This is a genomic window from Mucisphaera sp., from assembly GCF_965279675.1.
Taxonomy (GTDB): Bacteria; Planctomycetota; Phycisphaerae; order Phycisphaerales; family Phycisphaeraceae; genus Mucisphaera.
On sequence record NZ_CBDIIJ010000002.1, the window covers coordinates 798,898 to 856,568 of the forward strand.

Annotated in this window: 54 protein-coding genes (2 of these 54 only partly in view); 22 read left to right on the forward strand and 32 right to left on the reverse strand. The window is 61.1% G+C overall.

All coding sequences use genetic code 11. The annotated features are described in order from the left end of the window. Positions 1–893, forward strand: the 3' portion of a protein-coding gene (locus ACQZAB_RS03565) for a SpoIID/LytB domain-containing protein (protein ID WP_428387135.1). It extends 478 nt beyond the left edge of the window; only the last 893 of its 1,371 coding nucleotides appear in the window; its start codon lies beyond the left edge, outside the window; its stop codon occupies positions 891–893. Here ACQZAB_RS03565 and ACQZAB_RS03570 read toward each other — a convergent pair. The 6 genes from ACQZAB_RS03570 to ACQZAB_RS03595 all read right to left on the reverse strand — a co-directional run bounded on the left by ACQZAB_RS03570 (position 887) and on the right by ACQZAB_RS03595 (position 4,754). Continuing rightward, positions 887–1,669: an HAD family hydrolase gene (locus ACQZAB_RS03570; RefSeq protein ID WP_428387137.1), complete on the reverse strand. Its 783-nt coding sequence runs from the start codon at positions 1,667–1,669 to the stop codon at positions 887–889. The two genes, ACQZAB_RS03565 and ACQZAB_RS03570, sit on opposite strands and share 7 nt — an antisense overlap. A gap of 54 nt (positions 1,670–1,723) precedes the next feature. Then, the gene (locus tag ACQZAB_RS03575) at positions 1,724–2,449 is read right to left on the reverse strand and encodes a TIGR00730 family Rossman fold protein (protein ID WP_428387138.1); all 726 of its coding nucleotides are present in this window, start codon (positions 2,447–2,449) and stop codon (positions 1,724–1,726) included. A gap of 125 nt (positions 2,450–2,574) precedes the next feature. After that, positions 2,575–2,952: a 50S ribosomal protein L20 gene (rplT, locus tag ACQZAB_RS03580; RefSeq protein WP_428387140.1), complete on the reverse strand. Its 378-nt coding sequence runs from the start codon at positions 2,950–2,952 to the stop codon at positions 2,575–2,577. A gap of 58 nt (positions 2,953–3,010) precedes the next feature. Continuing rightward, a complete protein-coding gene (gene rpmI, locus ACQZAB_RS03585) occupies positions 3,011–3,280 on the reverse strand; it encodes a 50S ribosomal protein L35 (RefSeq protein ID WP_428387142.1) in 270 nt (89 codons plus the stop codon). Between the two features lie 100 nt (positions 3,281–3,380). Further along, on the reverse strand, positions 3,381–3,860 hold the full coding sequence (locus tag ACQZAB_RS03590; RefSeq protein WP_428387144.1) for a glycosyltransferase: 480 nt from the start codon (positions 3,858–3,860) through the stop codon (positions 3,381–3,383). Positions 3,861–3,869: 9 nt separating this feature from the next. Then, positions 3,870–4,754 carry an FkbM family methyltransferase gene (locus ACQZAB_RS03595; protein ID WP_428390130.1) on the reverse strand — a complete coding sequence of 295 codons (885 nt, stop codon included), beginning with the start codon at positions 4,752–4,754 and terminating at the stop codon, positions 3,870–3,872. Between the two features lie 432 nt (positions 4,755–5,186). Here ACQZAB_RS03595 and ACQZAB_RS03600 point away from each other — a divergent pair, with 432 nt between their 5' ends. Then, positions 5,187–6,044 carry a capsular polysaccharide synthesis protein gene (locus ACQZAB_RS03600; RefSeq protein ID WP_428390131.1) on the forward strand — a complete coding sequence of 286 codons (858 nt, stop codon included), beginning with the start codon at positions 5,187–5,189 and terminating at the stop codon, positions 6,042–6,044. A gap of 168 nt (positions 6,045–6,212) precedes the next feature. Here ACQZAB_RS03600 and ACQZAB_RS03605 read toward each other — a convergent pair whose 3' ends face one another. The 3 genes from ACQZAB_RS03605 to ACQZAB_RS03615 all read right to left on the reverse strand — a co-directional run bounded on the left by ACQZAB_RS03605 (position 6,213) and on the right by ACQZAB_RS03615 (position 9,420). Then, positions 6,213–7,106, reverse strand: a complete 894-nt coding sequence (locus ACQZAB_RS03605; protein WP_428387146.1) for a hypothetical protein — start codon at positions 7,104–7,106, stop codon at positions 6,213–6,215. Between the two features lie 15 nt (positions 7,107–7,121). Next, complete coding sequence (locus ACQZAB_RS03610) at positions 7,122–7,931, reverse strand: polysaccharide pyruvyl transferase family protein (protein WP_428387148.1); 810 nt, start codon at positions 7,929–7,931, stop codon at positions 7,122–7,124. A gap of 94 nt (positions 7,932–8,025) precedes the next feature. After that, on the reverse strand, positions 8,026–9,420 hold the full coding sequence (locus ACQZAB_RS03615) for an oligosaccharide flippase family protein (protein ID WP_428387150.1): 1,395 nt from the start codon (positions 9,418–9,420) through the stop codon (positions 8,026–8,028). Positions 9,421–9,571: 151 nt separating this feature from the next. On the opposite strand from ACQZAB_RS03615, the gene dnaN reads away from it, so the two are divergent. From dnaN to ACQZAB_RS03645, 6 genes are all read left to right on the forward strand, one after another. Then, positions 9,572–10,678 (forward strand): DNA polymerase III subunit beta, encoded by a 1,107-nt coding sequence (gene dnaN / locus ACQZAB_RS03620; protein WP_428387152.1) that lies wholly within the window; start codon positions 9,572–9,574, stop codon positions 10,676–10,678. Between the two features lie 7 nt (positions 10,679–10,685). Then, the gene (gene iscX / locus ACQZAB_RS03625; RefSeq protein WP_428387154.1) at positions 10,686–10,952 is read left to right on the forward strand and encodes a Fe-S cluster assembly protein IscX; all 267 of its coding nucleotides are present in this window, start codon (positions 10,686–10,688) and stop codon (positions 10,950–10,952) included. 46 nt (positions 10,953–10,998) lie between these two features. Next, positions 10,999–11,634 (forward strand): PaaI family thioesterase, encoded by a 636-nt coding sequence (locus ACQZAB_RS03630; RefSeq protein WP_428387156.1) that lies wholly within the window; start codon positions 10,999–11,001, stop codon positions 11,632–11,634. After that, entirely contained in the window at positions 11,631–12,878 is a 1,248-nt protein-coding gene (locus ACQZAB_RS03635; protein WP_428387158.1) for a hypothetical protein, read from the forward strand. The genes ACQZAB_RS03630 and ACQZAB_RS03635 overlap by 4 nt, the downstream gene beginning before the upstream one ends. A gap of 240 nt (positions 12,879–13,118) precedes the next feature. Further along, a complete protein-coding gene (locus ACQZAB_RS03640) occupies positions 13,119–13,547 on the forward strand; it encodes an FkbM family methyltransferase (protein WP_428390132.1) in 429 nt (142 codons plus the stop codon). Between the two features lie 417 nt (positions 13,548–13,964). Beyond that, positions 13,965–14,606 carry a hypothetical protein gene (locus tag ACQZAB_RS03645; protein ID WP_428387160.1) on the forward strand — a complete coding sequence of 214 codons (642 nt, stop codon included), beginning with the start codon at positions 13,965–13,967 and terminating at the stop codon, positions 14,604–14,606. 72 nt (positions 14,607–14,678) lie between these two features. Here the strand turns inward: ACQZAB_RS03645 and ACQZAB_RS03650 are convergent, their stop codons facing one another. Then, a complete protein-coding gene (locus ACQZAB_RS03650; protein WP_428387162.1) occupies positions 14,679–14,948 on the reverse strand; it encodes a hypothetical protein in 270 nt (89 codons plus the stop codon). Positions 14,949–15,038: 90 nt separating this feature from the next. On the opposite strand from ACQZAB_RS03650, the gene ACQZAB_RS03655 reads away from it, so the two are divergent. Beyond that, a complete protein-coding gene (locus ACQZAB_RS03655) occupies positions 15,039–16,244 on the forward strand; it encodes a hypothetical protein (RefSeq protein WP_428387164.1) in 1,206 nt (401 codons plus the stop codon). Positions 16,245–16,259: 15 nt separating this feature from the next. Here the strand turns inward: ACQZAB_RS03655 and ACQZAB_RS03660 are convergent, their stop codons facing one another. Then, the gene (locus tag ACQZAB_RS03660; protein WP_428387165.1) at positions 16,260–16,805 is read right to left on the reverse strand and encodes a hypothetical protein; all 546 of its coding nucleotides are present in this window, start codon (positions 16,803–16,805) and stop codon (positions 16,260–16,262) included. Then, positions 16,805–17,314: a nickel insertion protein gene (gene larC / locus ACQZAB_RS03665; RefSeq protein WP_428387167.1), complete on the reverse strand. Its 510-nt coding sequence runs from the start codon at positions 17,312–17,314 to the stop codon at positions 16,805–16,807. Before larC ends, ACQZAB_RS03660 begins: the two co-directional genes overlap by 1 nt. 51 nt (positions 17,315–17,365) lie before the next feature. Between larC and tilS the strand changes: the two genes are divergently transcribed. Beyond that, complete coding sequence (tilS, locus tag ACQZAB_RS03670; RefSeq protein ID WP_428387169.1) at positions 17,366–18,427, forward strand: tRNA lysidine(34) synthetase TilS; 1,062 nt, start codon at positions 17,366–17,368, stop codon at positions 18,425–18,427. Here tilS and rsfS read toward each other — a convergent pair. The 3 genes from rsfS to rpsU form a co-directional block, all read right to left on the reverse strand. Continuing rightward, on the reverse strand, positions 18,378–18,917 hold the full coding sequence (gene rsfS, locus ACQZAB_RS03675; protein WP_428387171.1) for a ribosome silencing factor: 540 nt from the start codon (positions 18,915–18,917) through the stop codon (positions 18,378–18,380). The genes tilS and rsfS overlap by 50 nt on opposite strands. An 86-nt stretch (positions 18,918–19,003) precedes the next feature. Beyond that, positions 19,004–21,610 carry a proton/sodium-translocating pyrophosphatase gene (locus ACQZAB_RS03680; protein WP_428387176.1) on the reverse strand — a complete coding sequence of 869 codons (2,607 nt, stop codon included), beginning with the start codon at positions 21,608–21,610 and terminating at the stop codon, positions 19,004–19,006. A gap of 251 nt (positions 21,611–21,861) precedes the next feature. After that, a complete protein-coding gene (gene rpsU / locus ACQZAB_RS03685; protein WP_428387178.1) occupies positions 21,862–22,065 on the reverse strand; it encodes a 30S ribosomal protein S21 in 204 nt (67 codons plus the stop codon). Positions 22,066–22,189: 124 nt separating this feature from the next. Here rpsU and ACQZAB_RS03690 point away from each other — a divergent pair, with 124 nt between their 5' ends. Further along, positions 22,190–23,626, forward strand: coding sequence for an esterase/lipase family protein (locus ACQZAB_RS03690; protein WP_428387180.1), 1,437 nt, complete (start codon positions 22,190–22,192; stop codon positions 23,624–23,626). Here ACQZAB_RS03690 and murB read toward each other — a convergent pair. From murB to ACQZAB_RS03715, 5 genes are all read right to left on the reverse strand, one after another. After that, the gene (gene murB / locus ACQZAB_RS03695) at positions 23,623–24,570 is read right to left on the reverse strand and encodes a UDP-N-acetylmuramate dehydrogenase (protein ID WP_428387181.1); all 948 of its coding nucleotides are present in this window, start codon (positions 24,568–24,570) and stop codon (positions 23,623–23,625) included. The genes ACQZAB_RS03690 and murB overlap by 4 nt on opposite strands. 14 nt (positions 24,571–24,584) lie before the next feature. Beyond that, positions 24,585–25,385, reverse strand: a complete 801-nt coding sequence (locus ACQZAB_RS03700) for a hypothetical protein (protein WP_428387183.1) — start codon at positions 25,383–25,385, stop codon at positions 24,585–24,587. 73 nt (positions 25,386–25,458) lie between these two features. Further along, a complete protein-coding gene (locus ACQZAB_RS03705) occupies positions 25,459–25,818 on the reverse strand; it encodes a heavy-metal-associated domain-containing protein (protein ID WP_428387185.1) in 360 nt (119 codons plus the stop codon). 29 nt (positions 25,819–25,847) lie between these two features. Then, the gene (locus tag ACQZAB_RS03710; RefSeq protein ID WP_428387186.1) at positions 25,848–26,123 is read right to left on the reverse strand and encodes a hypothetical protein; all 276 of its coding nucleotides are present in this window, start codon (positions 26,121–26,123) and stop codon (positions 25,848–25,850) included. Between the two features lie 154 nt (positions 26,124–26,277). Beyond that, positions 26,278–26,628, reverse strand: coding sequence for a hypothetical protein (locus ACQZAB_RS03715; RefSeq protein ID WP_428387188.1), 351 nt, complete (start codon positions 26,626–26,628; stop codon positions 26,278–26,280). 86 nt (positions 26,629–26,714) lie between these two features. Between ACQZAB_RS03715 and ACQZAB_RS03720 the strand changes: the two genes are divergently transcribed. Together ACQZAB_RS03720 and ACQZAB_RS03725 are read left to right on the forward strand one after the other, a co-directional pair. Further along, positions 26,715–27,950: a M20 metallopeptidase family protein gene (locus tag ACQZAB_RS03720; RefSeq protein WP_428387189.1), complete on the forward strand. Its 1,236-nt coding sequence runs from the start codon at positions 26,715–26,717 to the stop codon at positions 27,948–27,950. 99 nt (positions 27,951–28,049) lie between these two features. Then, positions 28,050–28,943, forward strand: a complete 894-nt coding sequence (locus ACQZAB_RS03725) for a class I SAM-dependent methyltransferase (RefSeq protein WP_428387191.1) — start codon at positions 28,050–28,052, stop codon at positions 28,941–28,943. Positions 28,944–28,973: 30 nt separating this feature from the next. On the opposite strand, the gene ACQZAB_RS03730 is transcribed toward ACQZAB_RS03725, so the two are convergent. Further along, positions 28,974–30,101: an ABC transporter ATP-binding protein gene (locus tag ACQZAB_RS03730; protein ID WP_428387193.1), complete on the reverse strand. Its 1,128-nt coding sequence runs from the start codon at positions 30,099–30,101 to the stop codon at positions 28,974–28,976. 420 nt (positions 30,102–30,521) lie between these two features. Between ACQZAB_RS03730 and ACQZAB_RS03735 the strand changes: the two genes are divergently transcribed. Together ACQZAB_RS03735 and ACQZAB_RS03740 are read left to right on the forward strand one after the other, a co-directional pair. Further along, positions 30,522–30,818 (forward strand): hypothetical protein, encoded by a 297-nt coding sequence (locus ACQZAB_RS03735; protein WP_428387195.1) that lies wholly within the window; start codon positions 30,522–30,524, stop codon positions 30,816–30,818. A gap of 131 nt (positions 30,819–30,949) precedes the next feature. After that, a complete protein-coding gene (locus tag ACQZAB_RS03740; RefSeq protein ID WP_428387197.1) occupies positions 30,950–35,116 on the forward strand; it encodes a protein kinase domain-containing protein in 4,167 nt (1,388 codons plus the stop codon). Between the two features lie 18 nt (positions 35,117–35,134). Here ACQZAB_RS03740 and ACQZAB_RS03745 read toward each other — a convergent pair whose 3' ends face one another. From ACQZAB_RS03745 to ACQZAB_RS03765, 5 genes are all read right to left on the reverse strand, one after another. Then, positions 35,135–35,659 carry a hypothetical protein gene (locus ACQZAB_RS03745; protein WP_428387199.1) on the reverse strand — a complete coding sequence of 175 codons (525 nt, stop codon included), beginning with the start codon at positions 35,657–35,659 and terminating at the stop codon, positions 35,135–35,137. 48 nt (positions 35,660–35,707) lie between these two features. Continuing rightward, positions 35,708–37,102: a dihydrolipoyl dehydrogenase gene (lpdA, locus tag ACQZAB_RS03750; RefSeq protein WP_428387200.1), complete on the reverse strand. Its 1,395-nt coding sequence runs from the start codon at positions 37,100–37,102 to the stop codon at positions 35,708–35,710. A 21-nt stretch (positions 37,103–37,123) separates the two neighbouring features. Beyond that, entirely contained in the window at positions 37,124–37,612 is a 489-nt protein-coding gene (locus ACQZAB_RS03755) for a hypothetical protein (protein WP_428387202.1), read from the reverse strand. Position 37,613: 1 nt separating this feature from the next. Further along, the gene (gene odhB / locus ACQZAB_RS03760; RefSeq protein ID WP_428387203.1) at positions 37,614–38,909 is read right to left on the reverse strand and encodes a 2-oxoglutarate dehydrogenase complex dihydrolipoyllysine-residue succinyltransferase; all 1,296 of its coding nucleotides are present in this window, start codon (positions 38,907–38,909) and stop codon (positions 37,614–37,616) included. An 86-nt stretch (positions 38,910–38,995) separates the two neighbouring features. Continuing rightward, on the reverse strand, positions 38,996–41,881 hold the full coding sequence (locus tag ACQZAB_RS03765) for a 2-oxoglutarate dehydrogenase E1 component (protein WP_428387205.1): 2,886 nt from the start codon (positions 41,879–41,881) through the stop codon (positions 38,996–38,998). Between the two features lie 170 nt (positions 41,882–42,051). Here ACQZAB_RS03765 and ACQZAB_RS03770 point away from each other — a divergent pair, with 170 nt between their 5' ends. The 6 genes from ACQZAB_RS03770 to ACQZAB_RS03795 all read left to right on the forward strand — a co-directional run bounded on the left by ACQZAB_RS03770 (position 42,052) and on the right by ACQZAB_RS03795 (position 47,925). Then, complete coding sequence (locus tag ACQZAB_RS03770; RefSeq protein WP_428387207.1) at positions 42,052–42,870, forward strand: sulfite exporter TauE/SafE family protein; 819 nt, start codon at positions 42,052–42,054, stop codon at positions 42,868–42,870. A gap of 229 nt (positions 42,871–43,099) precedes the next feature. Continuing rightward, the gene (locus tag ACQZAB_RS03775) at positions 43,100–43,948 is read left to right on the forward strand and encodes a M48 family metalloprotease (protein WP_428387208.1); all 849 of its coding nucleotides are present in this window, start codon (positions 43,100–43,102) and stop codon (positions 43,946–43,948) included. Between the two features lie 122 nt (positions 43,949–44,070). Continuing rightward, positions 44,071–45,558 carry a PAS domain-containing sensor histidine kinase gene (locus ACQZAB_RS03780; protein ID WP_428387209.1) on the forward strand — a complete coding sequence of 496 codons (1,488 nt, stop codon included), beginning with the start codon at positions 44,071–44,073 and terminating at the stop codon, positions 45,556–45,558. Continuing rightward, positions 45,555–46,199, forward strand: a complete 645-nt coding sequence (locus ACQZAB_RS03785; protein ID WP_428387211.1) for a response regulator — start codon at positions 45,555–45,557, stop codon at positions 46,197–46,199. The genes ACQZAB_RS03780 and ACQZAB_RS03785 overlap by 4 nt, the downstream gene beginning before the upstream one ends. 110 nt (positions 46,200–46,309) lie before the next feature. Beyond that, positions 46,310–47,206 carry a DUF4114 domain-containing protein gene (locus tag ACQZAB_RS03790; protein ID WP_428387213.1) on the forward strand — a complete coding sequence of 299 codons (897 nt, stop codon included), beginning with the start codon at positions 46,310–46,312 and terminating at the stop codon, positions 47,204–47,206. Then, a complete protein-coding gene (locus ACQZAB_RS03795) occupies positions 47,203–47,925 on the forward strand; it encodes a hypothetical protein (RefSeq protein ID WP_428387215.1) in 723 nt (240 codons plus the stop codon). Before ACQZAB_RS03790 ends, ACQZAB_RS03795 begins: the two co-directional genes overlap by 4 nt. A 46-nt stretch (positions 47,926–47,971) precedes the next feature. On the opposite strand, the gene ACQZAB_RS03800 is transcribed toward ACQZAB_RS03795, so the two are convergent. The 6 genes from ACQZAB_RS03800 to hisF all read right to left on the reverse strand — a co-directional run bounded on the left by ACQZAB_RS03800 (position 47,972) and on the right by hisF (position 56,814). Further along, the gene (locus ACQZAB_RS03800; protein WP_428387217.1) at positions 47,972–49,543 is read right to left on the reverse strand and encodes a sulfatase family protein; all 1,572 of its coding nucleotides are present in this window, start codon (positions 49,541–49,543) and stop codon (positions 47,972–47,974) included. A gap of 336 nt (positions 49,544–49,879) precedes the next feature. After that, positions 49,880–51,223, reverse strand: a complete 1,344-nt coding sequence (murD, locus tag ACQZAB_RS03805; RefSeq protein WP_428387219.1) for a UDP-N-acetylmuramoyl-L-alanine--D-glutamate ligase — start codon at positions 51,221–51,223, stop codon at positions 49,880–49,882. 22 nt (positions 51,224–51,245) lie between these two features. Next, positions 51,246–52,934 carry a hypothetical protein gene (locus ACQZAB_RS03810; protein WP_428387220.1) on the reverse strand — a complete coding sequence of 563 codons (1,689 nt, stop codon included), beginning with the start codon at positions 52,932–52,934 and terminating at the stop codon, positions 51,246–51,248. Between the two features lie 25 nt (positions 52,935–52,959). Then, complete coding sequence (locus ACQZAB_RS03815; RefSeq protein WP_428387222.1) at positions 52,960–54,600, reverse strand: GspE/PulE family protein; 1,641 nt, start codon at positions 54,598–54,600, stop codon at positions 52,960–52,962. Between the two features lie 56 nt (positions 54,601–54,656). Then, positions 54,657–55,967, reverse strand: coding sequence for a type IV pilus twitching motility protein PilT (locus tag ACQZAB_RS03820; protein ID WP_428387223.1), 1,311 nt, complete (start codon positions 55,965–55,967; stop codon positions 54,657–54,659). A gap of 19 nt (positions 55,968–55,986) precedes the next feature. Then, positions 55,987–56,814: an imidazole glycerol phosphate synthase subunit HisF gene (hisF, locus tag ACQZAB_RS03825; RefSeq protein WP_428387225.1), complete on the reverse strand. Its 828-nt coding sequence runs from the start codon at positions 56,812–56,814 to the stop codon at positions 55,987–55,989. A 150-nt stretch (positions 56,815–56,964) separates the two neighbouring features. Between hisF and ACQZAB_RS03830 the strand changes: the two genes are divergently transcribed. After that, positions 56,965–57,671 carry the 5' portion of a type II secretion system protein gene (locus ACQZAB_RS03830; protein ID WP_428387226.1) on the forward strand. Its footprint extends 121 nt past the window's final position, so the window shows 707 of its 828 coding nt (coding positions 1–707); its start codon is at positions 56,965–56,967; its stop codon lies beyond the right edge, outside the window.

The following is a 57,671-nucleotide window of genomic DNA, read 5'->3' on the forward strand; positions in this document are numbered from 1 at the left end:
TGACGATTGCTCATGCCTGGCGTTCGGAGCCGAGCAGCGACCGGCTGGATGCCATCAACCACGTGCCGATGGAGACCTACCTGCCGGGCGTGCTGGTGGGTGAGCTCTATGGCAACTGGGAGCAGGCGACTTTCCGTGCGCAGGCGATTGCCGCGCGCAGCTACGCGATCTTCGGTGCCTCGACGACGGCGCACCGGACTTACGATCTCGAGTCGACGACGGCGAGTCAGGTGTATACCGGACAGACCAGCCGTGAGAGGCCGCTGGAAGCCGTGGCTGCGACGCGCGGGCAGGTCCTGGTGTATCGGGGTCGGGTGGTCCCGGCGTTTTATTCTGCTGACTCGGGCGGGGTGGCGCAGAGTGCCTGGGATGCTTTCGGGGATGTCGAGCCGATCGCGCCGCTACAGGGCCGGCTTCACTACGACATCGGGGCTTCGAGCCCGCATGCCAGGTGGGGCCCGATCGACCGGAGCCTGCAGCAGATCGCGGCGAGGATCAAGGGTTGGGGGATTGCGCAGGACCACGCCATCGGACGGATGCAGGGCATCGTCAGGATCGCGGTGACCGATCGCGGGGTGGGCGGGCGTGCCTCCGAATTCACGGTGGTTGATCTTCAGGGCACGGCCTACACGCTCCGGGCCGAGCAGTTCCGGCAGGCAGCTAACTATGCCAGGCCCGATTTGCCTGATCTGCGCTCGGATGAGCGTCTTAAGAGCAGCTTCGTCGAGGTCACGGTGCGTGGGAATCGGGTTGCTTTTACCAACGGCAGAGGGTTCGGTCACGGCGTCGGGCTGTCGCAGTGGGGGGCGCAGGACATGGCCGAGCGGGGTTACGACCATGATGAGATTCTGGCGTTCTATTACCCGCAAGCCGAGATTCAGCGGGCTTACTGAGTCGACCGGCTATCCGTCAGGCGTTCGAGGATCTCCAAAACGCCTTGCGTGAGAGCGGCGGATGAGACGAAGTCGGCGCTCTTCTTGAGTGTGGGGTCGGCGTTGGCCGGACAGGCGAACCAGTTGACCGACTCGCGTATCGCCAGGTCACCCATCGTGTCGCCGATGCCGGCCGCCTGTTCGCGGGTGAAGCCCGTGGCCTCGAAGAACCTGGTAATCCCGGTGGCTTTGGAGATGTGCTTCAGGTCGCAGTTGATGTAGTTCCATGATCTGGAGATACGGATCGGCCAGCCGCGTTTCTCGGCCTCTTCGGCGATGACGGGCATCATCGGGTCGAGGGCCGTGGGTGAATCGTGGTAGGGAGAGAACGACGCCATCTTGCCTGGTTGGAGAGCGAGCCCGGTGTTGGCAAAGCGCTGCATGGTCCACGCACGCGCTTCAGCCATGGCGGCGAGGTGCGTGTCGGTGATGGCCGGGTCCATGTCGTAGTGGTTGTCGCCGGGGTAATAGAGGTAGACCCCGTTCTCGCAGATGATGGGCAGTTCCAGATTGCCGAGCAGCCGGGTCATGCACTCGGCAAAAGGCTGGGGGCGGCCTGTGCAGAGGGTGAGCCGGGGGCGGTCCTGCTGCTCGATCGCAAGGCGATTTTGCTCGGCAACGTGGAGCAGCCTGGGCAGGTCCAGGGCGTCCGCGTGTTCGGAGATCAGACAGCCATCGACATCGGAGAGCACGATGTCGATGGCGGCGCGTCTGGCTTGGTCGATTGGTTCTGCCATGGTCGACACCTTACTGACTGGCAGACGTGAAGACGTGTGGAGCTAAAACGCCGGTTACTTGCGGCCGGGACGGCGCTTGTCCGACAGCTCGGTCGGCAGACGGCGTTCGTTGCGGATCATCCACTCGTCGTGGTTGTAGCGTTTCATGACGATCTCGACGGCCTCATCGACGTCATCGGTGAGGTGGAACAGGTCGAGGTCCTGCGGGCTGATGGTGGCGTGCTTCTCGAGCATGGTGCTCTTCATCCAGTCGATGAGGCCTTGCCAGAACTCGGTGCCGACGCAGACGATCGGGAAATTGTCGATCTTCTCGGTCTGGATAAGGGTGAGAGCCTCGAAGAACTCGTCCATGGTGCCGAAGCCGCCCGGGAACAGGATGAACCCGCAGGCGTACTTCACGAACATGACCTTGCGGACGAAGAAGTAGCGGAAGTTAAGCTCGTGGGTCTGGTAGGGGTTGGGGTCCTGCTCGTGCGGCAACACGATGTTGAGACCGACGGAGATGCCGTCACAGCCTTTAGCGCCGCGGTTGGCGGCTTCCATGATGCCGGGGCCGCCGCCGGTGATGACGGCCAGGCCCTGCTCGCAGATCTTCTGGCCACAGGCGACGGCCTTGACGTACATCGGGTCGGTTTCGGGGGTTCGGGCCGAGCCGAACACGGTGACCGCGGGGCCGACGGCGGACATGACCTCGAAGCCATCGACGAACTCCGAGATGATGCGGAACATGCGCCAGGTGTCCGCGTGGAAACCAATGCTGCGAGGGTCTTCACCGTTCATCGTGAATCACTTTCCGGCTGCGTGGGACAGGCCCATAACACAGCCTGATGCGTAGCTCGCCTCTGAACACCCCGGACAGACTTGTGATGCGTGAGCCTGGGCGTTGCCTGCCGCTACTATGAATGTCAGGCGGCCTGCTTGCTGTCTGCTTCGAGAGCGGCCTTGGCCTTCTCGACGATCAGATCGAAGCTCTGGGGATCGGCGATCGCAATCTCGCTGAGCATCTTCCGATTGAGGACGATATTCGCGAGCTTGAGGCCGTGGGCGAAGCGGCTGTAGTTGATGCCGCGCGTCTGGCAGGCGGCGTTGATGCGGAGGATCCAGAGCTGGCGGTAATCGCGTTTGACGAGCCGACGGTGCTCGTAGGCGTAGGCACCCGCCCGGTAGACGGTTTCCTTGATACGGCCCCACTGGTTACGGCGTGCACCGCGGTTGCCCTTGGTCTTCTTGAACCAGCGGACCTTAGATTGGCGGCGGGCGGCACCCTTGACTGCACGTGGCATGGCGTATCTCCGTCAAATCGCGTGCTTGGTCACGCGTAAATCTCTTCGTCTGACTTAGTTAGGACTCGGCGGCCTGAGCCTTCTCGCGGGCACGGTCGGCTTCGGCCTGCTCGATGTACTCGATGGAGCGGACGGGCACGTTGAGCATCTGGGAGAGACGCTTGACGTCGCCTTTTTTGGCGTAGGCGGGCTGGCGAAGATGGCGCATCTTCTTACCCGTGAGTCCGCTGTTGAGGTGGCTGGTGCCGACCTTGCGGAACTTGGCCCGGCCCTTGGCCGTGATTTTCACCCGCTTGAGCAGGCCTTTGTGCGTTTTCTGCTTGGGCATACCGGTATCTCTTGCTCAGTTTCGAGCCGCGTAGTGTAGCTGGGCCCGATGGGCCATGCAAGGCCCGCCGAGGCACCTTGCCGGAGCCCGGAAAGCCTGTTCATAACCCCTCGTCGGACAACCAGGAAGGCAATGCTCTGCCTGCGGCTCGGAATAGAGCGGCTTCAAACCGGTCCGTGGCGTCGTCCCAGGTGTAGGAGGTGGCGGTGCGGTAAGCCGCATCGGACATGGCTTGCCAGTCGTTTTCAGGCATCATGCAGATTTTGAGGATGGCCTCGGCCATGGCCTGGGGGTCGTCGTGGGGTACCAGGATCCCGCCCCCCTGCCCGATGAGTTCAGGTGCGGCACCGGCGGGCGTTCCGATGACCGGCGTCCGACAGGCCATGGCCTCGAGGATGGGCAGGCCGAAGCCCTCGACCGAACTGCCGAACAGCCAGGCATCGCAGGAGGCGTAGACCTCGGGGATTCTCGCTTGGGCTGGGGCGATTTCGTGATCGATACCCGTTGGCAGTGATTGGCCCTGAAGCGGATCGGCCTGCCCGAAGGTGCGCATCCGCGAACAGGTGGAGATAAAAGTCAAATCATAACTCTATAATAATGGTTCAACAGCGGCAATAGCTGTATCACTTAACGACGCATCAGCCATTGTTTGCGTAAAATAGCGCAGTTCATCCTTGTAGAAAGGGGCTATGTCATCGTCTTGCATAACTAAGATGTCATAATAGCGAAATTTTGATGTCAACTGGTAGAACAGTAGATTCCTAAAGCAGCACAGGTCTGAAAGACTATACTTCCCCATCAAATAACCAGTATTATCGTAAACAAGACATTGGTTGTAGCCATACTTATTGAATATTACTAGAGCCCTAAGGCAGTCGTCCACATAATTCTCATTACCGCAGGCATCACATTCAAAGAGTACTACGGGCTTGTGCTCTTCTAAGAGTTTTTCTGCTCCATATATCACCTCGAAGTCAAACCCATCCGTATCGATTTTAACCAAGTGTATTTGCTCATTATATGGCACTCTATTAATCATGTCGTCGAGCGTTTGGCTTCGGGCAGGCCTACCGTCATTAGATAGATATATCTGCGCTGTTCCGCCTTGTGTATTAATGTCTACTTTGCTCTGTCGACTTATCGCCGAGCACATACTATTGGAAATTATTACATTTGGATTTGATTGCCAGTTCATGGCGAGATACTTCGCAAATATTGGATTGGGCTCAATTGCGAGGAACGTGTCTCTGTCTGATTTCATTAATGCAGCAATGGTATCCCCAATATTCGCTCCAACATCGATACACCTAATGTAGTCACGATACTGATGCAGATAGTGACTAACTCTACCCGGTAGCCGATCGTAATTGGGTGCCCATGCTATATATTGCGGAAGCTGATGAGACATAGGCATCGACAATTCTTTGCCGTGTACTGACAGGATGCATGCGGGATCGCCTAAACACCGGACCATAGCCCGCCGAGTGAAAGAAAAGATTCTTCTGGTAATTCCTCTGGATAACAAAGAATTTTTGTATACAATTGATGCTAGCCACAAAATCCATCTCCTGCTTGGATAAAAATTCAACGACTTCCGAAAGGTACTTTATCACTATATGATATACTGCATTTACATATGAGCATGAGGACCAGTTATCTTTTATTACTTAGCATGCAACAGCATGATTCATAGCCAGCTTAATTGAGACTAATGTTACACCTTGCCCAATTTATTTCTAAATATAGTTCATCACTTACTGTCTGTCAACTTGATCTGCCCAGTGGGCTTGACGTCCGGGTTCGCGGAGGTTATCTGATACTCATCACTCACCGGCATTATTGCCAAGGGTAGGCAGATATGTTCTATATTGACTTCCTTGTCTTAGGCTTGTAAATAATTAAGCGCATCTTTACTTATTGGGATCAAGGTATCGATCAGGCACCTTCGGTTGTTCGGCATGGGGTAGAGCGATGGCGCGCCCTGCATCCTGAATGGTCCCTGTCTGTCTTAGATAATACCTCTGTGAATGAGTATCTTGCCATTTACAAGTGTAATTGCAACCACCTTATACCTCAGACACGATCTGATTTACTCCGGTATGCACTTTTACATCGGCATGGTGGTTTATGGGTCGATTCAACTACGTATCCAGTAGTATCGCTTGACCGCTGGCTACCACATGTTTTAGGGAAGTCAACGTTATTCTGCTTCGAATTTTCATATAATTACCGCAGGATGGACAATTGGTTGGTGTACGCGGATGAAGGATCAAAGCCATTTCGTATCTGGTTCGATCACATATGCGATTATTGGACTAAGAACAGAGTCTTTATTGATGAGCAAGAGCTAGACAGGCTGTCTCTTAACCAGGAGAATGGATACAACCCACTTGCAATACTGGATTTAACCATGTGTGATAGCGTGATCGGCGATAGGCATCTGTATCATTGGTCACAACTTATCTTCGAGAAGCTAGTTAGCATTGACGACGAATTCCGAGCAAACTGGAAGAGGCTCCATAAGGTAGATGGGCATGCCTGTACGAATCTTCAATACTACGAGAAGAGAAACAAGACTTTTCCAAGAAATCTACTAAGGAAAGTCCTTCGTTATTCTGATATTCAGAAGATGAAGTCTTACATGTTCAATAGCCCAGTTATCAAACTAGATTGGCGAGAAGACTATGATCTGAATCGGTTAGACATGGCTGCTGGCCGAGTCGTAGATGAATTGCTGTCGCCGCCGAATCATTTACGGCTATGATTACTTTATGAGCTACTTATTATAGATTTATAGGTTGAGGCATCTCAATACAAGAGCTACATGCACTCAGTTGACGGAGACTGCATCATGCGTCATGTCCAGAATTATGTTTTACAGCCTATTTATAGACTACGTTAATCATACCTATATTTTATGCATATCTATATATTACTTATTTTCTACTATAGGGCATGTTATTTCTTTAAATCTAAATGCTTTCAATCTCTGTTTAACATCGAATAAGAGTGAGTGCTGAAACCATTCCTGTATTGCCAGCCGTCGCCAGGGGATATTGATAGGTGCCCTGTGGTGGTCACAAATCTCCTTCATAAGACTATGATACAGCAGCGGAGTCATCCTTCTAGGAAAATGGAGCAGCGCTGGCTCTATTACATCGTTCTCTTGGTCGATGTATGTACAGCGAGGTTTAAGAACATCAAGGGATAGGGTTGACCTGTTGACGCCGCCTAGGAATCCTACTACCTGCTTATCACGAGCAGGTAGAATGCCTTGCTCGGTCATTGTTATTCCAAGGACGTCTTCATCCGCCAGGCTCGCGCCGGGTGCGATCTCGTGATAGTTATTCCCTATTTCTCTTGCACGGTGGAAGACTTTGAAACAACCTGGCTTCTCGAAATAAGCGTGGCCAGCGCCTCCGATCTCAGAGAAATGACTAACTCCTATTCTCTCAAGCTGAGCTATGCGATCAAGGCCGAAGGCACTGATACCACCTGAGAGAACGCGTCCACGTGCCATGTAAGCACAACCTCTCCATGACTCTGTTATCTGTCTTACGTCTTTAAATGAAAGCATATCAGCATCAAGGAAGAGTGTATTTTGGAAGGGTGAATACTCGTCTAAATATAGTTTATGCTCGAAACCCTTTATATCACACCGTTCAGGAATAAGAGTCTCGTAATAACCTTCTAGCTTGCAGATTACATCGGGCGCAGCTACGCACGCTAGGGGCAATTCTTTGCTTGTTGTTCGAAGACTGAGCGATAGTGCAATTGCTTTATGCCAGTCAAATCTTGTTGCTAGTACCAGTATACCAAGACACATGTCTACCTCATATATTTATACGTATACACTTCCAGACGCGCTTCTTAAACCAAGACTTTCAGTGAACTCATATGGACAGGTATCAATTAATCTTGCAACTTGTTTTTTTATATCCTCTATCTTACTATTTAAGTACCATCTTTCGCCCCTTTCTACGCTATCTACAAAACTAGCTGTTACTCCCAAGTATGCTGAAAAGTCATGCCATTTAAAAGGGCAGTCAATATGCCCTTTTGAATAGAATGCGAATGGAACACCATACGCATAGGCAACTATTGCACCATGCAATGATGCTGATAAAATAAATTTTGACGACGCTACCCGATCTATCCATAACTCGACTGAACGGCTACTGCCCTGAATACTAGGACTCATTATTAAATCACAACCAGTGCTCGATAACACTGATTCATTACACGGCGTATTGAGATGAGGTATGAATAGTTTTTTGTTCAGATAATTATTACTCACTCGAGGTGAATACAGCAGTGGGAGTAGGAGAGCACTGTCACCCACCACCTCTACATCACCTCCAAGCACAGCTGAGGTTAGCGGTCCACGTACACCATGAAATGTGCATATATCGAGAAGCATTCGAGAGATATCTGTAGATTTTCTCGCGCCACACGACCAATAGTGTATAGGCACCCCGCGGCGATAGGCATCTTGCATATACTCTTCGTGTATTACACTCCCTATTAAATATATATAGCTTCTATTGAGCTCATGTTTCGTGCGAGAGATAAAGTTTTTATAGTAGTATTCAGCTAGGTAATCACCAAAGTTATGGTAGCCAGATTTTTTATATCCATACTTCAGTGTCACCCCGCGCTCTCTTAGACCATAGAGTGTAAGCTTGTCTCCGATTTCTGTCTTACATCTACTAAGTAATTTTCTCACATTCATATTGGCGTACCACTCAGGCTAGAAATAGAATACACACTACAGTACAAATTGACAAGATATCTAACAGACGATCATCTACCTTGATAGATATCGCGTGCAGTAGAACATAGGGGTACAGTGCGATGGAGCCTGCTGCCAGTCCCCAGATCATACCTATTGGTCCCGCCATAGCATACCCTATACATGTTGCAACCACTCTAAAGAGAGATCGCAGTATCTGGGCCATAGCAACTGCTCGAGAGTCTCCTGCGGCAAGCAACGCTGTCAAATAGGTTCCACACACAATATCTAATATGCTAGCAGCAGCAGCCGGTGCTATAAAGTCACCTATCAAGATATATCTAGGGTCATATAAGAAGTCAGTTATAGTATCTCCCAAGAAGGCGGTCATGCCCAGTATTGGTAGAGAGATGGCTGTTGCTGTATACCTTCCTAGCCGTGTGCTATGAATATATCTTTGGCTATCATTCTGTACTTTTGATAGTACTGGAAAAAATATTTTAGCTTGCAATAACTCAACAATAGTTCGTATAACTGTACATAGCATCATCGCGATTGTGATCTGCCCCAGAAGATCGATCGCAACAAATAGACCTCTTATTAGCTGAAGCCCCTGGCCGCCAGCATATGTTGCTACTGTTGATATTGCTATCCACTTACCATACCCAAGTAAAGATTTCAGGGACTCCTTCTCAATGCTCAGCCGATGTTGATGACTGGGGAGCAGCCAGTGTCCTATGACTACACTTGTTGTCGAACCCAATATACCGCCCGCTATAAGTGACCAGACTGTTGGTGACACCCACGCCCATGCCACCATCACCACGATGGTGACAAGCTGACCGATCAGCTGTAACAGTGTTACTCTCCCCAGCTGTAGTTGACGGTTTGTTGTATGGACCGCTGTCGTCTGAAAACCACTTATCGTCGCGGTAACACCGACCACGGGCAGCAGTAGTGCGAGCTCGGGCTCGCCGTAGAGCAAGGAGACCGGCCACGCAATTAAGCACGCGAATAACCAGAGCACAAAGCCCCGCACGATCTGTATCGTCCACGCGGTGTTGAGAAATTTGGGGTCATCCCCTCGAGCATTCTGAATGATCGATGGCCCGATACCGACATCGGAAAACATCTGGAGGCCGGTCATGAAGACCGATACCAGCGCCATCAGTCCGAACGCCTCAGGAAACAGCAACCTTGTGAGGATGAGATTCGACCCCAGCCGCAAAACCTGTGAGGCTCCATAGCCCGCGACGGTCCAGGCCGACCCCTTAAGCGCCATCGCTTTGAGTCCCCCGCCTTTGATGACCCGCAGACCCGGCAGGGCCGTGATCCGGTCTTTGAGCCGCCTGGAGAAGGAGGTGTCCGGCTGAGCGGGGAGTTCGGGTTGGACAGGGTTATCGGCCATGTGGATGAGGGCACCGAATAGGCACTGCCCATGGCATTATCGACGCATCGGGCGGTAAAGATCAGATACGCTCGGCCATCCGGGCGGGTTTGCCCGACTGCCCGATACCGGCTAAATTCTTGGGTTCTACACGTTTAGCGAGGTAACGGGCATGAAAGTCATCTGCGATCGGGGAGCCCTGGTCGAAGCACTGAACACGGTCTCTGGCGTTGTGCTGGCACGCACGCCCAAACCGGTGCTGCGCTGCGTCAAGCTGGCCGCCGAGACCAGCCCGCCAACCCTGACGCTGATCGGCACCGACACCGAAGTCACGGTCACCCTCAAGACCGAGCGTATCGAGGTCGCCGAAGCCGGTGAGGCCCTGATCCCCGCTGATAAGCTCGGGCAGATCGTCCGCGAGTCCATCGATCCCACCATCGAGATCGCCACGGACGAGGAATCCGCCGTCATCACCGGCAAGGACTCGCGGTTCAAGGTCTTCGGCTATCCGGTGTCGGATTTTGCTTCGGTCCCGGGGTTTGAAGGCGATGCCGAGTTCGAGATCGCCGCCGGCGACCTGCACCGGCTGATCTCGATGACGATTTTCGCCACGGCCCGCGAGAACAGCCGCTACGCCATCAACGGCGTGCTCTTGGAACGAACCGGCAACAAGCTCTCGGTCGTCGCCACCGACGGCCACCGGCTGGCTCTGGCCAAGGGCTCCTGCAAAGGCGGGTCGGACGAATCCAAGACCGCCATCGTCCCGACCAAAGCCCTGAACCTGCTGCTGAAGCTGTTCGATGACACGGAGCAGTCGGTGCGATGCAAGATCGCCGACAACCAGATCTTCTTCGCGACCGACCAGGCCGTGCTCGTCTCCAACCTGGTCGAAGGCAACTTCCCGCCCTACCAGGACGTGGTGCCCAAGGACGGAGACAAGAAGGCCCAGGTCAGCACCGATCTGCTGGTCTCGGCTGTTCGCCGAGCTGCCTTGTTGACTAACGAGGAATCCAAAGGCGTCCGGTTGGCCTTCGACAACGACGGCCTCACCCTGACCAGCCGGGCTCCCGAGATGGGCGAGGCCGAGATCAAGAGCGAGCTCAACAGCTATGCCGGCGAAGCCATCGAGATCGGCTTCAACCCCGCCTACATCCTTGACGCCCTCAAGGTGGTCGATAGCGAGGAGGTCACGCTGGAGATGAAAGCCGCCAACAAACCCGGCATCATCCGGACCGACCAGCACTTCCTCTACGTCGTGATGCCCGTCAGCCTGAATTGAGCCCGCCATGGACGAGACCTTCGGCTGGACCGACATCGAAGACATCGCCCTCGCCCTCGTCGAGCAGCACCCCGATCGGGACCCGACCGCTATCGGCTTCCCGCAGCTCCGGCAGCTGGTTGAATCCCTCGACGGCTTCGTCGCCGACCCGGAGCATCGGGTCAACGAGCAGATCCTGGAGGCCATCCAGTCCACCTGGATCGAGGAGAAAGAGGAAGCCGACGCCGATGACGACGACGGCCCTTCCTACAAGCCCAACAACCCCTTCCGCTAAACCCGCGGAAGGTTCATCCATCGAGCCGATGAACTAAACTCAGGCCATGACCGATTTCCCCACCAGCCAGGCACAAGCGCATGCGACCACCATCGCTCCGGACGCAGGTAGCGGGAGCTGGTGGTCGCGGTGCTACGAGCGTTGGGAAGCCAGGCTGTCTCGGCTGTCTACCCGCAATCGCTTCTGGCAGAAGCTGTTCTCAATGGTCTTCCTGCCTCTGGCGTACCGAAGCGGCATCCGCTTCATCAAGGGTGACGAGAGCAGCTTCTCCGCCATCCTGCCCTTCCGTCGCTTCAACCGGAACTGGTACAACGCCATGGCCGGGGGGGCCCTTCTCGGCAACGCCGAAGTCGCTGGTGGGATGTACGTCTTCGAGAAGTGCGGGGCCGACTACACCGTCGTCTGCAAGCATCTCGAATACACCTTCCGCCGACCCTGCTTCGGACCGGCGGTCTACCGGATCACCCCCCGTCAGAACATCGACGAACTGGTCGCGACCGGAAGCGAGTTCAACCTCACCGTCGATATGCAGATCCTCCAGATGGTCGCATCGGGTGAGCATAAGGAACGCCGTGTCGGCCAGAGCACGGCGACTTTCCACGTGACGCCCAAGTCGCAGGCCCGCAAGCACAGCCAGAAGCTCAAGCTGGTCACCAAGCGTCAGACCGAGCCGGACGCGTGAAACAGACTGAAGCCATGGGAAGGGTGCCCGAGAACGAGACCGCGCCGCCGAGTTCGCTCTGGATGACGCTGGCCTGGGCCGGTTACCTCGGTGCCTCATGGACCTGGGTGATCGGGATGTTCTTCCCGGCGCTCCTGCTTCGAGACCACGGCATCCTGGGTTTCCTGGCGTTCGCCATCCCGAACGTGCTGGGTGCCGCCGCGATGGCCTGGTGGGTGGCCAACCGTGAAGCCAGCATCCATATCGTGGGCGTGCACCGCCGGGCAGCCCTCGGTTTCTCAGACGTCACGATCATGTTCCACGCCTTCGGGCTGACCTGCCTGGTCTCGCCGTTGCTCGGCTGGCCCGGCGTCGTAGCCGCGGTCGTGATTGCTTTGCTGGTCTGGGCCATCAATGCCAGATACCTCCGGGTCACGGCGCTGCTGGGCCTCATCAGCGTTCTGGTCTCCGCCGCGGTGGTCTACCGGTTCATGGAAGCCGTCAAACCCGCCGAGCCTCTGGACCTGAGCATCAGCCCGCAGGCCACCGCCGATCTGATCTGGCTGGTCCCCGTGCTCGCGGGTGGTTTTTTGCTCTGCCCCTACCTGGACATGACCTTCCATCGTGCCCGGCAGAACACCACCGCGGCGACAGGTCGACTCGCCTTCTCACTCGGTTTCGCCGGGGTCTTCATGGGCATGATCCTGCTCTCGCTCTGGTACGCCCCGCAGATCATCGGCCTGTTTGGCGAAGGGCTGCCCGCAGACAGGTCGCAGGCGATCTGGCTCTGGCTGGGCATCCACTTCGTTCTGCAGACCGGGTACACCGTCGGCCTGCACCTGCATGAAATCACGACCCACCGTGGCGGGCATGGGGTCTTCCGTGTCATCGTCTTCTCCATCGTGGCCGCCGCCGGAGGCCTTTGGGTCTACGGCGCTCCCGAAGCCGAGGCCGGAGCGCGCATCGAAACCGGCTATCGCTTCTTCCTCCTGGCCTACGGCCTGCTCTTCCCGGCTTACGTCGTGATCTGCATGATCCCGAACCGCCGGGGCGTCGAGCTGCGGGTCGCCTGGCGGGCCTGCCTGGTCACTGTCCTGCTCGCCGGCCCGATGGCCTACCTCGGCTTCGTCGGAGGCTCCAACCCCTGGTGGTGCCTGGGTGCCCTGGGCATGATCGGGCTGGGCCGAATGGGTCTCACGTGGATGCCCAAAACGTTAGTACCAATTTATTTGAGTGAAGCCGTTAGCCGCGAAAGGGATAATTAGTCATAAAACCCGCGAACGGTGTGTTTGTATTTGTTCATGGGGCTGCAGCATGCGGGATTTCACACTGCTAGCAGACCTGCCGATAAGTAAACTATACTGTACCCACGCTTCAATGGAGCGCCTGCGAGAACGATCAAGCAACTTATCAAGAACCACACACTAGTCTCTATTTATTGGGCTTTACGCAAGGCGTACAGGTTGAGTTCGCCTACTGCAAGAGACCAAGACCAGCAGGAGAAGTTGCTGTATCAGAAGCTGCTACCTCCGAGTGCGCTCTGCTTCGATGTCGGCTGTCATCTAGGACGAAAAGCAGGGGCCATGCTCAAAGCAAAGGCGCGCGTCATCGGCATCGAACCAGAACCGCTCAGCCAACGCATGCTTGAGCACGAATTCCGATTCTCAAATCATTTTACCCTTGTAAAAAAAGGGATCGCCGACACCAAGGGAAAGCGAGATCTACATGTCGGCCGCAATCTATCTATGACTAGCTTTCGTGATGACTGGACTTCATCTTCTTATACCATTGAGGTTGAAATAGATACCCTTGATTCGATGATTGAACAATATGGCAAGCCTTACTACATAAAGATTGATGTTGAAGCTAGAAGAATCAGTCCCGCAAGGCCTGTCCCAGAAGGTGTCACTGATCAGCTTCGAGTTTCACACTGAAGAGGCAAAGCGAGCTATCAGATGCCTCAAACACTGCCAGTCTCTCGGTATGTACAGCTGCAATGTAACCAATATGGATGACGGTTCGATGTACTACCATCATCCACTTTCAATAGACGAAATGTGCAAAGAACTAACTGTATGGACTAAGGGTACACGTGGCGACATATACATTGCTGAAAATAATGAGATGTTGACATGGAGTGTATAATTTTCTTATATTCTCACGGTAGATCCAAACCTTGGCCTGATGCTCTTCTGTTGAACGTATGAACACATCCTCCCGTGGGGCCTTTTTCTGTATGCTGCTACGCAGCTTTGTTCACTTGACATGTTAAGCATATCGTGATCTAGGAGACTATGTACGGAAAGTGAATTAGTTTTGTTAAGTATTCTACAATAGTCGCAGGAAAACCGTTGATCAAAGAACGACTCGGACAGCTCGGTCGATCCGTCATGCGGCACCTCATGGGTCTGGCCTGGCCGCTCGATCGCCAGAGACCCCTGGATAGCACGTACAGCATCCTGCTGGGCGTGCCCTGGGCACTCCACGACCTCACCGACGTCAACCTCAAGGCCATCTCTCAGTGCAGGCTCGATCGGCTGCGTGACATCCACGTCGTCTTCGATCGACCCCAGAAACCCGGCATGCGCGAGTTTGCCGACCGGCTCGGGGCACGCTGGCCGCAGCTGCCGATCCGGGTCCACTGGCACCCGCCCCTGATCGGCAGGCTTGTGGAGAAGGTTGGCGTCTCGACCTTCTTCAACGGGGCGAACATCCTCACCGCCCTGCGTGCCAACCGCTCAAAATGCCTCATCCTCCACGACTTTGACCTCTACCCGCTGAAGGCTGATTTCTTCGAAGCCATCGCCGCCAACATCCTCGACAAGCACCTCGATTTTTCCGGCTTCGAGTTCACCGAATTCAACGCGCTCACGGCCGAAGACCGGGTCATCGGCACCTGGGGCCTGGCCATCAACGTCGAGCGGCTCTGCGCCAACCACCGCGCCCACGAGGTGCTCCACCGCCGGATGGACCTGCCCGATGGCCGCCAGTAGGTCCGGCTCGATCCCCTCAGTGCGATCCAGATCCGGGGAGCCACCCGCGAGCTGGGCGAAGGCCTCGTCGGTTCAGATGCCTGCCACGTCAAGAACCTCTGCAGCAGCTACCTGAGGCTGCATCAGGGCAAGCCGCAGGCCGTCGCCTGGCGGCTTCACTACCTCGCCTACCTCAGAGACGTCACCGACGAGTCGCAGGGTCACGTCCCACGGCTGACCGAGGCCATGGAGCAAGCCAGTACACCGGTTCTCCACGTCGAAGGCGTCGATGTCGATTTCTCCGACACCCATCCCACCTGCGCCAATGTCCTCGAGAACGAATTGCTTAGACTGGATCAGCACCTGCTCGGAGAAGTGCGCCCGAGCACCGAAAGATTCCTCGCCGCAACCAGGTCCTTCCTCGACCGGTTCGGCTCCAAGGACGGCTGATCGATGTCCCTAACCTCCGGACGCGCCACGTTCTGTCGCTATCTCGTCGAAGGCGATGCCCCATCCACGGTGGATGAAACCGCCCTGTCGGTCTTATCCGAACACGCCTTCGTGGCCTCCGCGGTCCCCGACGACCGCGAGCCCGAAGTCGGCTTCGTCACCAACGAGCACCTGCTGGACACCCAGTTCACCCTCGAAAAAGTCGGCTACGGCGAGCCCGGACGCCCGCTGCTGCTGGCCGCCGTCCGCATCGATACGCATCAGCCTCCGAGCGAACTCCGCAAAGCCTACGAAAGGCTCAACGCCGCCTCCGCGGGTGCCGGCCCCGCCCCGGCCTCCGCCGACGAGCTGGCCGAGCACCAGATCAGCCAGGAACGGGCCGAGGGCAAGTTCCGCAAGTCCAAGGTCATCCCCTTCCTCTGGGACCTCCAACGCGGCGAACTGTTGCTCGGCACCAACGCACAAGGCGCCTGCGACCGGGCCATCGCCTTCATCACCAACGCCTTCGCCATCCGGGCCATCCCGCTCTCAGCGGGGTCGCTCGCCGAACACCTGCTCAAGAAAGCCGGAGCCAAGCGCGACCTCGAAGACGCCCAGGCCTCCGCCTTCACCGCCCCGCCAACCGGCAGCGAGAACGCAGCCACCGGCCCCAAACGAGCCGGCCCGCCCCTGCCCTGGGTCAGCAAAGCCCACGACCTCCGAGACTTCCTCGGCGACGAATGGCTGATCTGGCTCTGGCACCGCTTCGAGACGGCCCAGGGCGCGATCCCTCTCGGTCAGCGGCCGGGCGACAAGGTCGCTCCCTCTGACAACGGATTTGTCGGACTCACCAAGAGCCTCGACATGGAGTGCGCCTGGGGTCTCACCGGCAAACAGATGCTCCGCGCCGATGCCCCCACACGTCTCGCCGAGGCCGGCGAGGCTTTGAAGAAGGGCAAGTGGCCGCGCAAGGCAGGCCTGCTCGTCTCCGATGGCGAGCATCACTGGGAGATGACGCTCCAGGCCGAATCCCTGGGTATTTCCTCTGCTCTGCTACCCGAGATCGAAGACGTGGAGGACGAGCGCCAGCTCATCAACCGCCGATTCGAGCTCATCCTCGAACTCGCTGCCTGGATCGACCGCTGTTTTGCCGGCTTCCTTGCCGAACGCATCGACCAGGGCTGGGGCCGCCGAAAAGCCGCCATCCGATCCTGGATCGAAGGCCGCTGACCGCTTGCCTCAGAATCAGCGTGACGCCGTGGTCCGCAGATTGAGGATCAACTCGATCTTGCCGAGGTGTTCATCGAGCTTCTCAGCGATCTGCCGGGCATCCAGCCCGTCATCCGCCAGTTCATGGACCGATCGGGTGAGAGTCTGCATCGGCGTCTCACCCGATGCCGATGGCCCACTTTCAGACGCCGTCGCAGCCGACGCTTGAACACCGGTCGCCTCTTGGTCAGTCTCAGCCAGGGACAGATTCGCAGGCGGCTGCCCCAGTTGCTTCTCCAGCCGCTGCAGCTGATCGATCCTGATCTCGGCTTCCTGAATCATCCGCTCCAGCCTTAGCGTCTTGGCGTCGATCTGAGCGCTGAACCGCCTAGTCAGCTCCTCCACCTCTAGCATCAGCGTCCCGAGATCATCCCGGAGCCGCTTGCGCTCCTTGAGACCCTCAAGCTGATCCCGGGCACTCACCGCCGGCCCCTGCTTCTGCCGACGACGGCTGAAGCTGTAAAGCGACATGATGATGAACAGGATGCCGACGACCGGCAGCAGATTCTTGAGCATCTCCATCAGGCTTCCCCCCGCTTGTCATCCACCAGAAAACGACGCGTCGCAACGGCATCGATCGCCGCCTGCACCAGTCGCAAAGGCTCACCCGCCGACTCGGCCAACTCCGCCGCATCCTCAAACTCGGCTCGTGCAACGATGTCCCGACCGCCCATCGACCCCACTTTCACCCGCGCCTCCCCATACGCCGTGGTGACCCGCTCGATCCGCCGATCCAGAACCACCCGGTCCCAGGCCCGTGCCCGCACCCCGAAGCTACCGGTCAGACGGAGCACCAACTCGGCCATCGCCTGCTGCTGATCGGGAACCACCAGCAGGCTCAGCATCACCGCCGAACGCCCCTTCTTCATCCCGATAGACGTCCACCAGGCATCCAGAGCCCCAGCATCCATGAGAGCCGACACCGTGTGCCCGATCGTCTCGCCGGTCGTGTCGTCGAGGTTCACAGCCAGCTCCACCACACCGGTCACGGTGCCGCCTTCCGCAAGCTGGCTGACGGTCCTGGCACTCACAGACAACAGACTCCTGTCATGGGAACACATCGACACCTTATTATCGGGCCCATGCAGGCAGCATCCGCAAAGGTTGTGCACGACCCTCTCGTCCGCGAGATCGCGCACGCCCTGCGCCACCGATGCGGGTACCAGCCCCGGCCGCACCGCTCGATCGTCGTCGGCTGCTCGGCCGGCGGGGACTCCCAGGCCCTCCTCCACGCCCTGTGTTGGCTCAGCGGACGCCGAAGCTGGCCCTTCAAAGTCATCCTCGCGCACGTCAACCACCACCTCACCGAACAGTCCGACGAGGCCGAAGCCCTCCTCCGCGAGCAGGCCGACCGACTCGGCATCACTTACGCCCATCGCAGCATCCACCCCCACCACCACGGCGGGAACCTCGAAAACACCGCCCGCAAGCAACGACACGCCGCCCTCCGCTCCATCGCACATGAACACGACGCCTCGGCCATCGCCCTCGCCCACCACGCCGATGACCAGCTCGAAACCATGCTCATGCGCCTGCTCCGCGGGGCCTCCCCCGCCGGACTCGCCGGCATGGCCTGGACCCGCCAGTCAACACGCTCCGGGCTCCAGCTCATCCGGCCCATGCTCGCCGTGACCCACGCTCAGGCCCTCGATTTCCTGCAACGTCACGAGATCCCCTGGCTGGAAGACCCGCTCAACAGCAAACCCAATGTCCGCCGCAATCGCCTCCGCGCCGGCGTCCTGCCCACCCTCCGCGAAAGCTGGCCCAACGGTCACGAGCGCGCGCTCGATGCCGCCGATCAACTCCGGCAATGGGCCCGTTTCATCGACGCCCAGGCCCGGCACGTCCGCGATCACTTCCAGGAAACCCCCACCGGCCCCATCGCCCAGAGGGACAAGCTCGCAGCATCGCCCGACCCGCTGCTCGCCACCGCCCTCCGAGCCGAACTCCTCCAGGCTGGCGTCCCCTCCGATCGGCTCAAAACCAAGACCCTCCAGCGGCTCGTCCCGGCCATCCGTGATCGCTCCAGCCAACCCAGACACTGGCACCTGGCCAACGACATCACAGTGACACTCGATCACCGTTCACTGCGGATCACGATGCGCTCTGGTCCCGACCGATCTGTTCCTCGTCCCGCCAATTAACCCGCGGAGCGTCGCCCCAGAGCATTTCCAGGTCGTAGTGAGCGCGCGTCAGCGGCTCGAAGAGGTGGAACATGATCGACGAGAAATCGATCACCCGCCAGGTCGAGGCCGCATCATTCTCCCCGCCGTAACGCTCGATCCCCCGCTCCTTGGCCAGCTCGATGACACGACTCGCCACACCCATCAGCTGACGCTCCGACGTCCCGCTGCCCAGCACCAGGTAGTCCGTGATCTGACTCACCTCGCGCACATCAAACACCAGCACGTCCTCGCAGTGCAGGTCGGTCAGCAGCCGCGCCGCATCACACGCAAACTGCCGGCTCGGACCATCCGGATACATCTGCCTCACGGGTGGCGTCGGCCCGTCCGAATCGTGCGCGGGCGGATCGACAGCAGCTTCGGCATCCTCCACGCGGCGCACCTCATCCCTGTTGGACGCTTCAGAATCAGGCTCGGGCAATCCAGACGACGCAGGCGGCGGGCAGGTCATAAGCAGGCAGCACTCCAAAGGAAAACCCGGACCGAACAGGTCCGGGTCTCCATTGTAGAAGGGATAGCCTTAAAGCAAGCCGCCGGCTACAGACCGATCCAGGAACCGATTTCCGGGCTGAAACGCACGATCACGCCCGCAAACACCACCGAAACGATCGAAACCAGCTTGATCAGGATGTTTAGCGACGGGCCAGAGGTGTCCTTGAAGGGATCGCCTACTGTGTCGCCGACCACGGTCGCTTTGTGATCGGCAGAACCCTTGCCGCCCTGCTCGCCGGTCTCGATGTATTTCTTGGCGTTGTCCCAGGCACCGCCCGCGTTCGCCATGAAGATCGCTACCGCAAAGCCGCAGACCAGCGTGCCCGCCAGCAGGCCCATCGTCCCGGGCACACCCAGGATCAACCCCGTGAGAATCGGAACCACCACGGCGAGCATCGACGGCAGCACCATCTCACGCAGCGCGCCGGTCGTGGAGATCGCGACACAGCTCGCATAATCCGGGTACTGCTTGCCATCGACGTGGGTCTCGTCCGGCCACTGGCGGGGATCGCTGATCTGCGCCTCGGTCATCCCGCTGGCTACGAAGCCCTGCTTCATAATCACGAACTGCCGACGACACTCCAGCATCATGCTGTAGGCCGCGCGACCCACCGCGTTCATCGTCATCGCGCAGAACACCATCACCAGCATCACCCCGATGAACAGCCCACAAAGCACCTGCGGGTTCATCAGCGACACCTGATAGAACTCGAGCAGCTGCGTCAGGTCGGCCGCGCCCGCCGGAACCACCTCGAAGTTGTAGCTCTCGGCTCCAACCCGAAGCTGGGCATCGTAAAAACGCCTGGACCCGTGCTGCAGCACGGTCAGATCGGCATCACCAGCCGCCAGCGTCCGCTCGATCAGGTTCCGATCCTGATGAGACATCAACAGACCCGCATCGATCGACCCGGTACCCGGGTCGGTGATCCGAAACAGCCCGTGGCCTACATAGTCGCCTTCCAGCCGGAGCACCCCCTCCGGGATCGTGCCATCGGCACTGGCCATCAGGCTGGTGAACGGACCGGCGTCCTCCATCGCCACCACCTGCTGCGTCAGCGACGCCTGCACCGTAATGACATAGGCCGCCAGCAACGCCAGCGCCGTCAGCGCCGCCGAACCAATCGCAAACCCTTTGCCCGTCGCCGCCGTCGTGTTCCCGAGGCTGTCGAGCATATCGGTCCGCTCACGCACATGAGGCGGCTGATGCGTCATCTCCGCATTCCCGCCGGCGTTGTCCGCGATCGGCCCGTAAGCATCCGTCGCCAGGGTGATACCGAGCGTTGCCAGCATCCCGACCGCCGCAATCCCTACCCCGAACACACCCATCAGGAACTCATCGCCCCCACCGGCCAGTGTGAAGGCCGACATGATCGCCACCACCACCGTCAGTAGCGGGACCCACGTCGAGGTCATGCCTTCAGCGATGCCCGCGATGATCACCGTTGCCGGACCGGTCTCGGCCTGCTTGCTGATCCGACGGGTCGGGCTGTGCTCGTAGGACGTATAGAACTCGGTGCCACGGGCGATCACCAGACCGGCGACCAGACCCGCAACAATCGCACCCCAGATACCCAGCACGCTGATCTGCTCGATCCCGCCAAGCAGCCAGTAGAGCACGCCCAGCGACCCCACCACGATCATCGCAGAGCTGGCAAACACGCCCGCATGAAGCGAGCGCAGCAACTCGGCAAAACCGGCACCCTCACGCGCCCGCACGAGGTGGATCGCCAGGATCGAACACACAATCCCAAGACCCGCCACCGCCGGAGCCGCCACGACCAGCGCGAGCGCCGCGTCCAGACTGAACTCCAGCCGCATCGCTGCCGCCGAAGCCAAGGCCATCGCCGCCAGAATCGATCCGTAATAGCTCTCGTAAAGGTCCGCGCCCATGCCCGCGACATCGCCGACGTTGTCGCCCACGTTGTCCGCGATCGTCGCCGGGTTGCGCGCGTCATCCTCAGGAATCCCCGCCTCAACCTTGCCGACGAGGTCGGCACCCACATCCGCTGCCTTCGTGTAGATGCCCCCACCCACGCGGGCAAACAGCGCCTGCAGCGAAGCCCCCATCGCGAAACTCAGCGTGATCGTCGTCAGATGGACCAGCCCGATCGGACCCTCAGCCCCAAAGAGCATGTAGAGCACCGCGAACCAGACCGCGATATCAATCAGCGCAAACCCGGTCACACACAAACCCATGACCGCACCGGCTCGAAACGCCACCTGCAAACCCTGATTCAGCGACTCACGCGCCGCCGCCGCCGTCCGCGCTGAAGCATTCGTCGCCGTCTTCATCCCGAAGTAACCACACAACCCCGAGAACAAACCCGCCACCGCGACACCCAGAGGCGTCCACTGAGGCGTATCCAGAAAAGCCGACATCAGCACCAGCAGCACGATCAACGCCGCAAACACAATCATCACGACATTGCGCTGCTGAGCCAGGTAGGCATACGCACCGGCACGCACCGCCGCCGCCACCTTGACCATCGCCGGATCGCCCTCGCTCTGAGCCATGATCCCCGCGTAAAAACGCCAGGCAAACAGGAGCGCAAGAACCCCCGCCGCAGGGGCGAGGTAGTAAGCAGCTGGCAGCGAAGCCGAAACCAGAGCCGGATCGGTCGCAGCAATCGTCAGGGCGGTCCAAAGAGTCATCTCAACATCCTCGATAAGGAACGGTCCGCAGGAAGGAATCCCGCGGGGTGAGACCCGTAGGCCTCCAGGCGGGTGAGACCCGAGCACTCGCTCAGATCACTAGTCATCATATCATCAGATCGACTTGTCTTGTTAAAGGATCAACAAAAAACCCTGCTTTTCTCAATTCTGAGGCAGCAGGGTTGGGGTGGATAAGATGATTTGATCAGACTTCACAGACAAAAACACAGAAGTGTCTGTGAATGCGGAGTTTATTGCCGCTTGTTCGACTGCCCGCCCGGAGCGTTCCGCTTGACGGACTTACGCAGCGCTCGCTGCTTACGCTCGCTGGGCTTCTCGTAGTAAGCACGCCGCTTGATCTCCTTGGTCAGGCCTTCCTTTTCACAGAGCTTCTTGAAGCGACGGAGCATCTGCTCCGCGGTCTCACCGTTGCGTGCTTTGATACGAATCGCCATGCGGGCGTTCCTCGTCAGGGGGTCATCTAAAACTGGGACAAAATTTCCGAGCCGTGTAGTCTGACACAACCAGTCCCCGGAATCAAGCCAGCCTGCCAGGGGCTACACGCGACGGAGTCCCACCATGCCTCAAGCCCTGATCGCCCTGATCCTGCTCCTCACCCCCCTCGTCGGCTGTGCCGCCAAAGACAACCCCCGACTCGACGCCATCTACAACCGCGCCGCCCAGCACTACGGACCCGACCGCAACCCCGTCATCGTGATCCCGGGCATCCTCGGCTCTCGCCTCAAGGACCCACAGACCGGCCGCCTCGTCTGGGGTGCCTTCGACAACGAGTACATCCGCCCCACCTCCGCAGAAGGCGCCCGACTCATCGCCCTGCCAATGGAACAAGGTAAACCCCTCAACCAGCTCCACTCCCGACTCGTCCCCGATGGCGCCCTCGACACCGTCAACGTCTCGATCTTCTGGCTCCCCTTCGAACTCGGGGCCTACGTCCAGATCCTCGAAACCCTCGGCGCCGGCGGCTACCGCGACGAACAGTTCGCCCAGGCCGGCACCGTCGACTACGGCACCGACCACTTCACCTGCTTCCAGTTCGCCTACGACTGGCGACGCGATAACGTCGAGAACGCCCACGCCCTCCTGGACTTCATCGATGAGAAACGAAAGCTCGTCCAGGACGCTTACCTCCGGGACTACGGCATCGCAAACGCCGACGTGAAATTCGACATCGTCGCCCACTCGATGGGAGGCCTCCTCACCCGCTACGCCCTCCGCTACGGCCGCGCCGACCTCCCCACAGATGGCAGCACCCCCGAGGTCACCTGGGCCGGCGCCGAGCACATCGACCAGGTCATCCTCGTCGCTACCCCCAGCGCCGGCTCGGTCTATTCCATGCTCCAACTCCAGGAAGGCGCCAAGCTCCCGATATTCTGGCCCGACTACGAACCCGCCCTGCTCGGCACCATGCCCGCCATCTACCAGCTCCTGCCCCGACCCCGCCACGGCGGCTACATCGACGAAACCACCCGCCAGCCCATCAACAGCATCTACGACGCCCACTACTGGGAAGAAATGGGCTGGAGCCTCCTCGACCCCGATCAGGACGACATCCTCCAGCAACTCCTGCCCAACGCCACGACCCGAGAACACCGCCTGGTCATCGCCCGCGACCACACCGCCAAAGCCCTCCACCGCGCCCGCCTGTTCCACGAAGCCCTCGACATCCCCGCCAACCGACCCGAACACCTCGAACTCCACCTCTTCGCCGCCGACTCCCGCGAAACCGGAGCCATCCTCGCCATCAACCAGGAAACCGGCCGCACCCACATCACCGGCACAGCGCCGGGCGACACCACCGTTCTCCGCACCTCAGCCCTGATGGACGAACGCCTCAACGGCAACTGGACACCCCAACTCCGCTCCCCCATCGACTGGACCAGCGTCACCTTCCTCTTCAGCGACCACATCGGCCTCACCAAGAGCAAAGCCTTCTCCGACAACGTCCTCTACAAGCTCCTCGAACAACCCAGCGACCCGCCCGTCCCGGGTAGTTAAGGCCAGACCACCACCTCGCGCACCAGCCGGACCCCCGTCGCCGCCTCCACGCGCTCCTGCACCTGACGAAAGAGCTGGATCACATCATCCGCCGTCGCACCCGCGCCCGCCGCGATGAAATTCGCGTGCACCTCCGACACATAAGCCCCTCCCACACGAGCCCCCTTGAGCCCGCACGCATCGATCAGCCGACCCGCCGAATCAACCTGCCGACCTGCTTCATCCACCGGATTCTTAAACGCACAGCCCGCCGTCGCATCGGCAAACGGCTGTTCGGTCGTCTTCTTCGCGAAGATCTCCTTCTTCCGCAGATAAACGGCCTCACCTCCCACACACTCCAGCTGCAACACCGCTTCGAGAATCAGCGGCTGCTCGATGCCCGACCGCCGATAGCCAAAAGGAATCTGCTCACGCTCCAGCGTGGTTGTCGTCCCATCCAGATCCATCACCCGCACCGAACGCACCACATCCGCGATCTGCCCATACGCCCCGCCGGCATTCATCCGAATCGCCCCACCCACCGTCGCCGGCACACCCGCCAAACCCTCAAGCCCCGACAAACCCTCCCGCGCCGTCTCGTTCACCAGACGCATCAGGTCGTACCCCGATCCCACCACCAGACGACCGCTCCGATCCTCCAAACCCCGCAGCATCCGGAACGACTTGTGCGTCAACCGTATCACCACCCCCGGCACCCCGGCTTCCGACACCAGCAGATTGGCCCCGCTGCCCAGCACCCGCACCGGCACACTCGACTCAGCACACCGGCTAAGCAGCGTCCCCAGCGACGCCTCATCCTCCGGGTCCACCAGCGCCTCCGCCGACCCGCCGACCCGATACCAGGTCAGCGAACCAATCGGTGCATCACGCTCGACATCGAGCGCAAGCCCTTCAAACAAAGCATCAGAGATCGTGGGGGTCCTGGCGATGCCCTGATTATCCAACAAATCGCCCGGCCCTAAAACAGAAAACGCAGATCGATCGCAAACCCCACCTCCAGGTCAGGACGCTCATCCAGGTCTTGCCACGCCGGAAGCGTCACCGACGCCCCCAAAGCCCAGGTCTGAGCCTCATACAAAAAGCCGGGCGCCAACCACAGATGAGCATCCCCATTCGTCTCATAGACCAGGCTCGCCTCGATCACCGCGTACGTACTCGATGTCGTCTCCGCCGAGTAACGCTCAGGCGTCAACCGATACAGATACGACCCCTCCGTCCAGAGCGTGTCCGCTAGCCCCATCCCAGGTAGGTCCGGATCCGGCTGGCCGTCATAATTCAGCTTGTACCGAACCGCCGCGTTCGTCCCGTGTCGGCCCGCGATCCGCGTCGCCACCACACCCAGCATCGGGTTGAACGCATCCGTCGACATATCATCGTCATACGTCGGGATGTCAATCCCGAACAACACCGACGCCCGCAGCGTGTCCACCGGCCCCGGGTTCACCAGCAGAAACCGATACTTGCCCATGATGTGCAGATCGGAAATCCCCTGATCGTCATCACCCACTTCATCAAACTCAAAAACAACAGGCACGTGCAGGTTCACCGACAAATCGGGCGTCAACCCATACGTGATATCGGTGTGGCTGTGCAGCAGGTCCCGATCGCCTTCGAGCGCGTACCCAAACACCCGCTCACGCACGACCAGACGACCCATCCCCGGCTGCGTCGCCGCCGGCATGTACGCCGCTTCCTGAGCAAACACCAAACAAGGCAAGCCCATCAGTAACGCAAGACTCGCTAGCACCACACGTTTCATGTTCAATCCTCTGCAGCAAGTCGACGCATAAAACGGCCGCCAGGCTTTCACCCAGCGGCCGCATGAACCGGCATCAGGAATCACCCGGCACCTCAACCCGATCGAACGTGAAGCCGCTACCCGCGACCACGTCCGCCAACTGACCCACGGTTACGCTCTGGCCCGGCTTCAGCCAAACCTTCACCGAACCGTCCGCCAGATTGACCTCGACCGACTCGATCGCCTCCACCTCAAGCATCGACTTGTCCAGGTTGTGCGAGCAAAGCGGGCAACTCAGCCCACGCGCATAAAGCACAAACTCCGGAGCATCGATAACCTCAGCGGCCTCCGCCGCATCAGGCATGCTCTTAGCAGAAGAACCCGACAACGCCGCACATCCCGAAAGCAGCGCGACGACCAACGTCAGATTCAGAAGCAGAAAACTCCGCTTCATGGGTTTTTCCTTTCATGGACCGCAAACACTCAGTGAGAGTGCGTGGTGCCGTCGCTATGCGTGTGAGCTCCGCCACCGCAAGAGCCACAGCAGGACTTCGCCTTCTCGCCGCCAGCTTTGGCCTCACCGCCGCATGAACCGCAGCAGGACTTCGCTTCGCCACCACTGCAGGAACCACAGGAACCGCAGCAAGACTTCGCTTCGCTGGAAAGAAGCATCGAATCACCGTTGGTCTTACAGCCAGCGGTAAAGCTGAGCATCAAAGCCAAAGCCGAAACAGATAGCAGGGTCGTGATCGTGTTCATCAGAACAACTCCTCAAAGAAAAAATGAAAAAGTAAACAGGGAAGTCTGAGCCACCTGATAACAGCATCAGGCAAGGCCAGAAAAAAAACTGAAACTGGGTTAGGAGGTCAGTCAGCAATAGATTCAGCGCGCAAAGATCGCGCCGAAGTGAAAACTAATGCCGCCAGATACCCAAAGTGCTGCGCGAGACCGCAGCCAGAGAAAGACATGAATCACCGGTAATGCCCGGCCAGTTCATCGATTCGCCAAAGCCAACGCGCCCCGTCACCAACACAGGCGGGACGAGCCCGGTCTCAACCACCGGAACCGTCGCCGGCACTTGATCATCCACCGGCTGATGAGCCGGCGCCTCTTCAGCCGAACACGGCGCCGCACATCCACAGCTGACGGCACAGCAGCAGGCCTGAACCGCCGCCTTCGCCGCAGGCACCTGCGGACACGCAATCACGCTGCCGCTAGCCAGCAGACCAATCACAATCAGGATGCGTGCAAGAACGAAGGTCATAGGTGATATAAGTATCGACTTCCTGTGCCTGCTTTCTATTCCTGCGAGCCACAAAAGTCCAGCCGCCGCCGGCTGATCCACCACACATGGTCAAAAAGGCCCATCAAGAACTCGATTCGCAAATCACCGGACAGATCGATCGCCTACTTCCGGAGATCACCAGCATCCGCCACGACCTCCACGCCCACCCCCAGCTTGCCTACACCGAAACCTACGCCTCCCAGCTCATCCAGCAGCACCTGACCGACGCCAACGTCCCCTTCCAGGCCGGGCTCGCCGAAACAGGCGTCGTCGCCGCCATCCGCTGCGACCATCACGACCCCCAAGCCCAAGCCATCGCCCTCCGCGCCGATATCGACGCCCTGCCCATCACCGAAAACACCAACCTCCCCTACGCCTCCCAAAACCCCGGCCTCATGCACGCCTGCGGGCACGACGGCCACACCGCCGCCCTCCTCGGGGCCGCAGAGATCCTCGCCAGCCTCGCCCGCGAACACCCCGAGGCCCTGCCCAAACCCATCAAGCTCATCTTCCAGCCCGCCGAGGAAGCCGGCGCCGGCGCCAAACGCATGATCGAAGACGGCGCCCTCGACCAGACCACCCTCGACCTCCCGGTCGAACGCATCTACGGCCTTCACGGCTGGAGCAGCCTCGATGTCGGCCAGATCCGCACCCTCCCCGGCCCCATGATGGCCGCCACCCTCAGCTTCCAGATCGAACTCCGCGGCCAGGGCGGCCACGCCGCCGCCCCCCACGAAACCATCGACCCCATTCCCGCCGCCGCCAACCTCGTATCAAACCTTCAAACGATCGCCTCGCGCTTCACCAAACCCACCACCCCCGTCGTCCTCACCATCGCCAACCTCCACGCCGGCGAAGGGGCCGTCAACATCATCCCCCACACCGCCACCCTCAACGGCACCGTCCGCACCTTCGACCTCGACCTCCGCGACCAGATCCGCCTGAAGATGCAACAGATCATCGAACACACCGCCGCCGCCCACGCCTGCACCGCCTCTCTTACCACCGTCGACGGCTACCCACCCACCATCAACGACCCCGAAGCCACCCAAACCCTCATCGATACAGCCGCCGATGCCTTCGGCCCCGACCACGTCGCCCTCCTCGACGACCCCGTCATGGGCGCCGAAGACTTCTCCTTCTACGCCCAACGCATCCCCGCCTGCTTCGCCTTCGTCGGCCTCCGACCCCCTGGCCAGGACACCTACCCCGGCCTGCATACCCCCGAATTCGATTTCAACGACCACGCCCTCCCCGTCAGCATGAAACTCCTCTGCGAACTGGGCCTCCGAGGCGGATAAACCCGATAACTGCCAAGACGGTATCCTCCAAGTAACCATCCGCCCCAGAAAAAACCGCTGACGAGCGCTCACGCAGGCTCGAAGCCCCTGGAATCTACCGTGAAACCAGCTTCCACCGCCGCTATCGCCACCCCGGCCCCCACGCCCGACATCGCCTGCGGCAACACCGCCGGCTCCTCCGAATTTCTCTCCGACCTCTACACCGGCCTCGGCTCCCAACGAAACGATTTCCGCAACTACAACCTCAACCGCCTCATCGCCGCCATGGTCATCCAGGACCAGCCGAATCAGGGGCGCAACCTCGCCGTCCTCGACATCGGCTGCGGATCAGGCGTCCTCACCCAGATCATGACACGCCTCGGCATGAAGGTCACCGGCCTCGAGCCCAACCCCGACCTCGCCGAAGCCGCACGCCTCCGCGACAACCGGATGACCATCCACACCGGCGACGGCTCCATCGCCGACCAGCTCAACCAAACCTTCGACTGCATCACCATCATCGACGTCCTCGAACACATCGAAGACGACATCGAACAGCTCCACAAGATCCGCCGCGCGCTCAAGCCGGGCGGCCGCCTCGTCGTCCTCGTCCCCGCCTACCAGTGCCTCTTCGGCAAACGTGATGTCCGCAACGGCCACTTCCGCCGCTACTCCGCCGGAAGACTCCGCCGCCGCGTCGAACGCGCCGGCATGATCGTCGACGACACCCGCTACTGGAACGCCATCGGCGTCATCCCCTACTTCATCGCCGAACGCATCCTCCGCCGCGAACTCGATGGCGACATCCGAACCGAAAACGCCAAAGGCCCCCTCCAGAAAGCCGCCATCAGCTTCCTGCATTTCTGGTACCGAAAAATCGAAAACACCTTCAACCTCGGCGTCGGTCTCAGCGCCATCGCCATCGCCCACCGCCCCGAAAACGACGCCGACAACCACCAACGCAACCCGTCATTGCTTAAAGCCAAAGCCGTCAGGCTCGATGAAGCGAGCTAATCATCGGGCGATAGCTCCAGACCTGCCTGATCAAACCCCCACCATCTCCGGCAGCGTCAGATTCACCCCGTACTCACCCGGCTCGAACACGTGCGCCTTCTCCAGATTGAAGTAGCAGGTCACATCCGCGCCTTCCTCCAGCACCTCCGCCGCCACCCGTGCCGTCAGCCGCAGGCCCGTGCTCGTCGATAAATACACATCCATCGTGTTGCCCAGGGGCTCAATCACATCCACCTTGAACCTGCCGGTCTGCGCCTCGTTGTTCGCCGTGTCATGCGGATGCAGGAACATCCCCTCCGGCCGCAACCCCAGCACCATCGCCTGGCCCACCTTCCCACGACAACGATCCGCCTGCTCCGGGTCCAGCGGGAACCGCAGACCCTCGCCCTCGAAGACCACCGCCCCGTCCGCCTCCGACAACTCACCCTCGATAAAGTTCATAGGCGGCGTACCCAGAAAACCCGCCACAAAACGATTCGCCGGATGGTTGTAAACCTCCAACGGCGAATCGCACTGCTGAATTAATCCATCCGACATCACCACCACACGATCGCCAAGCGTCATCGCCTCTTCCTGATCGTGCGTCACGTAGATCGTCGTCGTGTTCAGCCGCTTGTGCAGCCGCTTAAGCTCCGCACGCGTCTCCACCCGCAGCTTCGCGTCCAGGTTCGAAAGCGGCTCATCAAACAAAAAGCACGCGGGATCGCGAACAATCGCGCGCCCCACCGCCACACGCTGACGCTGACCACCCGACAGCGCCTTCGGCTTCCGCTCCAGCAGATGATCGATGCCCAGAATCTTCGCCGCGTCCTGCACCCGCCGATCAATCTCCGCCTTCGGGAACTTCCGCAGCTTCAGACCAAAGGCCATGTTCTTGTAAACACTCATGTGCGGATACAACGCATAGTTCTGAAACACCATCGCGATATCCCTATCCTTAGGCGGTACATCATTCACCACCCGATCCCCGATCGCGATCGTCCCGCCCGTGATCTCCTCCAGCCCCGCCACCATCCGCAGGGTCGTCGACTTCCCACACCCCGACGGCCCCACCAGCACGATGAACTCCGCATCGTTGATATGCAGATCGATCCCCTTCACCGCCTTGAACCCACCCGGATAAACCTTCTCGACCTGAGTCAGCACAACTTCAGCCACGGAACAATCCTCTCTGATCCGGCAGCCACCGGGAGGGTGAATCCTGATGCTCGGGCGAAAACCGCCCTGCGAGCGAAAGAAACGCGATACGGGTCACGCCCGAGACGCAAAGTCTACCAGAAAAGACCCCAATAACCTGACCTCAAAGACCAAAAGAGTGAACACGGATCATTTTGATTTATTTTTTACGCACGAACGCTTGGATGCTGGCCAGCACCGCACCTGGGTGCCATAATGTGAGCAGCTAGCGCAGGATAACCACCTGTGCCGCGTAAAGAGAGCGGAGCACCCCTCACGAGGACCGCCTGGAGCCCCCGCACGCCCCAGACCCTCACGAGACCGCCCTCCCAAACCTCACGTTCAGGCCTGATACGTGATGAGCCGTGGAGTCGGGTGTTCCCTGCCTTGGGAGAAGAAGCGATGTACAACCTGTTCGAAGCGGCCATCTCTGCGATCACCCCCAGCCATCGCACCATCCCCATCCGCGTCCACGTCGAAGCCCAACTCACCCGCGAACCCCTCGCCGGTGCCCGAGTCCGCGTCAATGCCGGTCCCTGGGTCGCCTACGAAGGCCCCGACAAGCCCATCGAAACCACCGTCGCCGCCGGCCGCCGCATCCGTGTCGAAGTCTCAAAACGCGGCTGGATCGACCCCCGACCCTCCGCCTGGATGGACGGACCCGACCCAGACGGCATCATCCGCATAGGTATGATGTAAGCCTCACGCCACCCCTGTTAATTCCTTGCCCCGCCCCCCTGCGCTAACTACCTTGACAGCAGAGGGAGTTTGCCCACCAGTGCCCACGGCCACACCGCCTGGACACCCCACAGGGGCGGGAACACATCCACATGACCGAACGACCCGACACACCCAAACCCGATCAGCCCAACCCGCAGACCGACGGTCCCCGAGCCGCCGATCCCTCCACCACACCCACCACCGACAGCCCCCCACACACACCCGCATCTGACACCCCAACCGCCGACGCACTCCCGGGCATGCCCGATATCAGCATGCTCCCCGAAGAAGAAACCAACCCCAACGACAACCTCGTCGGCACCACCATCTCCGGCAAATACAAAGTCACCGACACCATCGGCCAGGGCGGCATGGGCGTCGTCGTCAAAGCCATCGACATCCACCTCCAGCGGGAAGTCACCATCAAGCGCCTCAACGACATGGCGCTCCGCTCAAGAACCGGTATCGACCGCTTCTTCCGCGAAGCCCGATCCGTTGCCGCACTCAACCACCGCAACATCGTCAGCATCTACGAACTCGGCTCCGACGAGCAGGGCCCCTACATCGTCATGGAGTACCTCCCAGGCGGCGACCTCGAAAAGAAGATCGCCAGCCAGGAAAAGTTCTCCCTCGAACAGACCCTCGCCGTCCTCAAACCCGTCGCCAAAGGCCTCGCCTACGCCCACAGCAAGGGCATCGTCCATCGCGACATCAAACCTTCCAACATCATCCTCGACGAAGACGGCACCCCCAAGATCGTCGACTTCGGCATCGCCCGACGCGACGACCACCTCGACCTCTCCCTCACCGGCCAGGGCATCGGCACACCCGCCTACATGGCCCCCGAGCAGCGCACCGACTCCAAACGCGTCGACCACCGAAGCGATATCTTCGCCCTCGCCAAAACCGCCTACCAGATGATCACCGGCGAGCTCCCCGACACCGTCTACTTCGACGAACTCGATACCGACGTCCGGCCCGCCTTCGAACGCGCCCTCCAAAGAGACCCCGACAAACGCCAGGCCTCCATGGACGAGTTCATCGCCGAGATCGATGTCCTCGCCCCCGCCACCCTCGAAGGCACCAACACCCCCGGCACCACCTCCAGCGCCACCATCTGCCCGAACTGCGACGCCCACAACAAGATGGACGCCGCCTTCTGCCACAACTGCGGCGCCGGCATGTTCGAAGAGTGCCCCTCCTGCTCGGTCGAGAACCGCGTCGGCGCCAAGTTCTGCCTCGCCTGCGGCATCAGCATCGAGAAATACCACGCCGCCGAAGAAGCCCTCCGCAAAGCCCGCGGCTACCTCGAACAGGCCGACTACGACGAAGCCACCAGCTGGGCCAAAACCGGCATGGAGACCAGCTACCTCCAGGCCGAGTTCGAAGAGATCGAAACCGACGCCGCCGAACGCAAAACCCGCATCGCCCGCCTCAAGAGCAGAGTCGATCAGACCTTCAAATCGAAGCAGTACCGCGAGGCAGCGACCGCCGTCGATGAAGCACTGAAGATCGCGCCCGCCAGCCGAGAACTCCGCCTCGCAAAATCACGCATCCAGAACGCCCTGCACCGCACCGAAATCGAGGCCGCCGAGAAAGCCACCCAACAAGCACTCGACCAGAAACGCTACCCCGAAGCCGCCAAAGCCTGGACACGACTCGTCCAGATCGATACCGAACATCCCAGCGCCCCCAAGCTCCGCGCCGCCATCAAAGCCCAGGAAGAAGACCACCGCCGCCGCTACCAGGAAGCCGCCGCCGACCGCAAGGCCGGCCGCATGGCCGCCGCCATCACCGGCATCCGCAGCCTCAAGAAGGACTACGCCTGGGACCGCAACATCAACATCGATGCCGAAGCCTGGGAAGCCCTCGAAGCCAAACTCGCGCCTCACCGCGAGGAAGCCAAACGCCTCGAAGCCGACGACAAACCCAAGCTCGCCATCGCCAGTTGGAACCAGGCCCTCACCATCCTCCGCAACGACGCCGAGTCGCTCGAAGGCCTTCAGCGCGCCACCGACGCTCGCCAGGAACAGAAAGCCCGACAGGGCAAACGCAACCGCCGCAACCTCCTCGTCGCCGCCACCCTCCTCATCATCGGTGCTGGAGTTCCCGCTGGACTCTACGTCTACGAACAAACCATCGACCAGCAGGTCGATGACGCCATCGCCATCGCCAGGCAATCCGAAGGTCCAACCGTCGGACTCAACACCCTCGACAACGCCCGCGCAATCTCTGACCACCCCCTCAGCCTGGTTCCCGCCTGGCGAGAGCAACGCACCCTCCGCCTCAACCAGGCCACCTACGACCTGTTGCTCGCCAGCGCCGCCGCCCAACTCCAGAACGAAAACCTCACCGCCGCCGAAACCACCCTCCGCGACTCCCTCGCCTTCGCCGACAACCACGCCCTGACCAACACCGCCAACCCCCCGGAAGACACCGCCAACACCCTCATCGAACGGGCCATCCAACTCGCCGCCGAGCAGCGCTACGACGACGGCCAGAACGTGCTGCTCCTCGCCGCCAACCTCCTCGGACCCGACGCTGTCGCCGGCATCGAAACCCAGATCCTCGCAGCCGCCGAGGCCCGCCGCACCGCGCTCATGGCCCGTCAGAACTACAACCAGACACGCGATCAGATCGACGACCCCGAAGGCTTCCTCCCCTTCACCTCAGCCGGCCGCGAGGCCCAGTCGCTGATCGATGCAGCCCAACAGAACATCGACAAAGCCACCGCACCCCAGACGCCCCTCCCCCAGCGGGCAACCAGCTACGCCAACGCCGAACAGAACTACCTGAGCGCTCTCGAAGCCCTCAAGGATGCCCGCTCGCAAGTCGCCCAGGCCATCGAGCAGCGAGCCACCACGACCGACGCCGTGACACGGGCAACCCGCCTCTGGACAGACCAGCAACCAACCAGCCCCGTCGCCCCCGCACTCACCGCCACCGCGAACCAACTCCAAACCGCCGCTCAGCAGGCCATCCACCCCGACACCCGCAACTACACCCAAGCCATCAGCTTCGCCCAGCACCTCGAAAACCTCAGCCGCGCCATCACCCTCATCCAGGAACAGGCCCAGACCGCCACTACCACCCAGACCCGACTCAACCAGCGCATCCAACGCACCGTCGAAAACCTCAACCAGACCTACAACGAAACCGGCGACTTCCTCGCCGACTTCGCCGGACCCACCTGGAGACTCGCCCGGGAACAGCGCACACAGGCCAACAACACCTACGAAGAAGCCGGCCAACGACTCGCAGCCATCGAGTCCAACATCCCCGAACCGACCGACAGCAACTTCGAGAACTGGATCAACGAACTCCCCGAGCAGGTCCTCGCCTACGAACAACTGACCGAACAGGCCATCGCTGGCTGGCTGGCCGTCGACAGCGCCCTCGACCTCGCCGCCAACGAAGCCGCCATCACCCGACTCGCCGCCGGCAAACGCAACACCACCGGCATGACCTTCATCGCCGTCCAAGGCGGGCCCGTCGTCATGGGACACGCCACCCGACGATCCGACCCCTCTCTCGGCATCGGACCCGAGGAACTCCGCCGAAGCGGAACCGTCGATCAGCCCCTGCTCATCAGCCGCTTCGAAGTCACCCGCGGGCAATACGCCGAATACATCCGCGACCGACTCATCGATCAGGGACTCACCGGACCCGACGCCGACCAGGCCATCGCCGATGCCCCGCCCTGGAAAAACCCCACCGAAATCGCCACCGACGGCCGCACGTTCACCCAGAACGACAACCACCCCGTCGTCTTCGTCTCCGCCAAAGACGCCGCCGACTTCTGCCGCTGGCTCTCCGAACGCGAAGGCATCACCTACCGCCTCCCCACCGAAGCCGAATGGGAATACGTCGCCCGAGCCGACGCCCCCGCCGACGCCCCCTTCCACTGGGGCGACCGCGTCACCGGACTCTCACCCGTCAACGGCATCCCCACCGGCGACGGCCCCGCCCGCTACCAGTGGGAAGAAGAAGACGGACACACCTTCACCGCCGAAGTCGGCACAGGCGTCGAACCCTTCCCCGCCAACGACTGGGGCCTCTACAACATCCATGGCAACGTCGCCGAATGGGCCACCGCCGACGACGGCCAGCCCATCGTCAAAGGCGGGTCGTGGGCCTGCTCCGTCCTCGACAGCCGCCTAGGCGACCGCCGAACACCAGCACCCACCTCACGACTCGAACAACTCGGCTTCCGCATCGTCGCCGAACTCCCCCTCGGAGCCGACCTCCCCGACAACCTCTGGCGGGACGCTCCCTAAACCGCTCAACCGCACAACTCAGTAATCCACAGGCGTCGGAGCCCCCTTGCTCGTCAGCAGAATCGGACGAGCCTCCGTGATATCGCTCCGCGGGATCACAACAATCGAAAACGGCCGATACCGACCATCCGCCGGCACACCTCCAGGCGTGTTGTACCGAACCCGCACCCGATACTGACCATCACGCGCATCGATCGATCGGATCATCGCCCAGTAACCCCGCTTCCGCTGGTCACCCACCGCGTAAAGCAGCACCATCTCGGTCTGAAAATCCACCTCGTACTGATCCGGCCGCAGCAAACCCGCATTGTTCAAACCCCGCTGCGAAGTGATCACGTACAAACCCGCCGACGCCGGACCACCCACCTCCGCATTCGTCCGCCGCAGGATCGGAATCGGACCCTCAGGCACCAGCCGCGGCAACGGATCATTCCCCACCGCCCCACCCGCACAACCCGCCAGCCCCAATGGCAAAGCCACCACCACCGCTAAGAGAAGTGAAAAGAAAAGGGTCCGTCCCGGCTCACGCGTGCTTGCTTCCATAGCCAGCAGTATACCCATCCCACCAACCACCCCGACAACCCACCAAACTCAGATGTGGATCGTCCGACCATCCACACCCATCGCCGCCTCCTTCAGCGTCTCCGCCAGCGTCGGATGCGCATGAGGCGCCCGCGCCAGGTCCTCCGCCGAAGCATGCATCGTCATCGCCACCGCCGCCTCCGCGATCAGATCGCCCGCCGACCGACCGATGATGTGCACCCCGAGAATCCGATCCGTCGCCGCATCCGCCAGCACCTTCACCTTCCCGCCCGACGCCGCAATCGCCTGCGCCCGACCATTGCCCAGAAACGGAAAAGCCCCCTTCCGGTAGTCAACCCCCGCATCCTTCAGCTGCTGCTCCGTCTTGCCCACCGAAGCAATCTCCGGCTCCGTATATACAATCGCCGGAATCGCGTTGTAATCCATATGCGAAGCACCCGTCACGATGTGCTCCACGCAAGCCACCCCCTCCTCCTCCGCCTTGTGAGCCAGCATCGGCCCCGCGATCACGTCCCCAATCGCATACACCCCCTCCACACTCGTCTCGAAGTGCGCATCCGTCTTCACCCGACCCCGCTCATCCACCTCCACCCCGATCGCCTCCAGATCCAAACCCGCCGTGTTCGCCTTCCGACCCACCGCCACCAGCACCCGATCAAACGTCATCGGGTCCCGATCCTCGATCTCCACCGTCACGTTATGAGGCTTGCCCGTCGCCCCACTCACCCGCGCCCCCAACACAAACTCGAGCCCCTGCTTCTTGAACACCTTGTGCGCCTCATCCGCGATCTCCCGATCCATCCCCGGGAGGATGTGATCCAGATACTCGATCACCGTCACCTTCGCCCCCAGCCGACGCCACACCGACCCCAACTCCAAACCGATCGCCCCCGCACCGATCACCGCCAGCGTCTCCGGCACCTCCTCGTAAGCAATCGACTCCGTCGACGTATCAATCCGCGGATGCTCCAGGTCTACCCCCGGCAACGACACAGGCGTCGACCCCGTCGCAATCACCACATGCTCCGCCTCGACCCGCGTCCCGTCATCCTTGCCCCCCTTGACCGACACCGAACGATCCTCGTTGAACACACCCCGCCCGTGATAACGCGTCACCTTGTTCTTCTTGAACAAACCCGCGATCCCCTTCGTCAGGTTCCCCACCACCTTGTCCTTCCGAGCCATCATCACCCCCAGATCAAACCCCACCTCCGACGCCAACACCCCGTGATCCTTCAGATGATGCGCCGCCTGCTCATACTGCTCCGACGATTCCAGCAGCGCCTTCGAAGGAATACACCCCACCCGCAGGCACGTCCCCCCCAGCGCCTCATGCTCATCCACACAAGCCACATCCAACCCCAGCTGCGCCCCCCGAATCGCCGCCACATACCCACCCGGCCCCGCACCAATCACCAGCAAATCATGCTTCTTGTCTGACATAACAACAAACTCCATTCACGCCTAAAACCAGCTCGAAGTCGTAAATCTACGAACAACCATCATAGCGCCGCCTACCGCAAGCACGCCCAACAAGGCACCCGGGAAAAACCAGAACAGGCCCCAGATGAAACCAACTCCAATCGCTTGCACTAAAACCAAAGGCATCATGATGATCAGAGCTAATTCATACGCAGCATCAATTAAAACTGCCACTAAGAGGCACATGTATCCCAGGTACCACAAGCCCAAGGCTAGTAGCCAACGGGTAGGCTTGAAATAGCACAAACCACAGATGACACCCAACGGGAAAGTGATGAGATGCTGAAGCACTTGTCCGTTATTGATAGGTTCTTCCAAAAACCAATACAAAGGAAGTGTAGCGGCCCCGGCCGAGAAACAGACGATCATCCGAACGTATGACAACAATCGCTTCCGCAAAGTGACACCAACGGTATGAGCATCACGCTCACAACCAGCATCGCCCCCTGAATCAGCCAGCTCCTCCCCCACCTCAAGCCTCCAACAACATCCGCGACGGATCCTCCAACGCCTGCTTCAACCGCACCAGGAACGTCACCGCCTCCCGCCCATCGATCAGCCGGTGATCGTAAGTCAGAGCCGTGTACATCATCGGCCGGATCACCACCTCCCCATCCACCGCCACCGGCCGCTGCTGGATCGCGTGCATCCCCAAAACCGCCGACTGCGGCGCGTTCACAATAGGCGTCGAGAGCAGACTCCCGAAGATCCCGCCATTCGTGATCGTGAACGTCCCGCCCTGCATCTCCTCCAGCCGCAGCTGGTTCGACTTGATCCGCGTCACAAAATCCCCGATCCCGCTCTCCACCTCCGCAAAGCTCATCCGCTCCGCGTGCCTCAGCACCGGCACCACCAGCCCCTTCGGAGCCGACACCGCTATCCCGATGTCATAGTGATTCTTGTAGACGATGTCCGTCCCCCGGATCTCCGCGTTCACCGCCGGGATCTGCTTCAGCGCATCGATCGATGCCTTCACAAAAAACGACATGAAGCCTAGCTTCACCCCGTGCTTCTTCTCAAACCCATCCTTGTACTTCGCCCGCAGGTCCATCACCGCCGACATATCGATCTCGTTGAACGTCGTCAGCAACGCCGCCGTGTTCTGCGCGTTTTTTAGGTGCTCAGCCACCCGACGCCGCAAAGGCGTCATCGGCACCACCTCTTCCAGCTCCGCCGCATCCCCCGACGTCGCCACCGGCACCGGAGCCGCCACCTTCTCGCTCTTCGCCCCCGGAGCCTCCGACGCCGCTGGCTTCGACCCACCCGCCACATGCGCCAGCACGTCTTCCTTCAGCAGCCGCCCGCCCGGCCCCGTTGCCTCCACGTCCGCCGCGCTCAGCCCGTGCTTCTCCAGCAGCACCGCCGCCGCCGGCATCACCAGCTTGTCCCCCACCTTCTGCGCCGCCTCCCGCTCAGCCGCCGGCTTGGAAGAAGACGCAGCCTTCGCTTCCTGCTTGGCCTCAGCGGGCTTCTCCTTTTTCGTCTCCGCGGGTTTCGTCTCGGCCTTCGCCGCCCCGTTCCCCGAAACACCCCCCTCTTCGAGATAGCCAATCACATCCCCCACACTCGCCGTCTCACCCTGCTTCTTGAGCAGCTTCCCCACCACCCCATCCGCCGGCGCCGGCAACTCCAACGTCACCTTGTCCGTCTCGATTTCACAAAGCGTGTCATCCTTGCTGACAACATCGCCCTCCTGCTTGAGCCACTGACCGATCTCAACCTCGGTGATCGACTCGCCCACTTCCGGGACGATCAGTTCAACGGACATGGTCGCATCCCTCGTCGGCGAGGGCTCCTCTGGGTTCAGCAATCCAACCACCGGTCACACCATCAATCCTACCCACCCCGGCCAACTCATGCCGTCGGCACCACCGCCTCCGCAAACGCCAGCGACAACACCTCCTCCTGCTCCAGCTGGTGCGCCGCCTTCGACCCCGATGCCGGACTCGCCGACGCCAACCGACTGATATGCCTAAACGGATGCCGACCCCGAATCGAACCCGGGAACCGGTTCTTCATAAACGGCCACGCCCCCATGTTCTCCGGCTCCTCCTGCACCCACACCACCTCCGTGCCCTCGGGATACGCCTCCAGCATCTCCATGAACATCAGGTCCTTGAACGGGTAGAACTGCTCCACCCGGCAGATCGCCACGTCGTCATGTCCCTCCGCCTCCCGACGCTCCATCAACTCATAATAAATCTTGCCCGTGCACAGCAGCACCCGCCGCACCTTGCCCGGCTCCAGTTCCTCCGTATCCGGAATAAACCGCCGATACGTCCCCTCCGCCAGGTCCTCCAGCGGGCTCACACACGCCGGATTCCTCAGCAGGCTCTTAGGCGTCATCACAAACAAAGGCTTCCGCCACGGACGAACCACCTGACGACGAAGCAGATGGAAATACTGCGCCGGCGTCGACGGATAAGCCACCTGGATGTTGTGCTCCGCCGTCAGCACCAGCAAACGCTCCAGCCGCGCCGATGAGTGCTCCGGACCCTGCCCCTCAAAACCATGAGGCAACAACAACGTCAGGTTCGATAACCGCCGCCACTTGTCCTCCGCCGACGTGATGAACTGGTCGATGATGACCTGCGCCACGTTCACGAAGTCACCGAACTGAGCCTCCCAGCACACCAGCGACGACGGCGAGTCCAGCGAATACCCGTAATCAAACGCCAGCACCGCTACCTCAGACAGCGGGCTGTTGTAGATATCCACCTGCGCCTGATCCTCCGCCAGGTGATTAAGCGGCATATACGTCGCGTCCGTCTCCGCATCGTGCAGCACCGCATGACGATGCGAGAACGTCCCCCGCTGACAATCCTGACCCGACAGCCGCACGTGGTGACCCGCGACCGCCAGCGACCCGAACGCCAACGCCTCCGCCGTCGCCCAGTCCACCGGCTTCTTGCCAGCCGCCATCTCGTCCCGAGCCGCCAGGAAACGCTTGAGCTTCGGATGCGTCTGGAAACTCTCCGGGAACGTGTTGATCCCCTTCAGCAGCTTCTTGAGCTCCTTCACCGGCAGCCCGGTGTCCACATCCGCCACCGTCTTCTCGGTCCCGCCCACATACCCCTGCCAGAAACCATTCAGCTCGAACTCATGCGTCAGCGAATAACTCTCCGCATGGGACGCATCAAGGTCCTTCTCCAGCATCTGTGTCCGCCGCTTCGAGATCCGCTCCGCATCCTCCGCCGACACCCCGTTGAGCTTTACCAGCTCCTCGGTGTAGCTCTTGAGAATCGACGGCCGCGACCGGATCGCCCGGTACATCTTCGGCTGCGTATACGCCGGCTCGTCCGCCTCGTTGTGACCCCGCCGCCGATAGCTGTACAGATCGATCACCACATCCCGCTTGAACGCCATCCGGAAATCCATCGCCAGACGAACCGCCGCCGCCACCGCCTCGGGATTCTCACCGTTCACATGGAAAATCGGGATCTGCAGCATCTTCGCCACATCCGTCGCATATCGCGTCGACCGCCCCTCACCCGGACTCGTCGTAAACCCGATCTGGTTGTTCAGCACCACGTGCAGCGTCCCGCCCGTCGAATACCCCTCCAGGTTGCACAGGTTGAGAGTCTCCTGCACAACGCCCTCACCCGCGAACGATGCATCCCCATGAATCTGCAGACACATGCTCTTCTCGCCACGCGTCCCCAGATCCGAACGATCCTGCTTCGCCCGCAAACGACCCAGCGCCACCGGATTCACAAACTCCAGGTGCGACGGGTTGAAGCAAAGCGACACATGCACCGTCTGACCCGCCCGCGTCCGCCAACGACCCGAATAACCCAGGTGATACTTCACATCCCCGCCACCCAGGTACAGCTTCGGATCCAAATCCTCAAATTCACGGAAGATCCGATGCGCACTCTTGCCCACGATGTTGTGCAGCACGTTCAGTCGCCCCCGGTGCGCCATCCCCAGCACCACCTCCACGATCCCCTGCTCGCCCGCCTTCTCTAGCGTCAGATCCAACAACGGAATCAGACTCTCCGAACCCTCCAGCGAAAAACTCTTCGCCCCCAGAAACTTCTTCTGGATGAACTCCTCAAAAATCACCGCATCCGTCAGCCGCGACAGAATCCGAAGCTGCTCCTTGCGAGACAGTTTCACCGTGTTCTGCGTCGACTCCATCCGGTTCTGCAGCCACTGACGCACCTCGAGATTGTCGATGTGCATGAACTGCGCACCCACCGCCCGCGTGTACGTCTGCTCCAGCAGCTCAAGCACCTCACGCACCAGCCACGTGTTCTTCCCCGGCAGCGACGTGCTCGTGATCCGACGATTCAGATCCGCCTCCGACAACCCATAGAAGTCCAGCGTCAATTCATCCGGCCGTGCGTTCTCCTCACCCAAGGGATCGATCTTCGCAATGATGTGGCCACGCACCCGGTAGTTGCGGATCAGCCTGTCCACATGGTGCTGCAGCCCCACACTCGACGAGTCCGCCGCCGCGACCGCCGCACCCGGCCCCGAACCGCTCGGCCCACCGTGAAAAATGCTCGCCGGCTTGAACCGCGGCGACAACGTCTCCCGCTCCGCCAAACCATTGGTCTGCCAGCTCGCGAACTCCGCCGCCCAGTCCGCAGGCACCGACCCCGGATCCACCAGATACTGTTCGTACAACGCCTCCGCGTAAGCCAGACTCCCGCCATCCAACGCCCCCGAACCCCCGCCCGAACCAGAAGAAGAGGGCAGGGGCTGGTCCGAATCCGATGCTGTCGCTGATGCCATGAATTCGCTCTCCGCCAGACGACGATCAGCCGCCGGCTTTCTCACCTAGATCGGCTCCGCAAGGCTGTCCTGTGCAAGATGGCTTCCCGTTAGCAATCATACCCCCCTAATCACACCCTCCAACATTCTTTGCCGCAACTTCGCGACACCCCAACCCACCGAAAGCCCACATGGCCGAGCCCTGGATCGAAACCACCTCCATCGGACTCCTCGTCGTCGCCGCCCTCGGCTTCATCGCCGGCATCAGCGGCGGGCTCTTGGGCGTCGGCGGCTCTCTCATCCTCATCCCCGTCCTCACCTTCGCCTACGGACCCGATCAGCACCTCTACCAGGCCGCCGCCATGGCCGTGAACGTCGCCGTCGCCGTCCCCAGCGCCCTCCGGCACCACAAAGCCGGAGCCACCATGCCAGACATGCTCCGCTGGATGCTCCCCACCGCAGCCATCGCCGTCCTCGCCGGCGTGGCCCTCAGCAACCTCCCCGTCTTCGAAGGCCAGCAAGGCGGCATCTGGCTCGGACGACTCCTCGCCCTCTTCCAGATCTACGTCATCGCCCTCAACATCCACCGCCTCCGCCAACCCAAAACCACCCAGATCGAAGCCATCTCCTCCCGCATCACACCCACCAAAGCCTCCGCAACAGGCGGCGCGATGGGCCTCATCGCCGGACTCCTGGGCATCGGCGGCGGGGCCGTCGCCGTCCCCATGCAACAGGCCCTCCTCTCGATCCCCCTCCGCAACGCCATCGCCAACTCCGCCACCGTCATCTGCCTCTCCGCCACCATCGGAGCCGTCGCCAAAAACGCCACCCTCAGCCAGCACGGACTCGCCACCACCGACGGCCTCCTCCTCGCCGCCCTCCTCGCACCCACCGCCGCCATCGGCGGCCGCCTCGGAGCAGGACTCACCCACAAACTGCCAATCAGGCAGGTCAGAATCGCGCTCATTCTCATCCTCGCCGTCTCAGCCTGGCGAATGGCCGCTCTTTGAACCCTCAAAGTCGACGAATCCGACCCGTTTCGAGCCGGCTCAGACCAATTCAGGCCCGATTCTGTCCCATCTCTGCGCCGCCAAAAACCCCAAAACCCAGCCCTGCGTGCCCCTACGAACCGAAAAGCCCCATACGGCATATTGATTGCTGCAAGAAGCACCAGGGTTGGGCGACCATCCGAGTCGCAGCGGCTCCCCGCCCAACCGCCGTTCACAAGGACGACCCGCGATGACCGCCACCTGGAACCACTTCAAAACCGCCATCCTCCTCGGCCTCATGTTCGGCCTCATCATCGCCCTCGGCGCCGTCATCGGCGGGCCGCGGGGCGTGATCATCGCCGCCCTCTTCGGCGGGCTCGGGGCCGTGATCTCGTTCTACTTCAGCGACAAGATCGCCATCTCGGCGATGCGCGGGCAGCCCGCCGAGAAACACGCCCCCGAACTCATCACGATGGTCGAGCGTCTGGCCCGGAACGCCAACCTGCCGATGCCGAAGGTCTACATCTGCCCGCAGGAGGCCCCCAACGCCTTCGCCACCGGCCGGAACCCGAAAAACGCCGCGGTGGCTGTTACCCACGGGGCGCTGCAACTACTCAGCTTCGACGAACTCGAGGGCGTGATTGCCCACGAACTCGCGCACATCAAGAACCGGGACACACTGATCAGCACGATCGCCGCGGTGATCGCCGGTACGCTCAACGCCGCGCAGTGGCTGCTGATCTTTGGCGGGAACCGGCAGGGCGTGCACCCGATCATGGTGCTGCTGATGATCGTGGGGGCCCCGATCGCCGCGGCGCTGATCCAGATGGCGATCAGCCGTTCGCGGGAGTTCATCGCCGACGCCGATGCCGCCCACATCGCCGGGACGCCCAACGGATTGATCGGAGCCCTGCGCAAACTCGACGGGTACGCCAAGCGGGTCCCGCTGCAGGGCGCTTCGGAGACCCAAAGCCACATGTTCATCGTCCAGCCGCTCTCGGGTGGCGGCTTCTCGAGCCTGTTCTCCACCCACCCCGCGACCGAAAAGCGGATCCAGGCCCTCGAACAACTGCGAACCTCGGACCTCTACGCAGCGTAGATCTCTTAGAACCCCAGCCAGCCCAACCGATGCTGCCTGCGACCCATCTCCTCAGTCCCTTCTCCGGTGCCCCCGCCCTCGTGGCGGGGGTGCTTTTTAGAAGAATCAGATAGATTGGGGGTGTGGAAGACAAGCATCCGAACAGAAGTGACTCGCCGACGAACAGTCGCGTCTTCGACACGTTGCGGATGGCCACGCTGGTGGATTCGATTCACGACGCGGTCATCACCGCAGATGCTTCTGGCAAGGTTGTCGAATGGAACCAGGGTGCGACACGGATGTTCGGTGTTACGCCAACAGATGCTGTCGGACGCTCTCTGACTTTCATCATGCCCGAGCGTTTTCACGAGGCTCACGAGGCGGGGATGGCGAGGTATCTGTCGACCGGGAAGGCCAAAGTGCTGGACAAGGTGCTTCAGCTCTCGGCTGTGAGGTCGAATGGCGAGGAGTTTCCTGCAGAGTTGACGGTCTCGGCATGGAAGAGTGGGGATGAGCAGTATTTCACGGCCATGCTCAGGGATGTGTCCGAGCGTGAACTGGCCCTCGAAGCCCTCCGACGCAGCGAAGCGCGTTACCGGAGTCTGGTGGAGCAGATGTCGGATGCCGTCTTTGTGCACGATGCGGCGGGCATGATTGTTGAGGTCAACGCCAGGGCTTGTGAGAGCCTCGGCTATTCCCGAGATGAACTCCTTCACATGTCCGTTCAGGATATTGAGCGGGGCGTCCCGACTTCGGAGCTGCTGTCGGTTTGGCGAGGACTCGACCAGAAGGACATCGTGGCTCTTGAGGGCGAACATACCCGAGCCGATGGCTCCACTTATCCCGCTGAGATACGTCTGGGTCTGCTCAGTCTGGAGGAGCGGCCGCTTGTTCTGGCCATTGCGCGCGACGTCACCAGGCGGCGAGAGTCAGAAAAGCTCGTCGCAGAGCACAGCCAGGCGCTGCAGCGTCTGGCCTCACAGTTGACGGTGGTTGAGGAGAATCAGCGTCGTGAGATGGCCCAGGCGCTGCACGATGGGATTGGGCAGACACTTGCCATCGCCTGCCAGCATGTGCAGGCCGCTGCATCGGACAGCAACCGCGAGGACCTGCAGACGGCCAAGCGACTTCTGGAGCACTCGATCCGTCAGGTACGCGGGCTGACACAGGATCTCTCTCCCGCTGCTCTTTATGAACTCGGGTTGATCCCTGCCCTCCATTCACTGGTTCGCCGGCTTTCAGAAATTCATGGCAGGCAGGTGAGCATTGATGTCTTTGGACAGATGAAGCGTCTGGCGCGTGAGCAGGAGATTGTTCTTTACCGATCGACAAGGGAGCTGATCTATAACGCGATACGACATGCTCAGCCGGAACACATCAGTGTCATTGTTGAGATACAAGCAGTGAGGCTGTCCATTACGGTGGCCGATGACGGGTTGGGATTTGATCCTGATGATGCCTCGCATCGGCTGGAGAATGCGGGCTTTGGTCTGTTCAGCGTCAAGGAACGGATGGAAGCGATGCACGGGGTGCTGGATCTCGATTCGAAGCCAGGACAGGGAACCCGTGCGGTGCTAAAGCTCGCGCTGTCAGAAGATGCTGATCATGCTTCGGAGGAGGGGTGTGCGTGAGGATTCTTCTTGTTGATGACCATCAGCTGATGAGGGATGGGCTGCGGCACTGCCTGGAGCAGGAAATGGGGTGGGAGGTGGTGGCTGAAGCCAGTGAGGGGCGGTCTGCGGTAGAGATTGCCAGGCAGAGATTGCCTCAGGTGGCCATCGTGGATATCTCGATGCCTGAGATGAACGGGATCGAAGCGACGCAGCGAATCATCGACGCCACCGATGGCGTGACACGCGTGCTGGTGCTTTCGATGCACGAGGAGCCTGAGTTCGTGACAGAAGCGTTGAGAGCCGGGGCTTCTGGCTATGTGTTGAAGGTTTCGGCATTGACCGAACTGGTTGAAGCCGTCAAGGCGGTGGTTAGCGGGCGGACTTACCTGAGCGAGGCGATTTCCGGGGATGTTCTGCAGGGGCTGATCCATGGCCGCCCCGAGCATGAGCGGGATCGTCTCAGGCTTCTTTCGGACCGCGAGCGGGAGATTCTGCAGCTTCTGGCCGAAGGGCATAACGCCAAGGAGATAGGGTTGAAGCTGGGAATCAGCGCCAAGACGGTACACACGTTCCGCGGACGGCTGATGGATAAGCTGGATCTGCACACGCTTCCTGCCTTGACCAAGTTCGCTATTCGCGTCGGCTTGACACGACTTTGACTGAGCCGGCGCTTGGGTGAGACTTTATCACAGGGGGTGTACGACTTTTTCTTACACGGGACGGGCGTGCCGGGGGCTATGTTTCTCGTCGCTGTTGGAAGAAGTCTGTCATGAAAACGATCCCGCATCCCATCCTGGCGATAGCTGCTGTCTGGCTGTTGGCGGCCCCAACCGCCGCTGGCCAGGTGTCGCCCTTCCAGTCAGAGGCTCGGCCGCTTGGGCTTGAGCCCATTGCACCGGTGATGCTGCGGGGCACGGATGAGGCGTCTCGTTCTTTCCTGATAAACGACTTACCAACCCTGGAGAGTCTGGTCGACGAGCGCTTAGCCGAGGGCGTGGCGCTTGAGGATGCGCCACTCATGCGTTTCGATCCCTCGCGGCTCGTGCTGGAGCACGAGACACGGGTGCGTGTTTATTTTCTTGGAGAGGGCGCGGGCTACCGGAACAGCTTTGGTTTCTTCAAACCCGATGTCATGCCCGGTGATGCGGTGTCTCTTGGACCTGACAACGGTTTTCTGGTTTTTCCGGATGCATCGACCAGCGCAAGCTACTTCGATCAGCAGCTATCCGGCAGGCGTACTTCACAAGCGCCGTTGCTGCCCGGCGATTACGTTGATCTTGGGCTCTACCCTGCAGGTTCTGCGTTGCTCCCGTTTCTGATACCGAATGGCGCCAACGGCAACAGCGAGGTGTACACGTCGGATGTCTCTCAGAATTCAGACGGATTGCAGCATGTCGTAGCGTTGGGAACGGGTCACAGTGGTCAGCTTCTTCTGGGGTTCGAGGATCTTCCGGGTGGTGGTGATCTTGATTACAACGATCTGGTAGCCGTCATCGAGATTGGCCAGAAGAACATCACATCTTTGCCCGAGGCAGTGGTTGTGCCTACGCCGCCGGCCATGATTGGTGGTGGTGTGATTCTGCTTGGACTCGTGCTGCAGCGATCCAGATGGCGGCGAGCGTCGAGGACGTACGAAAGAGGGCTACGGAAGTGGGGTGTCCGATGATCCTGCATCGATTTCGACAGAGAATATATGGTGGTCAGGTCTGGTCGCGCTCGCGTCAGACATGGGTGACAAAGCCGCATCGATGGAAAGGCGTGGGCCGATTCATGCTGAGTCGCAGGCATCTCGTGATCCTGTTTTTTGGCCTGGGTGTTACCCTTGGCGGGCTTATCCTGGCCCCCGTGACGGTGAACTCTCAGGGCTTCTCGGAGTTGCCTATCACCGCAAACACTGATCACCTGCAGCAGGATTTGCAGGAACTGCGTCACCAGATACGTACGATTTCGAAGCAGCTCCAGACACGACTTGAAGCACCTGTGGTGTCGTTGCCGGAACTGCTTGCCGGGATCCCGCCAAGATATCTCACTCCGGACAACGGCCATCAGGCCAGAGAGTTAGCGGCTGAGCAGTGGTTTCAAGAGCAAACCTATGGCACAGAAACATCGCTCCTACTAAAGATCAAGCGGGTAGATATTGACCGCACACGTTCGGTCATCCGCGTCTTAGGGGAACGACAGTCATTTCTGGTGGGCGGCCGTGTCTGCCTGCTCGACGTCGAGGCCTGCTTTCCCATGGTGTTGCTTGAGGCCCTGGATACCTGCGAGTTGGGAGAGCAGATCGCGGTGACGGGTCGGGTCGAGTCGTTCGGCCCTCGTAACTCGACACGGCCGGGTGTCAGTCATCTGTGGATGCGATTGAGTCATACCGAGTTGAACAGCTAGAGACGGCTTTGGGATGATGTGACTTGTGCTGCGAACGTAGTCATCCTCAAGGCAGATCTGGTGATTTGAATGGGTTAAATGGTTCGCCTTCGTTGTCGGCGTAGTGCTTGCGGAGACCATTTAGTTGGGTGGTGAGTTGGCTGAGTGTGCTGGCGTAGGCGGGGTCGTTGTGGACCGAGTGGTTTTCGTCGGGGTCGAGGGAGAGGTCGTAGAGTTCGATCTGGTCGTGCTCGTAGAAGTACATGAGTTTGTGGGTTCGGGTTCTGATGCCGTAGTGGGCGGGGACGTGGTGCCAGGCTTCGGAGGCGAAGAAGTGGTAGTAAACGGCGTCGCGGAGCCCGGTCTTCTGCTGGCCTTTGAGGACGGGGAGGATCGAGAGACCTTGCATGCGGTCGGGGATGGGGAGACCGGCTGCGTCCAGCAGGGTGGGGGCGATGTCGATGTTCTGTGTGAGTTGGCTGCTGCGTGTTCCGGCGGGGATGTGTCCGGGCCATCGGGCGATGAAGGGCATGCGTAGTGATTCCTCGTACATCCAGCGTTTGTCGAACCAGCCGTGCTCGCCGAGGTAGAAGCCCTGATCCGAGCTGTAGATGACAAGGGTGTTGTCGTCGAGGTTGAGTTGTTCGAGGTGATCGAGCACGCGGCCGATGTTGCGGTCGACGCCGGCGACGCAGCGCAGGTAGTTGCTGATGTAGCGCTGGTAACGCCAGCGGAGGCGCTGGGTCTCGGTGAGGCTGGCTTCGTTCTGCAGGTACCAGGCGTTTTCGTCGGCGAAGGCGGCCTCGTAGGTCGCCCTCTGCTCGTCGGTCATGCGGGCGAGTGATTGGGCGTAGGTGACGCGTTGCTGGTCGTTGGGGTGATCGATGGCGAGGTCGTAGCCCCATTCGAGGTCGTGGGCGATGGACATGTCGGCGAATCGCTGGACGCCTGAGCGTCCGTCGTGGTCGTCGTCGAGGGTGGGTGGGGCGGGGACGGGGTCTCGGAAGAGTTCGAGTTCCCTGGGGCCTGGCTGCCAGGGTCGGTGGGGGGCCTTGTACTGGAGCATCAGCAGGAAGGGGCGTTCGGTGTCGTTTCGTTTGGTGAGCCAGTCGAGGGCTTTGTCGGTGGTGAGGTCGGTGCTGTAGCCGGTGGATCGTCTGCGACCCTCGGTGTGGTGGATGTAGTCGGGGTTGTAATAGGCTCCCTGCCCGGGGAGGACCTCGTAGTGGTCGAAACCGGTTGGGGTGGATTTGAGGTGCCACTTTCCGATGATGGCGGTCTCGTAGTTGGCACTCTGGAGGTGCTTGGGCAGGGTCGGTTGTGAGCCGTCGAAGGTGTCCTGGTTGGTTCGCTGGCCGCTGATGTGGGTGTGAACGCCTGTGAGGATTGTGGCGCGGGAGGGTGCGCAGATCGCGTTCCCGCAGAACATGTTCTCCAACAGGATGCCTTCGGCGGCGAGGCGGTCGAGGTGGGGTGTGACGTTGCGGGTGGAGCCGTAGGCGGAGATGGCGTGAGCGGCGTGGTCGTCGGTGAAGATGAAGAGGATGTTGGGCGGGCGGATCTGGGCGAGTGAGGGTGGGGGGCTGATCCACTGAACAGCAGCGGTCAGCATAAGGACGAACCAGTGTTGGAGCTTCATGGATGATCCTGAGTTTGAGCGTTGGAGATGAGTGACACGGCGGCTTTACGATGACAGCCCTGCCTGGGGCTGTACAGGCCTGCTGCTTGTCGCTGGGGGTTCTTAAGCGGGATCCTTGAAACATGCCGGGGCTGGCTGGCCGCCCAGATCTGACGAAACTGCTGCTTTTATCGCCATTTCTGGCAGGTTTAGCGGCCCTGAAGGCTCAGAAACTGGGTTTTGGCTACAAACTCACGAAACCTCGCCTCAAACACCGAACCCTCGGGCTCCGGCGTCGTATGAAAGGTGGACATCGTGATTCTCTCCTCCGAAGCCCCGACTCGTTGTCGGGGTTTTTTATGCGCTTCTAGGGTTTGTGAGGGTTTGGATGGCCTGGGCGAAGGCCTGGCCGCGTTGTTCGTAGTTGGTGAACTGGTCCCAGGAGGCGCAGCCGGGGGAGAGGAGGAGGGCGTCGCCTGGGGTGGCGGTTTGGGTGGCCTTGGCGAGGGCGTTGTCGATGGTGTCGGCCTGGTGCCAGATAGCGGGGCCGGTTTGGAGAGCCATGAGGGCGGGGGCGGTCTGGCCGATGGTGTAGACAGCTTTGCAGCGTTGGCTGGCGGCCTGGGCGAGGATCGCGAGGTCGATGGCTTTGTCGTACCCGCCAAGGATGAGGTGGAGACCGGTGTCGGGACGGTCGGTGAGGATGGCGTCGATGGCGAGGATGGCGGCTTCGGGCGTGGTGGATTTAGAGTCGTCGATGAACTGGACGCCCTGACTCTCAGCGATAAGACAGAGGCGGTGCGGGAGGCTCTGGAAGTCGGCGAGGGCCTGGGCTGCCTGGGTCCGGTCGTAGCCGAGGCGGCCGATGGCTTCGATGGCGAGTCGGGCGTTGTCGCGATTGTGCTTGCCGAGGATGCGGAGTGGTGGCAGCGGGTGGTCGATGACGTCGACGGAATCGAGCCAGGCGAGTTGGGTGGTGCGGGGCTGGAGGTGTGGGGTGCAGCTGGGTCCTAGGATGGCGTGGTCTCTGGCGGTCTGGTGTTCGAGGATCTGTTGTTTGCTGTTGGCGTAGTGCTGGAAGCTGCCGTGCCAGTCGAGGTGGTTGGGGTGGAGGTTGGTGACGACGGAGATGTGTGGCGACCAGCGGTCGGCGCGGAGGCCGTCGAGCATGAAGGAGGAGAGTTCGAGGACGACGGCGTCGGTCGGTTGGATCTCCGGAAGTTGGTTGAGGAGTGACCCGCCGAGGTTGCCGCCTAGCCAGACGCGGTCTTTGGCGAGGTGGGTGAGGGCGTGGTGGATCATGGAGGCGGTGGTGGACTTGCCGGCGGTGCCGGTGACGCCGATGACCCGGCGGGTGGGGAGTCGTTCGATGAGTAGGCGGATCTCGGAGGTGAGGGGGATGTCGGCGGCGGCAGCGGCCTGGGTGTAGGGGTTGGTTGCGGGGTGGACGGCGGGGCTGACGACGACGAGGTCGGTGTCGGTGAAGTCTTCTTCGCGGTGCTCGCCGAGGCGGAGGGTGAGCGCGCCGGTCTGGGTGAGGTCGGCGATTTGGCGGAGTGAGTCGGTGAGTTGCTCGGCGGGTTGCTGGTCGGTGAGGAGGACTCGGGCTCCCTGCTGGATGAGGAAGCGGGTGACGCCTGTGCCCCCGCCGAAGCGGCCGAGGCCCATGACGGTGATGCGTTTGCCGCGGAGCTCGGTCATGCCGGGACTCGGAGGGTCGGGGTCACTCGGCCAGGAGGACGAGGTCCTGCGTGGTGGAGTTACCGATGTGGTAGGTCAGGATCTGGGTGCCCTTGGGGACGAGGAAGTAGAGGTAGAGTTCGTCCTCATCGCTCATCTGCTGGATGGGCAGTTCGGTGGCGGAGCGGATCACGAGCTCGGGGTCGGCGCGGATGATCTGGGTGCCATTTTCTTTGAGCAGTGTGTAGGCGAAGGGCTGGTAGAGGTTGCCGCGGTCGTCCTGGAGCCAGACGCCCTGGAGTGCGGCGGCGGCGGCGCGGGCCCGGCCGAAGGTGGATCGTGCCTGGTCTGCTTCGAGCAGGACACGGATCATGGCCATGTGGCCGGGCTGGAAGAAGCCGTCAACGCGGGTGCGTGCGGAGAGGCTGACGGTGGGTCGGTTGATAGAGGCCTCGCCTGAGACGATGACGGTGTCGTCGCCATCGGGTCGGAGGCTGAGGCCGGCGGCGGCGTTGCGGCTGATGCCGCGTGGCAGCCGGTTGGTGAGTTCGGCGATGTCGGCGACGTGGCCGGCGCGGACGCCTTCGCGGTCGCTGGCGGCGGCCATGTTGGGATTGGGCTGGGTCGGTGAGAGGCCTTCTTCGGGGACTTCGGCTTCGGGGAGGCCCATGAGGCCGGCCATGGCGGCGACGCCTTCGTCGCCAGAGGGCAGGTTGAGGCGGAGGTTGCGGACCATGAGGTAACGGGGTGCGTCTCTTTCGGGGATGACGAAGGCCCAGGTGAGGTTCTGCTCGGGCTGGGCTGAGTCGGCGGAGATGCGGTCGTCATCGACGGGGTAGAGGGTCCGCTGGCCGGTGCTGGGGTTGGTGAGGCGGGAGAAGGCGACTGGCGCAATGGCCTGGGCTTCGGTGCCGTCGCGCGGGCCGGCGAGCAGCCGGATCTGCGTCGGCGGCAGGCGGAAGGTGGCGTCGCGGTCGAAGGCGCCGGTGCCCTTCGTGACTTTGAGATCGATCAGGACGAGCTGTCCGGCGTTGGCCTCGGTGATTTGCGGGAGCGCGCCTGTCACGGGCAGGGGCAGGCCGTCGACTGGCAGTGGGGAGACGACCATGCGTTCGATCTCGAGGGCGTCTGGGCCGATGACGAGTGAGGCGTTCTCGTCGTAGCGCATCCGGTAGAGGTTGCTCTGCTCGCGGAGGTCGGGCTGGTAGAGGGACATCGGGCTGCCGGAGGACATCGCTCCGGCGGAGAGGATCTGGAAGGTGGTGTCGGCGTATTGATCGACGGGGACCCAGAGGTCGGCGATGGGGGCGATCGAGCCGTCGCCATTGATGGCGTAGGGCTGGTGTCCGAGGAGGCTGGGGCCGAGGGGGAGGAAGCCGATGCCGATGACGGCGATCCCGGCGGTGAGGGCTCCGGACATCGCGCCGAAGGCGGCGCCGAGGATGGAGTTGACGAGGCTGGGCAGGCGGAGGTTGCCGGGCACGAGGGTATCGAGCAGGACGCGGATGCCGACGACCAGCAGGGCGAAGGGTACGAGGAGGGCGAGGCCCCAGGCGAGGTGGGGGACGAAGGGCATGAGCAGGCCGACGGCGATGGGTTCCCAGAAGGCGAACGCCAGGGTTCCGGCGAGGAGGACGACCAGCAGTTGGAGCACCGCTGAGAAGAGTCCCTGGGCCGACCAGACGACCGCCATCAGGAGAAGGTAGAGGATGATGCCGATGCTCAGGTACATATCGATGCTCCAGCCGTGGAGGGACTCAGCTTGACGACTTGCCGGTGCCCAGGGCTCGGGTGATTTCCTTGATGTCGGTCACGCCCTCGACGACTTTGGCGAGCGCGGCTTCCTGGAGGTACTGCATTTTCTGCTTGCGGAGGTGGGTGCGCATCGCGTCCATGTCTCCCTTTCGGAGGTAGGAGCGTGCGGTGTCGTCGAGCACCATGAGTTCGAAGACGCCGATGCGTCCGCGGTAGCCGATGCCCATGCAGGCGGGGCAGGTTCGTGGCTTGCCTTTGACCTCGACCTGTCCGGAGCTCTGGTAGAGGGTTTCGACTTTGCCGGCGGGGATATTGAGTTTCTTGAGTGCAGCCGGATCGGGCTTGTAGGGGGTTCGGCAGGTGGTGCAGAGTCGTCGGACGAGTCGCTGGTGCATGACGGCGAGCAGGCTCTGGCTGGCGAGCTTGGGGTCACCGACGGTTCTCATCCAGCGTTTGGAGGCTTCGAAGGTGCTCTCGACCCGCATGGGCAGATAGAAGCGGCATTCTTCGGCCATCGGTGCGCAGAGCTTGGGTGTGCGCTCGTCGAAGAGTTCGCTGAGCATGACGATGTTGGGATCGGATCGGAGGATGACCTGGAGTCGGTCGTTGATCTGCTCGGGGGTGGCGGCGTCGCCGAACTCCTGGTGGTTGACGCCTTCGACTTCGAAGGGCTTTGAGCGTTCGATGGTGATGACGCTGGAGGTGTAGGGGTCGTGGGTCTGGATGATGCTGTAGAGGGTCGTGGTGACGCCCTGCTGGAGCGGAGCGGTGACGAGGATGGTGCCGCCGGGCTCGCCGATGAGCTCGACGAGTTTGTCGTGCTGTGATTCGGTGAGGCCGATGTCGCCGAGGGGGATGTTGGCCTGCTTGGCGGGGTTGACGTCCATCACGAGGCGGACGCCTTTGGTGGAGCCGGCGGCGTCGAGGGCGAGCCGGTGGGTGCCGAACTCGCCGAGGTCGACGCTCATGATGGCCTGCTCGCGTTTGCGGTGGTTGGAGAGGTCCATGCCGGCGGAGGCTTTGATGTATTCGAGCAGGGCCATGGCCTCTTTTGAGGCCAGCTCGGGCTGGGGATAGTGGACGCCATCGATGCGGGCAACGACCTTGCCGGCGGTGGTATCGATGGTGAGTTCGATGCGGTCGGCGTTGCGAGGCACGGCGAAGTTGAGGATCTCGGAGAGGGTGGCGTGGCTAGGGACATTGGGGTCGTTGCCAACGGGGACTTCGAGCTGGTCGCCGTCCTGATTGATGATGCGGAGGCTGGCGCGTTTCTCGGCCTGGTCTTTCTGCCAGTTGGTGAGTTGTTCCTGGAGTCCGGCGAGGGAGAGGTCCCAGCGGGCATCGATGGGGACGCGGTGGTTGCGGAAGGTGGCGTAGGCGTAGGGCACGCCGAAGAGGATGGCGATGCCGATGGGCAGACCGACCCAGAAGATGGGGATGAGAAAGATGGCGCCGAAGGCGACGAGCGCGGCGAGCAGTTGCCCGCCATTCCAGAGCATGCGTGGCATGCGGAAGTAGGCCATGTCCTTGTCGAGGACGGTGACCAGCCGTGCCCAGCCGACGAGGACGGCGAGGACGAGGAGGGGTTTGAACCAGCTTAGGAGGAAGACGGTTTCAGCCTGGGCTAACGTCGCGAGGGTCATGCTCATCTCGGATAGAAGCCCACGGTCGGACTCCGGTCAGGTGATCGTTGGTTGGATTAGGCGGTGATGCCGCGTAGGCGCATCTTGAGTTCCTCGGCCGAGGGTGCGGCGCTCTGGGCTACGCGTGGATGAATGTAGTTGGTCTCCACCAGGTCAACAAGGGAATCGGTGAAGGTCTGCATGCCGGCTTCGCGGCTGGACTTGATGACTTCGGGCAGCTCGTCTTCGCGGCCTTCGAGGATGAACTTTCGGACGGGCGGCGACTGGAGGAGGATCTCGACGGCGGGGACGCGTTGCATTTCGGGCTTGATCGTGGGCAGGAGCTTCTGGTAGACGAAGGCCTGGAGCTGGAAGGCGAGGAGGCCGCGGATGGCTTCGCGTTCTTCCTGGGGGAAGAGGTCGTAGATGCGGCCGAAGGCCTGGGACGCGGACGAGGCGTGGATGGTGCCGAAGACGAGGTGGCCGGTCTCGGCGGCCTGGAGGGCAGCCTCGAAGGTTTCGCGGTCGCGCATCTCGCCGATGAGCACAACGTCGGGGTTCTCGCGGACCATGGCGCGGAGGGCGTAGGGGAAGTCGGGGACGTCGATGCCGACTTCGCGCTGGTTGATCGTGGCCTTGCAGTCTTCGTCGGAGAAGATGTATTCGATGGGGTCTTCGATGGTGAGGATGTGGCAGGCGCGCTGTTTGGCGACGTGATCGAGCATGGAGGCGATGGTGGTGGACTTGCCCGAGCCGGTGACGCCACAGAGCAGGACGAGTCCCTGGTGGACGTCGCAGACCTTCTCGATGGCGGGCGGGAGGTGGAGCTGATCGAAGCTGAGGATGTCGCTGCTGACCCGGCGGGCGGCGATGGCGGAGCGACCCCGGGTCCGGAAGAGGTTGACGCGGAAGCGGTGGCTCTTGCCGCCGGTCTCGACATCGATACCGAGGTCGATGGAGCCGTGCTCGCCGTAGTACTGCCACTGGGCTTCGGAGAGTCCCTGCTCGACCCAGCGTTCGAACTGGGTTTCGGCGATGGGCGGGTGGTCGAGGGCCTTGAGGGAGCCCTTGACGCGGAGCTTGGGGACCTGGCCGGCGCGCATGATGACGTCGGAGGATTCGAACTGGATGGCGGCCTTGAAGAACTTCTTGAGGGGGGTGTCGCTGAGGGATCGCTTCTGGTCGACGTGATCGACGGGGACGGGATCGCCAAACGACGTGCCGTGAGAACTGCCATGTGACGACGACGGTGACGAATGAGCCACTTCGATGACCTCGCTAAACCGAGCAACAAGCGTCCGGCGAAGGACTTCCCTGATCGCCTGAACCGGGCATCCCTGCACCGGCGACAGACCTCCCATCGTCGCCCGACAGCCGCTGATGGTCAAGGGAGACTGTTGGGTGGGCTCAGGCGAGTTGCCTGACGGGGAGGCCTCGAGCGGCGACGCGTTGCTTGGTCTCGGCGATGGTGTACTCGCCGAAGTGGAAGATGCTGGCGGCGAGGGCGGCGTCGGCTTTGCCCTCGGCGAGGACATCGGCCATGTGTTCGGGATTGCCGCAGCCGCCTGAGGCGACGACGGGGACGTCGACGGCCTCGGCGATCATGCGTGTGATCTCGAGGTCGTAGCCGTTTTTGGTGCCGTCGGCGTCCATAGAGGTGAGGACGATTTCGCCGGCACCGAGGGCGACAACACGCTTGGCCCAGTCGACGGGGTCGAGGGCGACGGGCGTCCGGCCGCCGTGGGTGTGGACCTCGAAGCACGTGCCGGGGCGCACCTGGGAGAGGGTGATGGGGGCGTCTTCGCCGGCTCGCTGGCGGTAGTCGTCGATAGGGACGCGTTTGGGATCGATGTTCACGACGGTGGCGCAGGTGCCGAAGCGTTGGGCGGTCTGGCTGACAATCTCGGGGGTGACGACGGCGGCGGTGTTGATGCTGACCTTCTCGGCGCCGGCCTGGATGAGGGCGGTGACATCGTCGATGGTGCGGATGCCCCCGCCGACGGTGAAGGGCATGAAGCACTGCTCGGCGACCTGGCGGACGACCTCGTGGATGATGCCGCGGCCCTCGTGGCTGGCGGTGATATCGAGGAAGACGAGTTCATCGACGCCCTGCTCGTCGTAGGCGCGGGCGACGGCGACGGGATCGCCGGCGTCGACGAGGTCGACGAAGTTGACGCCTTTCACGACCCGGCCAGCCTTGACGTCGAGGCAGGCGATGATGCGGTGGCTGAGCATGGGGGCATCGTAAAGGAACGGCTGGGTGGGGTTGCTGGCGGGTTTTCCACACGCAGGAAGCCAGACTTGCGAATGAGTCTCAAGGATAATACGATCCTCAGACGCACTGATTATCTGAGATTGATTCTCATTAACGATAAAGGATTTGTCATGGTGACTTCTTCGCGACGGGCCTTCACGCTGATCGAACTCCTGGTGGTGATCTCGATCATCGCGCTGCTGATCGGGATCCTGCTGCCGGCGCTCGGGGCGGCCCGGGTGATGGCCAAGGATGCGCAAAGCTTGTCGAACGGCCGGCAGATCGGATCGATCGCGTTGGCATCGTTGCTGGTGGAGCAGGATGGCCGGTTCCCCTGGCACTCGTCGACGATCTCATCCGGCAACCGTCCTGCGAACGGGGCGAAGCCGCGCTGGGCCGACTACCTGTATCCCTTTGTGCAGAACACGGACATCTTCATCAACCCGCACCTCGACCTGGATGAGTCGATCCTCTCCAAGCCCTGGTGGCACGAGGCCTGCAGCATCCCGGCGTTGAAGGCGGCGCAGGCACCAACGGTGGACTACAGCGGCTATGGCGATCCGTCGCGGACCGACTGGAACCGGTGGGGCGGGTATGGCTACAACTATCAGTATCTGGGGAACGCAAGGAGTTCGGTCGAGTTTCGGCGGCCGGTAGAGAGCGTCTACGCTCCGACGCGGACGCTGGTGCTGGGGGATACGGCCGGGGCCGACGAGGGGACATCGGGGCAGTACGCGATCGACCCGCCTTACACGTCGGAGCGGGGCTCGGGGAAGGCTTCGGGCTATTACGGCAACACCCGGGCGGAGCCGACGGCTCGGGGCGGGGATACCGGGGA

What these genes read in the sequence shown, in the direction of transcription:
- ACQZAB_RS03570 (WP_428387137.1), bottom strand. Translation starts at nt 1,669, where the DNA reads ATGGCAGAACCAATCGACCAAGCCAGACGCGCCGCCATCGACATCGTG.
- ACQZAB_RS03575 (WP_428387138.1), bottom strand. Translation starts at nt 2,449, where the DNA reads ATGAACGGTGAAGACCCTCGCAGCATTGGTTTCCACGCGGACACCTGG.
- rplT (WP_428387140.1), bottom strand. Translation starts at nt 2,952, where the DNA reads ATGCCACGTGCAGTCAAGGGTGCCGCCCGCCGCCAATCTAAGGTCCGC.
- rpmI (WP_428387142.1), bottom strand. Translation starts at nt 3,280, where the DNA reads ATGCCCAAGCAGAAAACGCACAAAGGCCTGCTCAAGCGGGTGAAAATC.
- ACQZAB_RS03595 (WP_428390130.1), bottom strand. Translation starts at nt 4,754, where the DNA reads ATGGTCCGGTGTTTAGGCGATCCCGCATGCATCCTGTCAGTACACGGC.
- ACQZAB_RS03605 (WP_428387146.1), bottom strand. Translation starts at nt 7,106, where the DNA reads ATGTGTCTTGGTATACTGGTACTAGCAACAAGATTTGACTGGCATAAA.
- ACQZAB_RS03615 (WP_428387150.1), bottom strand. Translation starts at nt 9,420, where the DNA reads ATGGCCGATAACCCTGTCCAACCCGAACTCCCCGCTCAGCCGGACACC.
- dnaN (WP_428387152.1), top strand. Translation starts at nt 9,572, where the DNA reads ATGAAAGTCATCTGCGATCGGGGAGCCCTGGTCGAAGCACTGAACACG.
- iscX (WP_428387154.1), top strand. Translation starts at nt 10,686, where the DNA reads ATGGACGAGACCTTCGGCTGGACCGACATCGAAGACATCGCCCTCGCC.
- ACQZAB_RS03630 (WP_428387156.1), top strand. Translation starts at nt 10,999, where the DNA reads ATGACCGATTTCCCCACCAGCCAGGCACAAGCGCATGCGACCACCATC.
- ACQZAB_RS03655 (WP_428387164.1), top strand. Translation starts at nt 15,039, where the DNA reads ATGTCCCTAACCTCCGGACGCGCCACGTTCTGTCGCTATCTCGTCGAA.
- ACQZAB_RS03660 (WP_428387165.1), bottom strand. Translation starts at nt 16,805, where the DNA reads ATGGAGATGCTCAAGAATCTGCTGCCGGTCGTCGGCATCCTGTTCATC.
- tilS (WP_428387169.1), top strand. Translation starts at nt 17,366, where the DNA reads ATGCAGGCAGCATCCGCAAAGGTTGTGCACGACCCTCTCGTCCGCGAG.
- rsfS (WP_428387171.1), bottom strand. Translation starts at nt 18,917, where the DNA reads ATGACCTGCCCGCCGCCTGCGTCGTCTGGATTGCCCGAGCCTGATTCT.
- ACQZAB_RS03680 (WP_428387176.1), bottom strand. Translation starts at nt 21,610, where the DNA reads ATGACTCTTTGGACCGCCCTGACGATTGCTGCGACCGATCCGGCTCTG.
- rpsU (WP_428387178.1), bottom strand. Translation starts at nt 22,065, where the DNA reads ATGGCGATTCGTATCAAAGCACGCAACGGTGAGACCGCGGAGCAGATG.
- ACQZAB_RS03690 (WP_428387180.1), top strand. Translation starts at nt 22,190, where the DNA reads ATGCCTCAAGCCCTGATCGCCCTGATCCTGCTCCTCACCCCCCTCGTC.
- ACQZAB_RS03700 (WP_428387183.1), bottom strand. Translation starts at nt 25,385, where the DNA reads ATGAAACGTGTGGTGCTAGCGAGTCTTGCGTTACTGATGGGCTTGCCT.
- ACQZAB_RS03705 (WP_428387185.1), bottom strand. Translation starts at nt 25,818, where the DNA reads ATGAAGCGGAGTTTTCTGCTTCTGAATCTGACGTTGGTCGTCGCGCTG.
- ACQZAB_RS03710 (WP_428387186.1), bottom strand. Translation starts at nt 26,123, where the DNA reads ATGAACACGATCACGACCCTGCTATCTGTTTCGGCTTTGGCTTTGATG.
- ACQZAB_RS03715 (WP_428387188.1), bottom strand. Translation starts at nt 26,628, where the DNA reads ATGACCTTCGTTCTTGCACGCATCCTGATTGTGATTGGTCTGCTGGCT.
- ACQZAB_RS03720 (WP_428387189.1), top strand. Translation starts at nt 26,715, where the DNA reads ATGGTCAAAAAGGCCCATCAAGAACTCGATTCGCAAATCACCGGACAG.
- ACQZAB_RS03735 (WP_428387195.1), top strand. Translation starts at nt 30,522, where the DNA reads ATGTACAACCTGTTCGAAGCGGCCATCTCTGCGATCACCCCCAGCCAT.
- ACQZAB_RS03740 (WP_428387197.1), top strand. Translation starts at nt 30,950, where the DNA reads ATGACCGAACGACCCGACACACCCAAACCCGATCAGCCCAACCCGCAG.
- ACQZAB_RS03745 (WP_428387199.1), bottom strand. Translation starts at nt 35,659, where the DNA reads ATGGAAGCAAGCACGCGTGAGCCGGGACGGACCCTTTTCTTTTCACTT.
- lpdA (WP_428387200.1), bottom strand. Translation starts at nt 37,102, where the DNA reads ATGTCAGACAAGAAGCATGATTTGCTGGTGATTGGTGCGGGGCCGGGT.
- odhB (WP_428387203.1), bottom strand. Translation starts at nt 38,909, where the DNA reads ATGTCCGTTGAACTGATCGTCCCGGAAGTGGGCGAGTCGATCACCGAG.
- ACQZAB_RS03765 (WP_428387205.1), bottom strand. Translation starts at nt 41,881, where the DNA reads ATGGCATCAGCGACAGCATCGGATTCGGACCAGCCCCTGCCCTCTTCT.
- ACQZAB_RS03770 (WP_428387207.1), top strand. Translation starts at nt 42,052, where the DNA reads ATGGCCGAGCCCTGGATCGAAACCACCTCCATCGGACTCCTCGTCGTC.
- ACQZAB_RS03775 (WP_428387208.1), top strand. Translation starts at nt 43,100, where the DNA reads ATGACCGCCACCTGGAACCACTTCAAAACCGCCATCCTCCTCGGCCTC.
- ACQZAB_RS03790 (WP_428387213.1), top strand. Translation starts at nt 46,310, where the DNA reads ATGAAAACGATCCCGCATCCCATCCTGGCGATAGCTGCTGTCTGGCTG.
- ACQZAB_RS03795 (WP_428387215.1), top strand. Translation starts at nt 47,203, where the DNA reads ATGATCCTGCATCGATTTCGACAGAGAATATATGGTGGTCAGGTCTGG.
- ACQZAB_RS03800 (WP_428387217.1), bottom strand. Translation starts at nt 49,543, where the DNA reads ATGAAGCTCCAACACTGGTTCGTCCTTATGCTGACCGCTGCTGTTCAG.
- murD (WP_428387219.1), bottom strand. Translation starts at nt 51,223, where the DNA reads ATGACCGAGCTCCGCGGCAAACGCATCACCGTCATGGGCCTCGGCCGC.
- ACQZAB_RS03810 (WP_428387220.1), bottom strand. Translation starts at nt 52,934, where the DNA reads ATGTACCTGAGCATCGGCATCATCCTCTACCTTCTCCTGATGGCGGTC.
- ACQZAB_RS03815 (WP_428387222.1), bottom strand. Translation starts at nt 54,600, where the DNA reads ATGACCCTCGCGACGTTAGCCCAGGCTGAAACCGTCTTCCTCCTAAGC.
- hisF (WP_428387225.1), bottom strand. Translation starts at nt 56,814, where the DNA reads ATGCTCAGCCACCGCATCATCGCCTGCCTCGACGTCAAGGCTGGCCGG.